At 53.8% G+C, this 55,554-nt stretch carries 60 protein-coding genes, 1 tRNA gene, 3 rRNA genes, 1 other RNA gene, 1 pseudogene and 1 other annotated feature (2 of these 67 running past the window's edge); of the genes and pseudogenes, 20 read left to right on the forward strand and 46 right to left on the reverse strand.

Features of this window, described 5'->3' with window-relative positions; translation table 11 throughout:
- Positions 1-60 carry the 3' end of a YfiM family lipoprotein gene (locus ACB496_RS16450; RefSeq protein ID WP_100779264.1) on the forward strand. It extends 264 nt beyond the left edge of the window, so 60 of the gene's 324 nt are visible here — the last part of the coding sequence; the start codon falls outside the window, past its left edge; it ends in the stop codon at positions 58-60.
- On the opposite strand, the gene ACB496_RS16455 is transcribed toward ACB496_RS16450, so the two are convergent.
- The 8 genes from ACB496_RS16455 to rluD all read right to left on the reverse strand — a co-directional run bounded on the left by ACB496_RS16455 (position 57) and on the right by rluD (position 11,517).
- Positions 57-1,352, reverse strand: coding sequence for an MFS transporter (locus ACB496_RS16455; RefSeq protein ID WP_371973084.1), 1,296 nt, complete (start codon positions 1,350-1,352; stop codon positions 57-59). The genes ACB496_RS16450 and ACB496_RS16455 overlap by 4 nt on opposite strands.
- 260 nt (positions 1,353-1,612) lie before the next feature.
- A 5S ribosomal RNA gene (gene rrf, locus ACB496_RS16460) occupies positions 1,613-1,728 on the reverse strand.
- A gap of 95 nt (positions 1,729-1,823) precedes the next feature.
- Positions 1,824-4,730 (reverse strand): 23S ribosomal RNA (locus tag ACB496_RS16465).
- Positions 4,731-4,949: 219 nt separating this feature from the next.
- Positions 4,950-5,025: transfer RNA gene (locus ACB496_RS16470), tRNA-Glu, on the reverse strand.
- Between the two features lie 85 nt (positions 5,026-5,110).
- Positions 5,111-6,650: ribosomal RNA gene (locus ACB496_RS16475) — 16S ribosomal RNA — on the reverse strand.
- The 16S, 23S and 5S rRNA genes sit together here with 1 tRNA gene alongside, the layout of an rRNA operon.
- Positions 6,651-7,105: 455 nt before the next feature.
- On the reverse strand, positions 7,106-9,679 hold the full coding sequence (gene clpB, locus ACB496_RS16480) for an ATP-dependent chaperone ClpB (RefSeq protein WP_100779262.1): 2,574 nt from the start codon (positions 9,677-9,679) through the stop codon (positions 7,106-7,108).
- 129 nt (positions 9,680-9,808) lie between these two features.
- Positions 9,809-10,540, reverse strand: coding sequence for a purine nucleoside phosphorylase YfiH (gene yfiH, locus ACB496_RS16485; protein ID WP_371973085.1), 732 nt, complete (start codon positions 10,538-10,540; stop codon positions 9,809-9,811).
- Positions 10,537-11,517 carry a 23S rRNA pseudouridine(1911/1915/1917) synthase RluD gene (gene rluD, locus ACB496_RS16490; protein ID WP_102105361.1) on the reverse strand — a complete coding sequence of 327 codons (981 nt, stop codon included), beginning with the start codon at positions 11,515-11,517 and terminating at the stop codon, positions 10,537-10,539. The genes yfiH and rluD overlap by 4 nt, the downstream gene beginning before the upstream one ends.
- 130 nt (positions 11,518-11,647) lie before the next feature.
- Here rluD and bamD point away from each other — a divergent pair, with 130 nt between their 5' ends.
- The 4 genes from bamD (at position 11,648) to pheA (ending at position 14,413) form a co-directional block, all read left to right on the forward strand.
- The gene (gene bamD / locus ACB496_RS16495; protein WP_371973086.1) at positions 11,648-12,385 is read left to right on the forward strand and encodes an outer membrane protein assembly factor BamD; all 738 of its coding nucleotides are present in this window, start codon (positions 11,648-11,650) and stop codon (positions 12,383-12,385) included.
- Between the two features lie 267 nt (positions 12,386-12,652).
- Positions 12,653-12,994 (forward strand): ribosome-associated translation inhibitor RaiA, encoded by a 342-nt coding sequence (raiA, locus tag ACB496_RS16500; RefSeq protein ID WP_095282963.1) that lies wholly within the window; start codon positions 12,653-12,655, stop codon positions 12,992-12,994.
- Between the two features lie 103 nt (positions 12,995-13,097).
- Positions 13,098-13,223: a sequence feature (Phe leader region), on the forward strand.
- Complete coding sequence (pheL, locus tag ACB496_RS16505; protein ID WP_102105455.1) at positions 13,099-13,146, forward strand: pheA operon leader peptide PheL; 48 nt, start codon at positions 13,099-13,101, stop codon at positions 13,144-13,146. (Overlaps the previous feature by 48 nt.)
- Positions 13,224-13,252: 29 nt before the next feature.
- Positions 13,253-14,413 carry a bifunctional chorismate mutase/prephenate dehydratase gene (gene pheA / locus ACB496_RS16510; protein WP_102105362.1) on the forward strand — a complete coding sequence of 387 codons (1,161 nt, stop codon included), beginning with the start codon at positions 13,253-13,255 and terminating at the stop codon, positions 14,411-14,413.
- On the opposite strand, the gene ACB496_RS16515 is transcribed toward pheA, so the two are convergent.
- The 3 genes from ACB496_RS16515 to aroF are packed head-to-tail and all read right to left on the reverse strand — an operon-like array spanning position 14,410 to position 17,545.
- Positions 14,410-15,282 (reverse strand): SMP-30/gluconolactonase/LRE family protein, encoded by an 873-nt coding sequence (locus tag ACB496_RS16515; protein WP_248858963.1) that lies wholly within the window; start codon positions 15,280-15,282, stop codon positions 14,410-14,412. The two genes, pheA and ACB496_RS16515, sit on opposite strands and share 4 nt — an antisense overlap.
- A gap of 60 nt (positions 15,283-15,342) precedes the next feature.
- A complete protein-coding gene (gene tyrA, locus ACB496_RS16520; RefSeq protein ID WP_371973087.1) occupies positions 15,343-16,464 on the reverse strand; it encodes a bifunctional chorismate mutase/prephenate dehydrogenase in 1,122 nt (373 codons plus the stop codon).
- 10 nt (positions 16,465-16,474) lie between these two features.
- Positions 16,475-17,545, reverse strand: a complete 1,071-nt coding sequence (gene aroF, locus ACB496_RS16525) for a 3-deoxy-7-phosphoheptulonate synthase AroF (protein WP_102105365.1) — start codon at positions 17,543-17,545, stop codon at positions 16,475-16,477.
- Between the two features lie 220 nt (positions 17,546-17,765).
- Between aroF and ACB496_RS16530 the strand changes: the two genes are divergently transcribed.
- The 4 genes from ACB496_RS16530 to ACB496_RS16545 all read left to right on the forward strand — a co-directional run bounded on the left by ACB496_RS16530 (position 17,766) and on the right by ACB496_RS16545 (position 20,535).
- The gene (locus tag ACB496_RS16530) at positions 17,766-18,140 is read left to right on the forward strand and encodes a DUF2799 domain-containing protein (protein ID WP_371975249.1); all 375 of its coding nucleotides are present in this window, start codon (positions 17,766-17,768) and stop codon (positions 18,138-18,140) included.
- A gap of 195 nt (positions 18,141-18,335) precedes the next feature.
- Positions 18,336-18,821 (forward strand): YfiR family protein, encoded by a 486-nt coding sequence (locus ACB496_RS16535; RefSeq protein ID WP_371973088.1) that lies wholly within the window; start codon positions 18,336-18,338, stop codon positions 18,819-18,821.
- Positions 18,814-20,034 (forward strand): diguanylate cyclase DgcN, encoded by a 1,221-nt coding sequence (gene dgcN / locus ACB496_RS16540; RefSeq protein WP_371973089.1) that lies wholly within the window; start codon positions 18,814-18,816, stop codon positions 20,032-20,034. Before ACB496_RS16535 ends, dgcN begins: the two co-directional genes overlap by 8 nt.
- Positions 20,035-20,049: 15 nt before the next feature.
- Positions 20,050-20,535, forward strand: coding sequence for an OmpA family protein (locus tag ACB496_RS16545; protein WP_123428856.1), 486 nt, complete (start codon positions 20,050-20,052; stop codon positions 20,533-20,535).
- 3 nt (positions 20,536-20,538) lie between these two features.
- Here the strand turns inward: ACB496_RS16545 and ACB496_RS16550 are convergent, their stop codons facing one another.
- The 7 genes from ACB496_RS16550 to ffh all read right to left on the reverse strand — a co-directional run bounded on the left by ACB496_RS16550 (position 20,539) and on the right by ffh (position 26,108).
- Positions 20,539-21,903, reverse strand: coding sequence for a PepSY-associated TM helix domain-containing protein (locus ACB496_RS16550; RefSeq protein ID WP_371973090.1), 1,365 nt, complete (start codon positions 21,901-21,903; stop codon positions 20,539-20,541).
- Between the two features lie 57 nt (positions 21,904-21,960).
- Positions 21,961-22,365 carry a DUF2946 domain-containing protein gene (locus ACB496_RS16555; protein WP_319417920.1) on the reverse strand — a complete coding sequence of 135 codons (405 nt, stop codon included), beginning with the start codon at positions 22,363-22,365 and terminating at the stop codon, positions 21,961-21,963.
- A 129-nt stretch (positions 22,366-22,494) separates the two neighbouring features.
- On the reverse strand, positions 22,495-22,842 hold the full coding sequence (rplS, locus tag ACB496_RS16560; RefSeq protein ID WP_095282974.1) for a 50S ribosomal protein L19: 348 nt from the start codon (positions 22,840-22,842) through the stop codon (positions 22,495-22,497).
- Between the two features lie 44 nt (positions 22,843-22,886).
- Positions 22,887-23,654, reverse strand: coding sequence for a tRNA (guanosine(37)-N1)-methyltransferase TrmD (trmD, locus tag ACB496_RS16565; protein WP_100779248.1), 768 nt, complete (start codon positions 23,652-23,654; stop codon positions 22,887-22,889).
- 31 nt (positions 23,655-23,685) lie between these two features.
- Entirely contained in the window at positions 23,686-24,225 is a 540-nt protein-coding gene (rimM, locus tag ACB496_RS16570) for a ribosome maturation factor RimM (protein WP_100779247.1), read from the reverse strand.
- Between the two features lie 15 nt (positions 24,226-24,240).
- A complete protein-coding gene (gene rpsP / locus ACB496_RS16575; protein ID WP_014171249.1) occupies positions 24,241-24,489 on the reverse strand; it encodes a 30S ribosomal protein S16 in 249 nt (82 codons plus the stop codon).
- Positions 24,490-24,746: 257 nt separating this feature from the next.
- Positions 24,747-26,108, reverse strand: a complete 1,362-nt coding sequence (gene ffh / locus ACB496_RS16580; RefSeq protein WP_100779246.1) for a signal recognition particle protein — start codon at positions 26,106-26,108, stop codon at positions 24,747-24,749.
- A gap of 166 nt (positions 26,109-26,274) precedes the next feature.
- Between ffh and ACB496_RS16585 the strand changes: the two genes are divergently transcribed.
- Together ACB496_RS16585 and ACB496_RS16590 are read left to right on the forward strand one after the other, a co-directional pair.
- Positions 26,275-27,066 (forward strand): inner membrane protein YpjD, encoded by a 792-nt coding sequence (locus tag ACB496_RS16585; RefSeq protein WP_100780834.1) that lies wholly within the window; start codon positions 26,275-26,277, stop codon positions 27,064-27,066.
- Positions 27,067-27,084: 18 nt separating this feature from the next.
- Positions 27,085-28,374: an HlyC/CorC family transporter gene (locus tag ACB496_RS16590; protein ID WP_100779245.1), complete on the forward strand. Its 1,290-nt coding sequence runs from the start codon at positions 27,085-27,087 to the stop codon at positions 28,372-28,374.
- Positions 28,375-28,423: 49 nt separating this feature from the next.
- Here the strand turns inward: ACB496_RS16590 and grpE are convergent, their stop codons facing one another.
- Positions 28,424-29,017 carry a nucleotide exchange factor GrpE gene (gene grpE / locus ACB496_RS16595; RefSeq protein WP_142503618.1) on the reverse strand — a complete coding sequence of 198 codons (594 nt, stop codon included), beginning with the start codon at positions 29,015-29,017 and terminating at the stop codon, positions 28,424-28,426.
- Between the two features lie 121 nt (positions 29,018-29,138).
- Between grpE and nadK the strand changes: the two genes are divergently transcribed.
- The 3 genes from nadK (at position 29,139) to bamE (ending at position 32,244) form a co-directional block, all read left to right on the forward strand.
- Positions 29,139-30,017: an NAD(+) kinase gene (gene nadK / locus ACB496_RS16600; protein WP_015960089.1), complete on the forward strand. Its 879-nt coding sequence runs from the start codon at positions 29,139-29,141 to the stop codon at positions 30,015-30,017.
- 85 nt (positions 30,018-30,102) lie between these two features.
- The gene (gene recN, locus ACB496_RS16605; RefSeq protein ID WP_371973091.1) at positions 30,103-31,764 is read left to right on the forward strand and encodes a DNA repair protein RecN; all 1,662 of its coding nucleotides are present in this window, start codon (positions 30,103-30,105) and stop codon (positions 31,762-31,764) included.
- Positions 31,765-31,902: 138 nt separating this feature from the next.
- On the forward strand, positions 31,903-32,244 hold the full coding sequence (gene bamE / locus ACB496_RS16610) for an outer membrane protein assembly factor BamE (RefSeq protein ID WP_100779241.1): 342 nt from the start codon (positions 31,903-31,905) through the stop codon (positions 32,242-32,244).
- 63 nt (positions 32,245-32,307) lie between these two features.
- On the opposite strand, the gene ACB496_RS16615 is transcribed toward bamE, so the two are convergent.
- Positions 32,308-32,595 (reverse strand): RnfH family protein, encoded by a 288-nt coding sequence (locus ACB496_RS16615; RefSeq protein ID WP_371973092.1) that lies wholly within the window; start codon positions 32,593-32,595, stop codon positions 32,308-32,310.
- Positions 32,585-33,022, reverse strand: coding sequence for a type II toxin-antitoxin system RatA family toxin (locus ACB496_RS16620; RefSeq protein ID WP_198520732.1), 438 nt, complete (start codon positions 33,020-33,022; stop codon positions 32,585-32,587). The genes ACB496_RS16615 and ACB496_RS16620 overlap by 11 nt, the downstream gene beginning before the upstream one ends.
- 162 nt (positions 33,023-33,184) lie before the next feature.
- Between ACB496_RS16620 and smpB the strand changes: the two genes are divergently transcribed.
- A complete protein-coding gene (gene smpB, locus ACB496_RS16625) occupies positions 33,185-33,667 on the forward strand; it encodes an SsrA-binding protein SmpB (RefSeq protein ID WP_095282985.1) in 483 nt (160 codons plus the stop codon).
- Between the two features lie 99 nt (positions 33,668-33,766).
- Positions 33,767-34,129: a transfer-messenger RNA gene (gene ssrA / locus ACB496_RS16630) on the forward strand.
- Positions 34,130-34,245: 116 nt separating this feature from the next.
- Here ssrA and ACB496_RS16635 read toward each other — a convergent pair.
- From ACB496_RS16635 to ACB496_RS16675, 9 genes are all read right to left on the reverse strand, one after another.
- Positions 34,246-34,464 carry an ogr/Delta-like zinc finger family protein gene (locus ACB496_RS16635; protein ID WP_045334934.1) on the reverse strand — a complete coding sequence of 73 codons (219 nt, stop codon included), beginning with the start codon at positions 34,462-34,464 and terminating at the stop codon, positions 34,246-34,248.
- 68 nt (positions 34,465-34,532) lie between these two features.
- A complete protein-coding gene (locus ACB496_RS16640; RefSeq protein ID WP_032665801.1) occupies positions 34,533-35,633 on the reverse strand; it encodes a phage late control D family protein in 1,101 nt (366 codons plus the stop codon).
- Complete coding sequence (locus ACB496_RS16645) at positions 35,630-36,115, reverse strand: phage tail protein (RefSeq protein WP_224085129.1); 486 nt, start codon at positions 36,113-36,115, stop codon at positions 35,630-35,632. Before ACB496_RS16645 ends, ACB496_RS16640 begins: the two co-directional genes overlap by 4 nt.
- Positions 36,115-39,558: a phage tail tape measure protein gene (locus ACB496_RS16650; protein ID WP_371973093.1), complete on the reverse strand. Its 3,444-nt coding sequence runs from the start codon at positions 39,556-39,558 to the stop codon at positions 36,115-36,117. The genes ACB496_RS16645 and ACB496_RS16650 overlap by 1 nt, the downstream gene beginning before the upstream one ends.
- Positions 39,551-39,670 carry a GpE family phage tail protein gene (locus ACB496_RS16655; protein WP_007848878.1) on the reverse strand — a complete coding sequence of 40 codons (120 nt, stop codon included), beginning with the start codon at positions 39,668-39,670 and terminating at the stop codon, positions 39,551-39,553. Before ACB496_RS16655 ends, ACB496_RS16650 begins: the two co-directional genes overlap by 8 nt.
- Positions 39,671-39,684: 14 nt before the next feature.
- Positions 39,685-39,987, reverse strand: a complete 303-nt coding sequence (locus ACB496_RS16660; RefSeq protein WP_014884889.1) for a phage tail assembly protein — start codon at positions 39,985-39,987, stop codon at positions 39,685-39,687.
- Positions 39,988-40,041: 54 nt separating this feature from the next.
- Positions 40,042-40,557 (reverse strand): phage major tail tube protein, encoded by a 516-nt coding sequence (locus tag ACB496_RS16665; RefSeq protein WP_007848874.1) that lies wholly within the window; start codon positions 40,555-40,557, stop codon positions 40,042-40,044.
- 9 nt (positions 40,558-40,566) lie between these two features.
- Positions 40,567-41,739: a phage tail sheath protein gene (locus tag ACB496_RS16670; protein ID WP_007848866.1), complete on the reverse strand. Its 1,173-nt coding sequence runs from the start codon at positions 41,737-41,739 to the stop codon at positions 40,567-40,569.
- Positions 41,740-41,819: 80 nt separating this feature from the next.
- Positions 41,820-42,377: a recombinase family protein gene (locus tag ACB496_RS16675; protein ID WP_319858557.1), complete on the reverse strand. Its 558-nt coding sequence runs from the start codon at positions 42,375-42,377 to the stop codon at positions 41,820-41,822.
- Between the two features lie 178 nt (positions 42,378-42,555).
- On the opposite strand from ACB496_RS16675, the gene ACB496_RS16680 reads away from it, so the two are divergent.
- From ACB496_RS16680 to ACB496_RS16690, 3 genes are all read left to right on the forward strand, one after another.
- Positions 42,556-42,837: a hypothetical protein gene (locus ACB496_RS16680; protein ID WP_161670345.1), complete on the forward strand. Its 282-nt coding sequence runs from the start codon at positions 42,556-42,558 to the stop codon at positions 42,835-42,837.
- 376 nt (positions 42,838-43,213) lie between these two features.
- Positions 43,214-43,534, forward strand: coding sequence for a hypothetical protein (locus ACB496_RS16685; RefSeq protein WP_332971922.1), 321 nt, complete (start codon positions 43,214-43,216; stop codon positions 43,532-43,534).
- 94 nt (positions 43,535-43,628) lie between these two features.
- Positions 43,629-44,102, forward strand: coding sequence for a tail fiber assembly protein (locus ACB496_RS16690; protein ID WP_371973094.1), 474 nt, complete (start codon positions 43,629-43,631; stop codon positions 44,100-44,102).
- 533 nt (positions 44,103-44,635) lie between these two features.
- On the opposite strand, the pseudogene ACB496_RS16695 reads toward ACB496_RS16690, so the two are convergent.
- The 16 genes and pseudogenes from ACB496_RS16695 to ACB496_RS16770 all read right to left on the reverse strand — a co-directional run.
- Positions 44,636-45,743, reverse strand: a pseudogene (locus tag ACB496_RS16695) (phage tail protein); the annotation flags it as partial.
- Positions 45,740-46,345 carry a phage tail protein I gene (locus tag ACB496_RS16700; RefSeq protein ID WP_371973095.1) on the reverse strand — a complete coding sequence of 202 codons (606 nt, stop codon included), beginning with the start codon at positions 46,343-46,345 and terminating at the stop codon, positions 45,740-45,742. The pseudogene ACB496_RS16695 and the gene ACB496_RS16700, both read right to left, overlap by 4 nt.
- Complete coding sequence (locus tag ACB496_RS16705; RefSeq protein WP_044704137.1) at positions 46,338-47,246, reverse strand: baseplate assembly protein; 909 nt, start codon at positions 47,244-47,246, stop codon at positions 46,338-46,340. The genes ACB496_RS16700 and ACB496_RS16705 overlap by 8 nt, the downstream gene beginning before the upstream one ends.
- On the reverse strand, positions 47,233-47,592 hold the full coding sequence (locus tag ACB496_RS16710) for a GPW/gp25 family protein (RefSeq protein WP_032642150.1): 360 nt from the start codon (positions 47,590-47,592) through the stop codon (positions 47,233-47,235). Before ACB496_RS16710 ends, ACB496_RS16705 begins: the two co-directional genes overlap by 14 nt.
- Complete coding sequence (locus ACB496_RS16715) at positions 47,589-48,167, reverse strand: phage baseplate assembly protein V (RefSeq protein ID WP_014884896.1); 579 nt, start codon at positions 48,165-48,167, stop codon at positions 47,589-47,591. The genes ACB496_RS16710 and ACB496_RS16715 overlap by 4 nt, the downstream gene beginning before the upstream one ends.
- Positions 48,168-48,235: 68 nt before the next feature.
- Complete coding sequence (locus ACB496_RS16720; RefSeq protein ID WP_014884897.1) at positions 48,236-48,682, reverse strand: phage virion morphogenesis protein; 447 nt, start codon at positions 48,680-48,682, stop codon at positions 48,236-48,238.
- Positions 48,675-49,106: a phage tail protein gene (locus ACB496_RS16725; protein WP_371973096.1), complete on the reverse strand. Its 432-nt coding sequence runs from the start codon at positions 49,104-49,106 to the stop codon at positions 48,675-48,677. The genes ACB496_RS16720 and ACB496_RS16725 overlap by 8 nt, the downstream gene beginning before the upstream one ends.
- Positions 49,069-49,317: an Rz1-like lysis system protein LysC gene (gene lysC, locus ACB496_RS16730; protein ID WP_371975250.1), complete on the reverse strand. Its 249-nt coding sequence runs from the start codon at positions 49,315-49,317 to the stop codon at positions 49,069-49,071. The genes ACB496_RS16725 and lysC overlap by 38 nt, the downstream gene beginning before the upstream one ends.
- Complete coding sequence (gene lysB / locus ACB496_RS16735; protein ID WP_371973097.1) at positions 49,202-49,630, reverse strand: Rz-like lysis system protein LysB; 429 nt, start codon at positions 49,628-49,630, stop codon at positions 49,202-49,204. The genes lysC and lysB overlap by 116 nt, the downstream gene beginning before the upstream one ends.
- Positions 49,627-50,142 carry a lysozyme gene (locus ACB496_RS16740; RefSeq protein WP_004206870.1) on the reverse strand — a complete coding sequence of 172 codons (516 nt, stop codon included), beginning with the start codon at positions 50,140-50,142 and terminating at the stop codon, positions 49,627-49,629. Before ACB496_RS16740 ends, lysB begins: the two co-directional genes overlap by 4 nt.
- The gene (locus ACB496_RS16745; protein ID WP_014884902.1) at positions 50,123-50,338 is read right to left on the reverse strand and encodes a hypothetical protein; all 216 of its coding nucleotides are present in this window, start codon (positions 50,336-50,338) and stop codon (positions 50,123-50,125) included. The genes ACB496_RS16740 and ACB496_RS16745 overlap by 20 nt, the downstream gene beginning before the upstream one ends.
- 3 nt (positions 50,339-50,341) lie before the next feature.
- A complete protein-coding gene (locus ACB496_RS16750; protein WP_000868184.1) occupies positions 50,342-50,545 on the reverse strand; it encodes a tail protein X in 204 nt (67 codons plus the stop codon).
- A complete protein-coding gene (locus ACB496_RS16755; RefSeq protein ID WP_347481872.1) occupies positions 50,545-51,012 on the reverse strand; it encodes a head completion/stabilization protein in 468 nt (155 codons plus the stop codon). The genes ACB496_RS16750 and ACB496_RS16755 overlap by 1 nt, the downstream gene beginning before the upstream one ends.
- A gap of 98 nt (positions 51,013-51,110) precedes the next feature.
- Positions 51,111-51,764 carry a phage terminase small subunit gene (gpM, locus tag ACB496_RS16760; protein WP_006777754.1) on the reverse strand — a complete coding sequence of 218 codons (654 nt, stop codon included), beginning with the start codon at positions 51,762-51,764 and terminating at the stop codon, positions 51,111-51,113.
- Positions 51,765-51,767: 3 nt separating this feature from the next.
- Positions 51,768-52,916, reverse strand: coding sequence for a phage major capsid protein, P2 family (locus ACB496_RS16765; protein WP_371973098.1), 1,149 nt, complete (start codon positions 52,914-52,916; stop codon positions 51,768-51,770).
- 15 nt (positions 52,917-52,931) lie between these two features.
- Positions 52,932-53,759, reverse strand: a complete 828-nt coding sequence (locus ACB496_RS16770) for a GPO family capsid scaffolding protein (protein WP_371973099.1) — start codon at positions 53,757-53,759, stop codon at positions 52,932-52,934.
- 149 nt (positions 53,760-53,908) lie between these two features.
- On the opposite strand from ACB496_RS16770, the gene ACB496_RS16775 reads away from it, so the two are divergent.
- A protein-coding gene (locus ACB496_RS16775) for a terminase ATPase subunit family protein (protein ID WP_017382378.1) crosses the window boundary here: on the forward strand, positions 53,909-55,554 show its 5' portion. 118 nt of this gene lie beyond the right edge of the window; 1,646 of the gene's 1,764 nt are visible here — the first part of the coding sequence; the start codon lies at positions 53,909-53,911; its stop codon lies off the right edge, out of view.

Genomic DNA, 55,554 nt, shown 5'->3' on the forward strand with positions numbered 1-55,554 from the left:
GCCTGGGATGTTGCCGGTGCCACCACCGGCTATGCGGTGTGGCAACTGGCACATTATTAAAGACGAATGCCTTTCCCCTTGCGGTGTAGCATCAGTGAGACAATAAACGCCAACGCCCCCATGACGGTGACATACCAGAAAAAGGTGTTTTCACTGCCTACCGATTTCAGTGTTAACGCGACATATTCTGCCGAACCGCCGAAGAGTGCATTAGCAACCGCATACGACAATCCCACTCCCAGAGCGCGGACCTGAGCAGGGAACATCTCTGCTTTCAATATTCCGCTTATCGACGTGTAAAAACTCACGATAATCATCGCCACCATCACAAGTGCGAAGGCTGCATAGGGAGATGATACATGTTGCAGCGCGGACAAGATTGGGACTGTACAAAGCGCGGATAACCCACCAAAGATGAGCATGGATGTCCGCCGCCCGATTCTGTCTGACAGTGCGCCAATCAATGGCTGAATCAGCATGAACACAAATAAGGCCGCCGTCATGACGATACTGGCCACATTGGCATGCATCCCGGTGGTATTCACCAGGTACTTTTGCATATAAGTGGTGAACGTGTAAAAGCTCAGCGAACCGCCAGCGGTAAACCCTAACACCATGACAAAGGCTTTTCGGTTACGCCATAACCCTTTCAACGAACCTGCTTCTTTCAGCGCCCTCACCTCTTTTTGCGAGGTTTCATCAAGCTGTCGGCGCAGCCACAGAGCCACGACCGCCAGAACCGCTCCCATTGCAAAAGGTATGCGCCATCCCCAAGAATGCAATTGCTCATCCGTCAGCACCTGCTGCAGAACAACTACCACTAAAATAGCCAGCAGCTGCCCGCCGATCAGTGTGACGTACTGGAAGGAGGCGTAAAAACCTTTCCGCCCTTCCACAGCAACTTCACTCATATAAGTAGCACTTGTACCGTATTCACCGCCGACTGAAAGGCCCTGGAACAATCGAGCCAGTAATAACAACGCGGGTGCCCACGTCCCGATCGTGTCATATCCCGGCAGACAGGCAATCACCAGCGATCCGAGGCACATCATGCAGACAGAGATCAGCATTGAGGTTTTACGCCCTTGTCTGTCTGCAATTCGGCCAAACAGCCAGCCGCCAATTGGACGCATCAGAAATCCTGCAGCAAATACCCCTGCGGTTTGGAGCAACTGGGTAGTCGTGTTGCCGGACGGAAAAAAGATATGAGCAAAATAGAGGGAACAAAACGAGTAAACGTAGAAGTCGAACCATTCGACCAGGTTGCCGGATGACGCGCTGACAATCGCCCATACTCTGCGCCGGGTATCGCTGTCAGCCAGCGTCCCGTGCAATGTGATACCTTCGGTCATTTAAGTGTGCTCCTGCCATAAGACTTAAGCGTGTTGGACGCTAACATCCAATCATTTAGTAAATGAAATGTTATATTTTTGTTATATTTAACATTGTGATTTGAATCACACATTTACTTAGCAGGGTAATCGATTAGGAGGAATACCAGGAACGGAACCGAGTGGTGAGAAAGTTTCACGGAGGGAAACAGAGGATTAAACAAGAAAGGACAAAAACGCAAAAAGGCCATCCTTGCGGATGGCCTTTTCACTTGTTTGATGCCTGGCAGTTCCCTACTCTCACATGGGGAGACCCCACACTACCATCGGCGCTACGGCGTTTCACTTCTGAGTTCGGCATGGGGTCAGGTGGGACCACCGCGCTAAAGCCGCCAGGCAAATTCTGTATCAACACGCATCTCTGCGTATCAATTAATCTGTATCAGCTGAAAATCGTCTGTCTCTGCTTCGCCAAAACATCTTCGGCGTTGTAAGGTTAAGCCTCACGGTTCATTAGTACTGGTTAGCTCAATACATCGCTGCACTTACACACCCAGCCTATCAACGTCGTAGTCTTCAACGTTCCTTCAGGACTCTCAAGGAGTCAGGGAGAACTCATCTCGGGGCAAGTTTCGTGCTTAGATGCTTTCAGCACTTATCTTTTCCGCATTTAGCTACCGGGCAATGCCATTGGCATGACAACCCGAACACCAGTGATGCGTCCACTCCGGTCCTCTCGTACTAGGAGCAGCCCCCCTCAATTCTCCAGCGCCCACGGCAGATAGGGACCGAACTGTCTCACGACGTTCTAAACCCAGCTCGCGTACCACTTTAAACGGCGAACAGCCGTACCCTTGGGACCTACTTCAGCCCCAGGATGTGATGAGCCGACATCGAGGTGCCAAACACCGCCGTCGATATGAACTCTTGGGCGGTATCAGCCTGTTATCCCCGGAGTACCTTTTATCCGTTGAGCGATGGCCCTTCCATTCAGAACCACCGGATCACTATGACCTGCTTTCGCACCTGCTCGAGCCGTCACTCTCGCAGTCAAGCTAGCTTATGCCATTGCACTAACCTCCTGATGTCCGACCAGGATTAGCTAACCTTCGTGCTCCTCCGTTACTCTTTAGGAGGAGACCGCCCCAGTCAAACTACCCACCAGACACTGTCCGCAACCCGGATTACGGGTCTACGTTAGAACACCAGCCATTAAAGGGTGGTATTTCAAGGTTGGCTCCACGCAGACTGGCGTCCACGCTTCAAAGCCTCCCACCTATCCTACACATCAAGGACCAGTGTTCAGTGTCAAGCTATAGTAAAGGTTCACGGGGTCTTTCCGTCTTGCCGCGGGTACACTGCATCTTCACAGCGAGTTCAATTTCACTGAGTCTCGGGTGGAGACAGCCTGGCCATCATTACGCCATTCGTGCAGGTCGGAACTTACCCGACAAGGAATTTCGCTACCTTAGGACCGTTATAGTTACGGCCGCCGTTTACCGGGGCTTCGATCAAGAGCTTCGCGTTGCCGCTAACCCCATCAATTAACCTTCCGGCACCGGGCAGGCGTCACACCGTATACGTCCACTTTCGTGTTTGCACAGTGCTGTGTTTTTAATAAACAGTTGCAGCCAGCTGGTATCTTCGACTGGTTTCAGCTCCGTCCGCAGGGACTTCACCTACACACCAGCGTGCCTTCTCCCGAAGTTACGGCACCATTTTGCCTAGTTCCTTCACCCGAGTTCTCTCAAGCGCCTTGGTATTCTCTACCTGACCACCTGTGTCGGTTTGGGGTACGATTTGATGTTACCTGATGCTTAGAGGCTTTTCCTGGAAGCAGGGCATTTGTTACTTCAGCACCGTAGTGCCTCGTCATCACACCTCAGCGTTAAAAAGGTACCGGATTTACCTGGAACCTCCGCCTACATGCTTAAACCGGGACAACCGTCGCCCGGCTAACATAGCCTTCTCCGTCCCCCCTTCGCAGTAACACCAAGTACAGGAATATTAACCTGTTTCCCATCGACTACGCCTTTCGGCCTCGCCTTAGGGGTCGACTCACCCTGCCCCGATTAACGTTGGACAGGAACCCTTGGTCTTCCGGCGAGCGGGCTTTTCACCCGCTTTATCGTTACTTATGTCAGCATTCGCACTTCTGATACCTCCAGCATGCCTCACAGCACACCTTCAACGGCTTACAGAACGCTCCCCTACCCAACAACACCTAAGTGTCGCTGCCGCAGCTTCGGTGCATGGTTTAGCCCCGTTACATCTTCCGCGCAGGCCGACTCGACCAGTGAGCTATTACGCTTTCTTTAAATGATGGCTGCTTCTAAGCCAACATCCTGGCTGTCTGTGCCTTCCCACATCGTTTCCCACTTAACCATGACTTTGGGACCTTAGCTGGCGGTCTGGGTTGTTTCCCTCTTCACGACGGACGTTAGCACCCGCCGTGTGTCTCCCGTGATAACATTCTTCGGTATTCGTAGTTTGCATCGGGTTGGTAAGCCGGGATGGCCCCCTAGCCGAAACAGTGCTCTACCCCCGAAGATGAGTTCACGAGGCGCTACCTAAATAGCTTTCGGGGAGAACCAGCTATCTCCCGGTTTGATTGGCCTTTCACCCCCAGCCACAAGTCATCCGCTAATTTTTCAACATTAGTCGGTTCGGTCCTCCAGTTAGTGTTACCCAACCTTCAACCTGCCCATGGCTAGATCACCGGGTTTCGGGTCTATACCCTGCAACTTAACGCCCAGTTAAGACTCGGTTTCCCTTCGGCTCCCCTATACGGTTAACCTTGCTACAGAATATAAGTCGCTGACCCATTATACAAAAGGTACGCAGTCACCCCATAAAAGAGGCTCCCACTGCTTGTACGTACACGGTTTCAGGTTCTTTTTCACTCCCCTCGCCGGGGTTCTTTTCGCCTTTCCCTCACGGTACTGGTTCACTATCGGTCAGTCAGGAGTATTTAGCCTTGGAGGATGGTCCCCCCATATTCAGACAGGATACCACGTGTCCCGCCCTACTCTTCGAGTTCACAGCGTGTGCATTTTTGTGTACGGGGCTGTCACCCTGTATCGCCGGACTTTCCAGACCGTTCCACTAACACACGCGCTGATTCAGACTCTGGGCTCCTCCCCGTTCGCTCGCCGCTACTGGGGGAATCTCGGTTGATTTCTTTTCCTCGGGGTACTTAGATGTTTCAGTTCCCCCGGTTCGCCTCATGCCACTATGTATTCATGACATGATAGTGTGTCGGAACACACTGGGTTTCCCCATTCGGGTATCGCCGGGTCAAAGGTTCATATCACCTCGCCGACGCTTATCGCAGATTAGCACGCCCTTCATCGCCTCTGACTGCCAGGGCATCCACCGTGTACGCTTAGTCGCTTAACCTCACAACCCGAAGATGTTTCGTAAAACATCATCGTGTCGCGAAAATTTGAGAGACTCGAACACACCGTCACTCTGTTCTTATTACGGAGAACAGACGCAGTGTGTCGTTTCAATTTTCAGCTTGATCCAGATTTTTAAAGAGCAAATATCTCAAACATGATTCCTGAGAATCAGTTTTGAGATATTAAGGCAGGTGACTTTCACTCACAAACCAGCAAGTGGCGTCCCCTAGGGGATTCGAACCCCTGTTACCGCCGTGAAAGGGCGGTGTCCTGGGCCTCTAGACGAAGGGGACACTGAAGTCTCAATCGCAAGACGCCTTGCTATTTACTTTTCATCAGACAATCTGTGTGGACACTACAAAGGCAGGTTCTTTCAGGTAAGGAGGTGATCCAACCGCAGGTTCCCCTACGGTTACCTTGTTACGACTTCACCCCAGTCATGAATCACAAAGTGGTAAGCGCCCTCCCGAAGGTTAAGCTACCTACTTCTTTTGCAACCCACTCCCATGGTGTGACGGGCGGTGTGTACAAGGCCCGGGAACGTATTCACCGTAGCATTCTGATCTACGATTACTAGCGATTCCGACTTCATGGAGTCGAGTTGCAGACTCCAATCCGGACTACGACGTACTTTATGAGGTCCGCTTGCTCTCGCGAGGTCGCTTCTCTTTGTATACGCCATTGTAGCACGTGTGTAGCCCTACTCGTAAGGGCCATGATGACTTGACGTCATCCCCACCTTCCTCCAGTTTATCACTGGCAGTCTCCTTTGAGTTCCCGGCCGAACCGCTGGCAACAAAGGATAAGGGTTGCGCTCGTTGCGGGACTTAACCCAACATTTCACAACACGAGCTGACGACAGCCATGCAGCACCTGTCTCACGGTTCCCGAAGGCACTAAAGCATCTCTGCTAAATTCCGTGGATGTCAAGAGTAGGTAAGGTTCTTCGCGTTGCATCGAATTAAACCACATGCTCCACCGCTTGTGCGGGCCCCCGTCAATTCATTTGAGTTTTAACCTTGCGGCCGTACTCCCCAGGCGGTCGACTTAACGCGTTAGCTCCGGAAGCCACTCCTCAAGGGAACAACCTCCAAGTCGACATCGTTTACGGCGTGGACTACCAGGGTATCTAATCCTGTTTGCTCCCCACGCTTTCGCACCTGAGCGTCAGTCTTTGTCCAGGGGGCCGCCTTCGCCACCGGTATTCCTCCAGATCTCTACGCATTTCACCGCTACACCTGGAATTCTACCCCCCTCTACAAGACTCTAGCCTGCCAGTTTCGAATGCAGTTCCCAGGTTGAGCCCGGGGATTTCACATCCGACTTGACAGACCGCCTGCGTGCGCTTTACGCCCAGTAATTCCGATTAACGCTTGCACCCTCCGTATTACCGCGGCTGCTGGCACGGAGTTAGCCGGTGCTTCTTCTGCGAGTAACGTCAATCACTGTGGTTATTAACCACAATGCCTTCCTCCTCGCTGAAAGTACTTTACAACCCGAAGGCCTTCTTCATACACGCGGCATGGCTGCATCAGGCTTGCGCCCATTGTGCAATATTCCCCACTGCTGCCTCCCGTAGGAGTCTGGACCGTGTCTCAGTTCCAGTGTGGCTGGTCATCCTCTCAGACCAGCTAGGGATCGTCGCCTAGGTGAGCCGTTACCCCACCTACTAGCTAATCCCATCTGGGCACATCTGATGGCAAGAGGCCCGAAGGTCCCCCTCTTTGGTCTTGCGACGTTATGCGGTATTAGCTACCGTTTCCAGTAGTTATCCCCCTCCATCAGGCAGTTTCCCAGACATTACTCACCCGTCCGCCGCTCGTCACCCGAGAGCAAGCTCTCTGTGCTACCGCTCGACTTGCATGTGTTAGGCCTGCCGCCAGCGTTCAATCTGAGCCATGATCAAACTCTTCAATTTAAGTTTGATGCTCGTGAATTAAACTTCGTAATGAATTACGTATGTTCACTCAGAGACTTTGGTATTCATTTAGCGTCTTGCGACGTTAGAATCCATGTCACTTTGAGTGCCCACACAGATTGTCTGATAAATTGTTAAAGAGCAGTGCAACGCGGCTTTCGCTCACCGTTGCGAGGTCCCGTATAATACGTTTTCCTCATTCAGAGTCAAGCGTTTAATTTCGCTTTTCGCTGTCGGCGTTCATCGCTGAACCCCTTCTGTCCCGGCGGCTTGCGTGCCGTTGTTCCGTGTCAGTGGAGGCGCATTATAGGGAGTTATTCTGAGGCTGCAAGTCTAAATCAGAAAATAATTACTGACTGCTCACTTTCCAGGCAAATCGTACCTCTAACATTGAGTCTCGCCTGGTTTTTAAACAAAAACGAGCCCCGAAAGGCTCGTTTTTGATGTTTTGTGACTTACTGCACTGCCACAATTTTGTCTTCGTTGACTTCCAGACGAATCACTTTCCCTGGGACAAGCTCCCCAGAAAGGATTTGCTGCGCCAGCGGGTTTTCGATCTGCTGCTGGATAGCACGTTTCAGAGGACGCGCCCCGTAAACCGGATCGTAACCATTTGCACTCAGCAGCTTCAGCGCGTCGTCAGAGATGTGGATTTCATAGCCACGATCCTCAAGACGTTTATACAAACGCTGCAACTGAATCTGGGCAATAGACGCAATGTGTTTTTCCCCCAGAGGGTGGAACACAACAACTTCATCTATACGGTTAATGAATTCTGGACGGAAGCTCTGGCTAACCACGCCCAATACCAGATCCTTCATATGACCGTAATCCAGTTCACCGAAACGTTCCTGAATCAAATCGGAACCCAGGTTCGAGGTCATGATCACCACAGTGTTGCGGAAATCGACCGTTCTCCCCTGCCCGTCAGTCAGACGTCCATCATCCAGAACCTGCAACAAGATGTTGAAGACATCCGGGTGCGCTTTTTCCACTTCATCTAATAAGATGACGGAATAGGGGCGACGGCGTACGGCTTCAGTTAAGTAACCGCCCTCTTCATAGCCGACATATCCTGGAGGCGCACCGACCAGACGCGAGACGGAGTGTTTCTCCATAAACTCGGACATATCAATACGCACCATCGCGTCGTCGCTATCGAACATAAAGTTCGCCAGTGTCTTACACAGCTCGGTTTTACCAACACCGGTCGGCCCCAGGAACAGGAACGAACCGATCGGGCGATTAGGATCCGATAAGCCCGCACGGCTACGACGAATCGCATTTGATACGGCTTCGACGGCTTCATCCTGACCGATCACACGATGGTGCAGATCATGCTCCATCCGCAGCAGTTTTTCGCGCTCCCCTTCCAGCATGCGAGCAACCGGAATACCCGTCCAGCGCGCCAGCACATCGGCAATTTCCACGTCCGTTACTTTATTACGCAGCAGACGCATGGTTTTGCCTTCTGACTGGGTTGCCATCTCCAGCTGTTTTTCCAGTTCCGGAATTTTGCCGTACTGCAACTCAGACATACGTGCCAGATCGCCCACGCGACGCGCCTGCTCAATGGCGATTTTCGCCTGCTCAAGCTCAGCCTTGATCGTCTGCGTGCCAGAAAGCGACGCCTTCTCAGCTTTCCACTCTTCTTCTAATTCAGAATACTGACGCTCTTTGTCGTCCAGTTCCTCATTGAGCATATCCAGACGCTTTTTACTCGCTTCATCAGACTCTTTCTTCAGCGCCTGCTGTTCAAGCTTGAGCTGAATAATTCTGCGGTCGAGTCTATCTAACTCTTCCGGCTTCGAGTCAATCTGCATACGAATGCTGGACGCCGCCTCATCGATCAGGTCGATGGCCTTATCCGGCAGCTGTCGGTCGGCAATATAACGGTGAGACAGTGTCGCCGCCGCCACGATAGCCGGGTCAGTAATCTGCACATGGTGATGCAGTTCATAGCGTTCTTTCAGGCCACGTAAGATGGCAATGGTGTCTTCCACCGTCGGTTCCGCTACGAACACTTTCTGGAATCGACGTTCCAGCGCAGCATCTTTCTCGATGTACTGTCGATACTCATCGAGCGTTGTCGCACCGACGCAGTGCAGTTCACCACGCGCAAGAGCTGGTTTCAGCATGTTCCCGGCATCCATGGCCCCGTCGGCTTTACCGGCACCGACCATAGTGTGCAGTTCGTCGATAAACAGGATGACATTGCCTTCCTGTTTCGCCAGATCGTTAAGCACGCCTTTTAAACGCTCTTCGAATTCACCGCGGTATTTCGCCCCGGCCACCAGCGACCCCATATCCAGAGCCAGCACACGACGGCCTTTCAGCCCTTCCGGCACTTCGCCGTTAACAATTCGCTGCGCCAGACCTTCGACGATGGCAGTTTTACCGACACCGGGTTCACCGATCAGTACCGGGTTGTTTTTGGTACGACGTTGCAATACCTGAATAGTGCGGCGAATTTCTTCGTCGCGGCCAATCACCGGATCGAGCTTGCCTTGTTCCGCACGCTCAGTCAGATCGACCGTATATTTTTTCAAAGCCTGACGTTGGTCTTCGGCTCCCTGATCGTTCACGCTTTCACCTCCACGCATTTTTTCAATCGCCTGAGTCACATTGGCGGTTGTCGCACCGGATGATTTCAGCAGATCGGTCAGCGTACCGCGTGATTCAAGCGCCGCCAGAACAAACAGTTCTGACGAGATAAAGTTGTCCCCACGTTTTTGCGCCAGCTTGTCGCAAAGATTCAGCACGCGCACCAGATCCTGAGACGGCTGAACATCCCCACCGGTGCCTTCCACCTGTGGCAGACGACTCAGCGCCTGATCGACGGCTGTGCGCAGCTCGCCAGCATTAATGCCAGCAGACGTGAGTAAAGGACGTACCGATCCCCCTTCCTGATTCAGCAAGGCGCTCATTAAATGAAGAGGTTCGATAAATTGGTTGTCGTGCCCCAGTGCGAGAGACTGGGCATCGGCGAGAGCAAGCTGGAATTTATTAGTAAGACGATCCAGACGCATAACTCCTCCCATAACAGGTCAAATTTGCTACTGGAGATTAAATGAGGTCATCCCTCAATTATTCAAGGTTAATGACCTGAATTATACGAAAAGAAAACAGCGCGTTCCGGATCGTCTTGATTCGTTAGGTTATATCAGCCAAATGAAACTTGCCATACGACCTGTCGTGTTGTCGCGACGATAGGAGAAAAAATCACCCTTTTCGGTGAAGGTACAGCGATCGCCACCGAAGATTTGCATCACACCGACATTACCAAGCCGCTGGCGGGCAAGCTGATAGATATCGGCCAGGTATTTATCCCCTTTCGGCTGAAACGCACTGACGGCCTGCGAGTCTTTGTCGATAAAGGCGTCACGCACCTCAGGCCCGACTTCAAAGGCCTGCGGCCCAATCGCCGGACCGAGCCAGGCAATAATATTGCCCGGACGATCGTCGAAACAGGCAACCGTCTCTTCAAGTACGCCCGCACACAGCCCGCGCCAGCCAGCATGGGCTGCTGCCACTTCGGAACCCGCGCGGTTGCAAAACAGAACAGGCAAACAATCGGCGGTCATTACGGCACAGACTGTCCCGGGAGTCTTACTGTAAGAGGCGTCGGCACGTTTTGAAGCATAGGGTTCGCCCGTCAGCCTCAAAACATCTTTGCCGTGCACCTGCTCAAGCCAGACCGGTTTTGATGGCAGATTTCCTGCCGCAAACATACGCTTGCGGTTCTCTTCGACATGTTCCAGGTTATCGCCACAGTGGGCGCCAAGATTTAATGACGCCCACGCGTCGTGACTGACGCCACCTACACGGGTAGAGCTACAGGCTGCCACGCCTTCAGGAATTGGCCACTCCGGGACAATCAGTTTGGTCATAACCAGTCCACTTTATCCTTATGTTCTTCAAAGTCCGCGCGCATCGCATCAATCAGCTCGACCATATCCTGAGGAATTGGCGCATGCCATTCCATCTCGATACCGGTGATCGGGTGATAGAGACGCAGCATGGTCGCGTGTAAGGCCTGGCGATCGAATTTACGCAGAGTGCTGATAAATTCTTCCGACGCGCCTTTCGGCGGACGCGGACGACCACCGTAAACCTGATCGCCCACCAGCGGATGGGTAATGTGCGACATGTGCACACGAATCTGGTGGGTACGGCCGGTTTCCAGACGCAGACGCAAACGCGTATGAATGCGGAAATGTTCCATAATGCGGTAGTGCGTCACCGCAGGTTTCCCCATCGGATGCACTGACATATGGGTACGCTTGGTCGGGTGACGACTGATTGGCTCTTCGACCGTGCCGCCAGATGTCATATGACCAATCGCGACGGCTTCATATTCGCGGGTGATTTCACGCAGCTGTAGCGATTCCACCAGACGCGTCTGGGCAGGAACCGTTTTCGCGACCACCATCAGACCGGTGGTGTCTTTATCCAGACGATGAACGATGCCCGCACGCGGAACGTCAACAATCGGCGGATAATAATGAAGCAGCGCATTCAGTACGGTGCCGTCAGGATTACCGGCGCCAGGATGCACGACCAGGCCGCGCGGTTTGTTGATCACCAGAATGTCATCATCTTCATAGACGATTTCTAACGGGATCTCTTGTGCCTCAAAGCGGACTTCTTCTTCTATTTCAGCATTGATGGCGACGGCTTCCCCACCTAACACTTTCTCTTTTGGCTTGTCCCATACTTTGCCGTTAACCAGCACGCGCTGGTCAAGAATCCATTCTTTTATGCGTGAACGCGAATAATCAGGGAACATTTCGGCCAAAGCTTGATCTAAGCGTTGACCGAGCTGATTTTCGGAGACTGTTGCGGTGAGTTCTACTCGTTGTGCCATAGACTGCTTCTTCGTTTAACGTTGGGTTTTACGGCTTTGCCGTATAATATAGTGTGCTATTGTAGCTGGTCTTAATCGGGAGCAGGAAAGAGATTCTCCCGGACAAACATTTGAGGAAAGTCAAAACGTCATGACGCGCATGAAATATCTGGTGGCAGCGGCCACGTTGAGCCTGGCTTTGGTGGGCTGCTCCGGTTCAAATGAACAGGTCCCTGACAATCCGCCGAATGAAATCTATGCGACTGCACAACAAAAACTGCAGGACGGTAACTGGAAACAGGCGATAACGCAACTGGAAGCGCTGGATAATCGTTATCCATTTGGTCCATATTCCCAACAGGTACAATTAGATCTCATCTACGCCTACTACAAAAATGCCGATCTGCCGCTGGCTCAGGCTACCATCGATCGCTTCATCCGTCTGAACCCGACTCATCCGAACATTGATTATGTCATGTACATGCGCGGCCTGACCAACATGGCTCTGGATGACAGTGCTCTGCAAGGTTTCTTCGGTGTTGATCGTTCTGACCGCGACCCGCAGCACGCGCGTGACGCATTCAATGACTTCTCCAAGCTGGCGCGCGGCTACCCGAACAGTCAGTACATCACCGATGCCACCAAGCGTCTGGTGTTCCTGAAAGATCGTCTGTCCAAGTATGAGTACTCCGTTGCCGAGTACTATACGCGTCGTGGCGCATGGGTGGCAGTGGTTAACCGCGTCGAAGGCATGCTGCGTGATTACCCGGACACACAAGCCACCCGCGATGGTTTGAAGCTGATGGAAAACGCGTACCGCCAGATGCAGATGAACGCACAGGCTGAGAAAGTGGCGAAGATTATCGCCGCGAACAGCAGCAATACCTGATCGTTCCCAAACGTAAAACGGCAGCCCAAGGGCTGCCGTTTTTTTATCCATTTCGCCATCCACTGAAGCGGTTTGATGCCGACGAATCCTATCAACTATGGCTGCAATTCCTGAGTTCGACAAGGTAAAAATCACCTGTTCCTGTCTTTCCTCACAAAAAAGCTTCCTTGACAAAAAGTGACAAAATAACGTGATTTAGATCACACATTTTGACATTAGGACAGGTATGCTGGAATCACCAAGACGGAAAGACAAGAGGTAACATTTATGACAATGAACATTACCAGTAAACAAATGGAAATTACTCCGGCAATTCGCCAGCACGTCGCAGACCGTCTCGCCAAACTGGATAAATGGCAAACTCATTTGATTAACCCGCATATCATTCTGTCTAAGGAACCACAGGGTTTTACCGCTGACGCAACTATCAATACTCCTAACGGCCATCTGGTCGCCAGCGCTAAACACGAAGATATGTACACCGCTATCAACGATTTGATCAACAAGCTGGAACGGCAGCTCAATAAAGTGCAACACAAAGGCGAAGCCCGTCGCGCCACCACCTCGGTGAAAGACGCAAGCTATGCCGAAGAAGTTGAAGAAGAGTAATCCTTTAAATTGAGTGTACCGCCAACGCGCCTCCGGGCGCGTTTTTTATTGACAGCATCAAAACAGTACGGGTACTTTAACGGTATCAACAACAGGATGAACTCATGAACCACACCCCGTTTTTCTTCGCATTCTTTTTTACCTTCCCCTGAATGGGAGGCGTTTCGTCGTGTGATAAAGAATGCGAAGACGAACAACAAGGCCTCCCACACCGGGGGGCCTTTTTTATTGATAACAATAAACGAAATAGGCAACGCTATGACATCGGAAAACCCGTTACTGGATCTGCGAGTAAAAATCAGCGCGCTGGATGAGAAATTACTGGCGCTGCTGGCTGAACGCCGCACGCTAGCCGTTGAAGTGGGTAAAGCCAAGCTGGACTCCCACCGCCCGGTACGTGATATTGACCGTGAGCGCGATCTACTGGAGCGCCTGATCCAGCTGGGTAAAGCCCATCACCTCGATGCACACTACATCACTCGCCTGTTCCAGTTGATCATTGAAGATTCCGTTCTGACCCAGCAAGCGCTGCTGCAACAACATCTGAATAAAACCAATCCGCACTCCGCGCGCGTCGCGTTTTTGGGACCTAAAGGCTCTTACTCGCACCTGGCTGCGCGCCAGTATGCCGCCCGCCATTTCGAGGAGTTTATCGAGAGTGGCTGCGCTAAATTCGCCGATATCTTTAACCAGGTTGAAACCGGTCAGGCAGACTACGCCGTGGTGCCGATTGAGAACACCAGTTCCGGGGCGATTAATGACGTCTACGATCTTCTTCAGCACACCAGCCTGTCGCTGGTCGGCGAAATGACCATTCCAATTGATCACTGCGTGTTAGTCTCAGGCTCAACCGACCTGAATCAAATTGATACCGTATACAGCCACCCGCAGCCATTCCAGCAGTGCAGCCAGTTCCTGAACCGCTATCCGAACTGGAAAATTGAGTACACCGAAAGCACCTCAGCGGCGATGGAAAAAGTGGCGCAGGCCAACTCTCCGCGCGTGGCGGCTCTCGGTAGCGAAGCCGGTGGCGCGCTGTATGGCCTGCAGGTACTGGAGCGCAACCTGGCTAACCAGACGCAGAACATCACTCGCTTCGTGGTGCTGGCACGTAAAGCGATTGATGTGTCCGAGCAAGTTCCGGCGAAAACCACTCTGCTGATGGCGACCGGCCAGCAGGCGGGTGCGCTGGTTGAAGCCCTGCTGGTGTTACGTAATCACAACCTGATCATGACCAAACTGGAATCCCGCCCGATCAACGGCAATCCGTGGGAAGAGATGTTCTATCTCGATATCCAGGCCAACCTCAAATCAGCGTCCATGCAGAAAGCCCTGCGCGAACTGGGCGAGATTACCCGTTCGATGAAAGTGCTGGGCTGCTATCCGGGCGAGAACGTGGTCCCGGTCGATCCGGTTTAACGTTCAATAAACGGGCCTTTCTTCATTCCTGCCACACTGACTGGCAGGGTGAAGATAGCGCCCGATAGCGGATATTTCGTCACTTCGTCACGATCCATATTTTCACGCGTGGTGGTGATAAACAGGGTTTTCATATCATCCCCGCCGAAACAGACCATCGTCGGACAGCGCACCGGCAAGCGATACTCTTCCAGCTGTTCCCCCTGCGGAGTAAACCGCGCAATACGCCAGCCATCAAACAATGCGCTCCAGTAGCAGCCTTCAGTATCCATCGCGGCGCCATCCGGTATTCCCTCGCCTTTTTCGAAGCGGCGGAACACTTCACGAGCACCCGGCTCGCCCTTTTCGTCCAGCGGTGTACGGTAAATCACGCGGTTCGGCGTATCTGAAGTCATCATCCACTGCCTGTCCGAACTAAAAGCCAGGCCGTTGTGCCCGTGGATATCACACTGAATGACTTTCGGCGTCAGATCGTTATCAATGCGCATCAGCATCGCCCCGTTGTAATCCCCTGGTCCCCAGAATGTTCCCGCGTAAAAACGCCCGAGATGATCGGTGCCGCCGTCGTTAAAACGCGCCAGTTGAGGATTCGAGGGGTTATCGCAGACTTTTCGCTGGAGCAGGCCGTGCTTATCCGTCAGCCAGATCGCGTTACGCATCGCGACGATAAAACCGCCCTTCTCGCGTAAGGCAAAACACCCGACCTCCTCATGAAATGAGAGAACAGAGTGTTGACCCGAAGAGAGGTGATAACGATGAATTTCACCTTCCAGAATATCGGCCCAATAGAGCGCGTTTTCGCTTTCGCTCCAGGTCGGGCATTCCGGTAAGTGCCCGGTGTAGTCGAATAAAACCTGCGGTTCAGCCATGACAAATCCCCAAAATGAAAAAAGCCAGCAGTGCTGGCTTTTAGTATATACATCATCAGATTACTGGCGACTATCGTTCGCCTGACGCAATAAGGTGCGGCTCTCGCTCTGGAAACGCTTCGCGTAATCCCCGAACCAGTGCTCAACCTTACGGAAACTGTCGATAAAGGCCTGCTTATCGCCCTGCTCCAGCAGCGCTATCGCCTCACCAAACCGCTGGTAGTAGCGCTTGATCAGCGCCAGGTTATTTTCCGACGACATAATGATGTCAGCATACAGCTGCGGGTCCTGCGCAAACAGACGCCCGACCATGGCCAGCTCCAGGCGGTAAATTGGCGAGGAGAGCGCCAGCAATTGCTCCAGCTGGACGTTCTCTTCCGCCAGATGAAGTCCGTAGGCGAAGGTCGCAAAGTGGCGCAGCGCCTGAATGAACGCCATATTCTGATCGTGCTCCACCGCGCTAATACGATGCAGACGTGCGCCCCAGACCTGAATCTGTTCAAGGAACCACTGGTACGCTTCCGGCTGCCGACCATCGCAGTAGACCACGACCTGTTTCGCCAGGCTGCCGCTATCCGGGCCGAACATCGGGTGCAAACCCAGTACCGGTCCGTTATGGGCCGCCAGCATCGCCTGCAGCGGACCATTCTTCACGGACGCCAGATCCACCAGAATACAATCTTCCGGCAGAGACGGCAGTTTGCCGATAATCTCTTCGGTTACATGAATCGGCACGCTGACAATAACCATGCCTGCGTCGGCCATCATCTCTGGCGCACGTGCCCAGCCCTCTTTTTCAAGAATGCGCACCTGATAACCAGAAAGCGTCAGCATCTTCTCAAACAGACGCCCCATCTGGCCGCCGCCGCCAACGATCACCACCGGTCGCAGCGACGGACAGAGGGTTTTAAAGCCCTTATCGTTTTCACTGGAATAGGATTCACGCATCACGCGGCGCAGCACATCTTCAATCAGGTCGGGGGAGACGCCCATGAGCTGTGCCTCATCACGCCGGGAGGCGAGCATCGACGCTTCACGCTCTGGCACGTAAATCGGCAGGCCGTATTTACTTTTCACTTCCCCGACTTCGGCAACCAGTGACATCCGGCGCGCCAGCAAATCCAGCAGCGCCTTATCCACCTCATCTATTTGATCGCGTAGTGCGGTCAATTCTGCAACCATAACTAACCTCTTAAGCCAGACGCGTCGCCAGCTGGCCGTTCAAATCTTTGTGGATCTCACGCAGCAGCGCATCCGTCGCTTCCCAGCTGATGCAGGCGTCGGTCACTGAGACACCGTGTTTCATTGCGCTACGCGGCTGTTCAGATGACTGATTACCCTCGTGGATATTACTCTCAATCATCAGGCCGATAATCGAACGGTTACCGTCTTTGATTTGTGCGACAACGGATTCCGCTACCGCAGGCTGGCGACGGTAATCTTTGTTGGAATTACCATGGCTGCAATCTACCATCAGAGCCGGGCGCAGTCCCGCCTGTTCCATCTCTTTTTCGCACTGGGCGACATCCGCCGGGCTGTAGTTAGGTGCTTTACCGCCGCGCAGGATAACGTGACCATCCGGGTTGCCCTGTGTCTGGAGCAGACAAACCTGGCCGGCCTGGTTGATGCCGACAAAACGGTGCGGCATTGCCGCAGCGCGCATGGCGTTAATCGCTGTCGCAAGGCTTCCGTCGGTCCCATTTTTAAAACCAACCGGCATTGACAGGCCAGAGGCCATCTCGCGGTGAGTCTGTGATTCTGTGGTGCGAGCACCAATCGCGGACCAGCTAAACAGATCGCCCAGGTATTGCGGGCTGTTCGGATCGAGTGCTTCTGTCGCCAGCGGCAGCCCCATGCTCACCAGTTCAACTAGCAGACGACGCGCAATCTTCAGACCGGCTTCCACATCAAACGAGCCATCCATGTGTGGATCGTTAATCAACCCCTTCCAGCCAACGGTGGTACGAGGTTTTTCAAAATAGACGCGCATGACCAGGTAGAGGCTATCGCTGACCTCCTCTGCTAATGCTTTAAATCGACGAGCATATTCAATCGCGGTTTCAGGATCGTGAATGGAACATGGCCCGCACACCACCAGCAGACGCGGATCGCGACCGGCAATGATGTCAGAGATAGTCTGGCGGGAGTGCTCAATCTGCGCCTCCTGTTCAGAACTCAGCGGGAATTCCAGCTTCAACTGATCTGGCGTGATCAAAACCTGTTCGTCGGTAATATGTACGTTGTTCAGCGCGTCTTTTTGCATGATGGCGATCCTGTAATGCTCGTTTGCGATAGTGGTTTCCTCGGTGAGGTGAACACACAATATCACATCAAGTAAAGATTTCAATCCAAAATACGTAAACATTACTTTACAAGTGGCATTTCAAGGCAAAAAATATCTGCTTATTACGTAAAGATAAAATTACACACTGATTGTTCATTGCCAGGCTATGCTGAAGAAAAAGAAGAAAAGGCGAATCACTATGCGTTCCATTGCTCTCGCGCTGCTGGCAATATTATTGACAGGCTGTCAAATCAACCCTTATACCTTCCAGCCCACCTGGACCGGCACCAGCTGGTTTACCGCCGGCAAAGAAGATGCCATGAATGGTGTATCAATAAAAAGTAACGAAACTCTCGCGGATAATTTTAACGATCCTGACGTCGATCGCAGTGAATACCTGCGCGGTTATGCTGATGGTCAGAAAAAAGTCTGTACCGAAGATTTTGTCTATGCGTGGGGTCTGTCCGGTAAAATATTCCCAGCCAGTTGTGATACGGCAGAAAATGCCGACCTGCTGCGTAAATTCTGGCAAAAAGGTATGGATGAAGGTATGCGCGGCTCGAGACTTAATTAATTTAATAACTTAATAATTTCATTCAATTACAACTCAGATTTAGCTTAAGTCACAACAAATTCCACATAATGACTGCTCAGGTAAACAATGGTATTCTTCCTGCAATATTCAAGGATATATATTTCCAGAGTGGTATGGCGGATTCTGGTGAGACATTTTTTTACGTTCCCTTTGTGCCATCTGATTCTGGCACTCATGCTGTGCATTATCAGCGGGCAAAGTTTCGCGACAACATTGACAGAAAAAGAGAAGTCAGTGCGTTCGATCGTCTCTGGCATCGTCAGCTATTCCCGTTGGCCTGCGCTTTCTGGCCAGCCTAAACTCTGTATTTTTTCGTCTTCTCGCTTCGCCCAGGTACTGAATGACAGCGGCTCTGCTGCTTTACCCTACACACCCTTGATTGTGCAAAATGAGTCTGAAGCATTACATGCCACCTGCGATGCCATTTATTTTGGAAACGAGTCACCTGCTGTTCAGCTTGAATTATTCAGGAATTATCAGGGCCGCGCGTTACTATTAATCGCCGAGCAAAACCTGGAATGTGTTATTGGCAGTGCTTTTTGTCTGATAATTAATGAAGAAACAGTGAGATTTTCTGTCAATCTGGATGCCCTGTCTCGCAGTGGCGTTAGAGTGAATCCGGATGTGTTAATGCTTGCCCGGAATAAGAAGCATGAATAAGGAACTTTCTTCAACGCCACGGCCGACGTTTAAAAGAACGTTGCGGCGCATCAGTATGATTAGCGTGGTAATTACCATGACGCTGATATGGTTATTATTGTGTATTGCGTCAGTGGTTACATTAAAACAATACGCACAAAAAAACCTCGAATTAACCAGCGCGACCATGAGCCGAAGCCTGGAAGCCTCATTAGTATTTAATGATGCCACCGCCGCCAATGAAACGCTTGCCACACTGGGTAGACAGGGGCAATTTTCCGTTGCCGAGGTGCTCGACATCCATCAGAAGCGTTTTGCCTACTGGTCGTGGACCCCTGATGATGATACCGACACCCTGAGCACGCTGGTCAGTCGCATGCTGTTCCCCGTCCCTGCCGCACAGCCCGTGGTGCATAACGGCAAGGTGATTGGTGAAGTGCGCATTACCGCGCGCGACAGCCTGATTAGCCATTTCCTCTGGACGTCTTTTGCCGTGCTGACCGGCTGTATTCTTTTCGCCGCTTTTGTGGCGCTGACCATTACCCGTTCTTTGCACAACGGAGTCGTCACCGCGCTGCAAAATATCACCGACGTGGTGCATGACGTTAAAACGAACCGTAATTTCTCGCGCCGCGTCGAAGAGGAGCGTATCGAAGAGTTCCATCGTTTTGGGCAGGATTTCAACAGTCTGCTCGACGAAATGGAGGAGTGGCAGCTCAAGCTGCAGGCCCGGAACGCACAGCTGATGCGCACCGCGATGCACGATCCGCTCACCGGGCTGGCGAACCGCGCTGCATTCCGCAGCAGTATCGCGGCGCTCATGAATGACGCTTCTGCACAGATGAATTCCGCCCTGCTGTTCCTGGATGGCGATAACTTCAAGCAGATCAACGATACCTGGGGGCACGCGGCAGGTGACTGCGTGCTGATAGAAGTCGCCAGCAGAATGGTGGAATTTGGCGGGAAACGTTATCAGTCATACCGTCTGGGCGGCGATGAATTTGCCATGATCCTGTATGGCATTCACTCGGCGTCAGACGTTCAACAGATTTGCACTGCGCTTTCGCAGCAGTTTCTCCAGCCGTACGACCTGCACAACGGACATACGGCACACATGTCACTCAGCATTGGCTTCGCTCTGGCGTGGGAAAATACCTCGGTAGAGGCATTACTGGAGCAAGCCGACCGCAATATGTATCAAGTGAAAAACCAGCGTCCGACAATAATTTTGTAATAAAAGGAACACGTTATGTTAAGGCGATATCTCGCTCCAGTTTTACTGGCTACAACGATTCTGGCAGGCTGCCAGGCACCACCTCAGGGGAAATTCACCCCGGAACAGATTGCGGCAATGAAATCCTACGGTTTTAACGAAACGAACGGCGACTGGTCCCTCGGCCTGTCGGCGAAGATTTTATTCGGCAAGAATGAATATCAGCTGCGTCCGGAAAGCGAGCAGCAGATCCAGACCATGGCGACACGTCTGGCCGCCACCGGGCTGGTCCATGCACGCATGGACGGGCACACGGACAATTACGGGGAAGAAAGTTACAACCAATCCCTCTCGCTTAAACGCGCGAACGTCGTGGCTGATACCTGGGCAAAAGGGGCGAATATCCCGCGCAGCAACCTCACCACTCAGGGCTTAGGTAAAAAATATCCCGTCGCCAGCAATGCAACACCTCAGGGGCGCGCTGAAAACCGCCGCGTTGCAGTGGTCATCAGCACGCCTTAATCACTATTTGGTGGATTCCGACAGCGTCAACAGGCATTGCGCGCGCCAGCGCAGCCAGTCAATCAGCACGAAAAATGCCAGACTGACGCCCATCACCGGCATCATGATCCCCAGCATCACGCCGATAAAGAGCGTGACTCCTCGCCCACTGGCGGGGAGAGCAAGCCAGCACTGACAAAGCGTGAGTACCGGGTTGCCGGTGGCCTGAACCGGACGACGCATCCACCACATCCGATACCCCCACGCAATCAACACGCACAGCGCTACGCCGAAAACGATCAGGATCAGCTGATTCACCAGACCGAACAAAATCCCCATATGGAAATCCACGCCCCAGCGGGTCAGCTTCGCCATCAGCGGGAAGTCCGCGAAACGCGTCCGATCGAGGATCTGCATTGAGTGCGGATCAACGGCAACCGCGTCCACCTGCGTGGGCCAGCCACGATCGATTTCCGTGACCGTCCAGGCCTGTTCAGCCATTTTAGCGGGGCGAATTTCCAGCTTGTTCGCATCAATCCCCTCGCTCCTGGCCGCATGCAGGACGCTGTCAAAGAGCGTCAGATCCATGGCCATATCCGGCATCATCGCATCGTGGTGGCCGCGATGTTCAGCATGAGGATCGACTTCTGCCGCGGGACCGCGCAGCTGCGTGTTGACCTGCGGCGTCAGCCAGTTCATCTCTTTACGTAGCTTATCGACGTTGCCACCCGCCCATTGTGACCAGGTAAGCCCGGTCGCAGAAAACAGTAACATTCCCCCCAGCAGACCCCAGCCGAGCGCGACATGCACGCGACGTCGGTTCTGGAACCGGTTATTGATACGTCGCTTCGGGCGGGTATAACACCACAGCGCTATTCCGCCTAAGGCGGCGATCCACATCCAGGACGCGGCCAGCTCACTGTATAAACGCCCGATATCCCCCAGCATCAGCGAGCTGTGCAGATAGTCAATGGTCTGGCGCAGCGGCAAAATTCCGCTGGTGCCGTAGACCGTCATATCGCCGCGAACTTCCAGGCTCACGGGATCGATAAAAATCGCCCGATTCTCCGACGGCCCGAGCATCGGGTCGGCAAACATCACGCGCGTGGTTTCACCCGGGATCAGCCCAGGTCGTACAGCCTGCAGACGAAGTTGGTCCCCAATGGCTTTCTCCGCGACTGCAATTTGCTCGGCCAGAGGTTGAGCTTCACCGGCGGTATCGCTAAACAGCGCATGTTTGTACAACATGTTTTCGAGCTGCGGTGTCGCCACGTAGAGCGTCCCCGTTAGCGCAGCGAAAAAAATGAACGGGCCAACAAACAACCCGATATAGAAATGAAGGCGTCGCAGCAGGTTTCCCCATGCTGCGCGTGGCGTGCTGACAGTCATACTTTTCCTTTTTGCAGGCAAAACGTTATCGATGCGCAAAAGCGCATTCTTTATGGTTTAAAGGGAAAAAGCTGACCGCTGCGGTGGCGCGCGGGTATCAGGATACAACCAGGGGAAAAAGTGCCAGTGACTCACCGCCTGTCGCGGCGGTTTAACGCGATGTCGCAATAGCACAGCACACAACAGCACGATCAGCGCCAGCATCAGGCCCGGCACATGGGCCATTAGCACACAATAGCCACAGGCTTCGGCGTGATCGACAGGCATTGAGTGCGGCGACTCACCATGATGTTCTGCCATCGACATCTGGCTCATATCATGATGCATCCCCGGCATTGCGCTCATGGGATCTTTTTGTAGCGAAATGGAGATCAGCGGCGCGACCACGATCAGCAGGATCGCAAACAGCGCGGTCCAGGCCGCTGTGCGTTTCAAGGCTGACTGATGCAGTGCGTTATTCACTTACCCTCCGCTAGAGAGCGGCTATTGTAAATGATTTATGAAACGAAGGTTAACAGACGGCGCGGATTTACATAAAAAAGGGCCGGCCTTGCGGCCAGCCCTTTTAACAGGATGTTGCTTAAGCGAGTCTTAGTTCAGACGCTCTTTGATACGAGCAGACTTACCAGTACGCTCACGCAGGTAGTACAGTTTAGCTTTACGTACAGCACCACGACGTTTGACAGTAATGCTGTCAACTACTGGAGAGTGAGTCTGGAAGACACGCTCAACACCTTCGCCGTTGGAAATTTTACGAACAGTGAATGCAGAGTGCAGACCGCGGTTACGAATAGCGATAACCACGCCCTCGAATGCCTGCAGACGTTTTTTGGAACCTTCAACAACCCATACTTTCACTTCCACGGAATCACCCGGACGGAATGAAGGTACGTCCTGCTTCATCTGCTCTTGTTCAATTTGCTTAATAATGTTGCTCATAATTTAATCTCTTATCCTGGGTAAACTGATATATCGGGAGCGTTTTACGCTTGCCCATCATGTTTATGTTGCTGTTGTGCGTGCTCTTTTTGGAACTCCGCCAGCAACCTTACTTGCTCTTCAGTCAGAGCCAGGTTTTCCAGAAGTTCAGGTCTTCTAAGCCAGGTTCGGCCCAGCGACTGCTTCAAACGCCAGCGACGTATCTCGGCATGGTTCCCCGACAGCAATACCGCCGGTACTTCCATCCCTTCTAACACTTCAGGGCGGGTATAGTGTGGACAGTCCAGCAATCCATCAGCAAAAGAGTCTTCTGTTGCTGAAGCTTCATGGCCCAGTACACCCGGAATAAACCGGGCAACGGAGTCAATCAGCGTCATTGCCGGTAACTCACCACCGCTGAGAACGTAATCGCCGATTGACCATTCTTCATCAATTTCGGTCTGAATTACGCGCTCATCTATCCCTTCATAGCGACCACATACCAGAATCAGCTTTTGATTCGTGGCCAGTTCGCTTACGCCTGCTTGATCAAGCTTGCGTCCCTGAGGTGACAGATAAATCACCTTTGCGCCTTCACCTGCCGCGGCTTTTGCTGTATGGATGGCGTCCCGCAAGGGTTGCACCATCATTAACATCCCCGGTCCGCCGCCGTAAGGACGTTCGTCCACGGTACGGTGCCGGTCATGCGTGAAGTCACGAGGACTCCAGCTTTCGATGTTCAGCAGGCCTTTTTTTACTGCCCGGCCAGTTACCCCGTAATCAGTAATCGCGCGGAACATTTCAGGAAACAGGCTAATTATGCCAATCCACATAGCGCCGTCTTTTACCGTTTATCCGGAGAATTTAAAAACCAGGATCCCAATCTACTTCGATAGTTCGCGTAGTGAGATCGACTTTCTTGATAACCTGCCCATCGAGGAACGGAACCAGCCGCTCCTTGATGCCAAACGCATCTTTCAGGTTTGCCTTAATGACGAGAACGTCATTTGACCCGGTTTCCATCATATCGATGACTTTACCCAGGCCATAGCCTTCAGTGGTGACAACCTGGCAACCCATAAGGTCTTTCCAGTAATAATCACCCTCTTCCAGCGAAGGCAGCTGCGATGAATCGACGACAATTTCGCAATTAGTCAGCAGATTCGCCGCATCGCGATCGTCAACGCCTTTCAGCTTGATCACGATATCCTGATTGTGGTGGCGCCAGCTTTCCAGCTCAACCGCTTCCCACTTACCACCTTTCTGGATAAACCAGGGCTGGTAGTTAAAAATGCTTTCAGCGTCTTCAGTGGAGGAAAACACTCTGAGCCAACCACGGATACCGTAGCAAGAACCCATTTTTCCCAATACGATCGGTTCAACAGGTGCTTTATTGCTCATCATGACCACCGTGACAGATTAAGCTGCTTTGTTTGCTGCTTTGATAAGCGTAGCAACGCGATCGGAAACAGTAGCGCCCTGGCCAACCCAGTGAGCGATACGATCCAGATCCAGACGGGTTTCTTCTTCAGAACCGCTAGCGATCGGGTTGAAGAAACCAACGCGCTCGATGAAGCGACCGTTGCGTGCATTACGGCTGTCAGTCACAACAACCTGGTAGAACGGACGCTTTTTTGCGCCGTGACGTGCTAAACGAATAGTTACCATAACATCCTCTTGTGTGAATAAAACACAGGGCCCCATCGAGGAACGGAGCCCAGTGTCATATTAAAAGCCCGAAAATTTTACTGATTTCTGGAGAAATTGCAATCAGCATATGCTTCACATATGCCAAACAAGGGTTATAAGGCGTATATCAGTGCAGCCAGTTTAGTTCCGGCGTGCGCGCAGAAAGCGGAGCGTACACGTAGTACGTGAGCATTTCGAGCACAAATGGCAAACAAGATAGCCTTATATCCCTTGTTTCAGCGGCCAGGGAATCCCGGCGGCATCATGCCCTTCATCCCACGCATCATTTTCGCCATACCGCCCTTCTTCATTTTCTTCATCATGCGCTGCATGTCGTCGAACTGCTTCAGAAGGCGGTTTACATCCTGCACCTGCATCCCGCAACCAGCGGCGATGCGGCGTTTGCGCGACCCTTTGATGATTTCAGGCTTCGCACGCTCTTTCAGCGTCATCGAGTTGATGATCGCCTCCATGCGTACCAGCACTTTGTCATCCATCTGCGCTTTCACGTTATCAGGGATCTGACCCATGCCCGGCAGTTTGCCCATCAGGCTGGCCATGCCGCCCATGTTTTTCATCTGACGGAGCTGTTCCAGGAAGTCGGTCAAGTCGAAACCGTCGCCTTTTTTCAGCTTGCTCGCCAGCTTCTCAGCCTGCGCGCGGTCAACTTTGCTCTCGATATCTTCGATCAGTGACAGCACGTCGCCCATGCCAAGAATACGGGAAGCAATACGATCCGGATGGAACGGCTCCAGCGCTTCGGTCTTCTCGCCGACGCCGAGGAATTTAATCGGTTTACCGGTGATATGACGAATCGAGAGCGCCGCACCACCGCGGGCATCACCGTCGACTTTAGTCAGTACGACACCGGTTAATGGCAGCGCTTCGTTAAACGCTTTTGCGGTATTCGCCGCATCCTGACCGGTCATCGCATCAACAACAAACAGGGTCTCTACCGGATTAATCGCGGCGTGAACCTGTTTGATTTCGTCCATCATCGCTTCGTCGACGTGCAGACGACCGGCGGTATCCACCAGCAGCACGTCGTAGAATTTCAGCTTCGCTTCTTTCAGCGCCGCATTAACGATATCAACGGGCTTCTGCGCGACGTCGGACGGGAAGAAATCCACACCAACCTGCTGAGCCAGTGTTTCAAGCTGTTTGATCGCCGCCGGGCGATAAACGTCGGCAGAGACGACCAGCACTTTTTTCTTGTGCTTTTCACGCAGGAATTTACCCAGCTTACCCACACTGGTGGTTTTACCCGCACCCTGCAGACCGGCCATCAACACCACCGCTGGCGGCTGTGCGGCCAGGTTCAACACCTGGTTCTCTTCGCCCATTGCCGCAACCAGCTCGTTGCGCACAATTTTGACGAACTCCTGACCCGGGGTCAGGCTCTTGTTCACTTCATGACCAACCGCTTTCTCTTTTACGCGGCTGATGAACTCGCGCACAACGGGCAACGCCACGTCGGCTTCGAGCAACGCCATGCGCACTTCGCGCAGCGTTTCTTTCACATTGTCTTCGGTAAGGCGCCCACGGCCGCTGATGTTGCGCAGCGAGCGCGACAAACGATCGGTTAAATTATCAAACATTGTCTCTCGCCTGAGGTAGAAACGTTAGGTCGCTAGCGCGACACGTACACAGAATTTTGCCGCAGTATAACATGAAGGCGCCTTTGTTGTTATGCAACGGTTGGAGCGCGCGTCACGTAACGTTATACTGCTTATCTTTCTTATTAAGACAACTGTCGACGCCTATATGCCTGTTTTCGCACTGATCGCCCTTGTTGCCTACTCTTTCAGCCTTGCGCTGATCATTCCCGGCCTGTTGCAAAAAAACAGCGCCTGGCGACGGATGGCTATTTTGTCGGCAGTTATCGCGCTGGTAAGCCATGCGTTCGCACTGGAATCACGTATTATTCCGGGCGACGGCAGCGTACAAAATCTGAGCGTGCTGAACGTCGGCTCGCTGGTCAGCCTGATGATTTGTACGGTGATGACCATTGTCGCATCGAAGAATCGCGGCTGGCTGCTGCTCCCCATTGTCTACGCCTTCGCGCTGATCAATCTGGCGTTCGCGACCTTCGTGCCAAACGAGTTCATTACGCATCTGGAAACTACGCCGGGCATGATGGTCCACATCGGCCTGTCGCTGTTCTCCTACGCCACGCTAATCATTGCGGCGCTGTACGCCATGCAGTTGGCGTGGATCGACTACCAGTTGAAAAACAAAAAGCTGGTTTTCAACCAGGAAATGCCACCGCTGATGGTCATTGAGCGTAAGATGTTTCACATCACTCAGATTGGTGTGGTGCTACTGACGCTGACGCTCTGCACGGGTCTGTTTTATATGCAGAACCTGTTCAGCATTGAGAATATTGATAAAGCCGTTCTCTCTATCATCGCGTGGTTTGTCTATATTGTCCTGTTATGGGGCCACTATCACCAGGGCTGGCGCGGTCGTCGCGTCGTCTGGTTTAACGTAGCAGGCGCTGGCATCCTGACACTGGCCTACTTTGGTAGCCGCGTCATACAGCAGTTCGTCGGCTAAGCAACAAAGGAGTTCCCCCTGGAACACATCTCCACCACCACGCTGATCGTCACCCTGATCGTCATGGTGGTCATCTCCGCCTACTTCTCCGGCTCAGAAACCGGCATGATGACCCTGAACCGCTACCGGTTACGTCATCGCGCTAAACAAGGCAACCGTGCCGCCCGACGCGTTGAAAAGCTGCTGCGCAAGCCCGATCGTCTGATTAGCCTGGTGCTGATCGGCAACAACCTGGTCAATATTCTCGCCTCCGCGCTGGGCACTATTGTTGGGATGCGCCTCTACGGCAACGCCGGTGTCGCCATCGCGACCGGTGTACTGACGTTTGTCGTCCTGGTATTTGCTGAAGTCCTGCCGAAAACCATCGCCGCCCTCTACCCGGAGAAAGTCGCCTATCCGAGCAGCTTCCTGCTCGGCCCGCTGCTAATCCTGATGATGCCTCTGGTCTGGCTGCTCAACATGGTTACCCGCCTGCTGATGCGCATGGTCGGTATAAAAGCCGACGTGGTGATCAGCAGCGCACTGAGCAAAGACGAGTTGCGCACCATCGTCCATGAATCCCGCTCGCAGATTTCGCGTCGGAATCAGGACATGCTGCTGTCGGTGCTGGATCTGGAGAAAGTGAGCGTTGACGACATCATGGTGCCGCGCAATGAAATCGTGGGTATCGACATTAACGACGACTGGAAAGCCATCGTCCGCCAGCTGACCCACTCTCCCCATGGCCGCATCGTGCTGTACCGTGATTCACTGGATGACGCCATCAGCATGCTGCGCGTGCGCGAAGCCTATCGCCTGATGACCGAGAAAAAAGAGTTCACTAAAGAGGTGATGCTCCGCGCCGCCGATGAACTCTATATCATTCCAGAAGGCACGCCGCTGAGTACGCAGCTGGTGAAATTCCAGCGTAATAAAAAGAAAGTGGGCCTGGTGGTCAACGAGTATGGCGATATCCAGGGGCTGGTGACGGTCGAAGATATTCTGGAAGAGATCGTTGGCGATTTTACGACGTCAATGTCGCCATCGCTCGCCGAAGAGGTCACGCCGCAAAACGACGGTTCGGTGCTGATCGACGGCAGCGCCAACGTGCGTGAACTCAACAAAGCCTTTAACTGGCATCTGCCGGAAGACGACGCTCGCACCATTAACGGTATGATTCTGGAAGCACTGGAAGAGATCCCGGCATCCGGCACCCGTGTGCGCATCAGCCAGTACGATATTGATATCCTGGACGTGCAGGACAATATGATCAAACAGGTGAAAGTTATCCCGGTCAAACCACTGCGGGATAGCGTAGCCGAGCGCTAGTGTGTAGGCCGGGTGAGGCAATGCCACCACCCGGCACTACAGAGGCAAATTACGCCTTCGCTTTCGCGACAGTAACCATCGCGGCACGAATAGTACGACCGTTCAGCGTATAGCCTTTCTGCATCACAGCCAGCACGTTGCCAGCAGTTACATCTTCAGATTCAACCATCGCAATCGCCTGGTGGACGTTAGGGTCCAGCGCTACGTTGGTATCCGCAACCACTTCAACACCGAACTTACGCACCACGTCGAGCATGGATTTCAGCGTCAGCTCAAGGCCTTCGACCATCGCCGCCATGTCCGGGTTAGCTTTATCAGCCACTTCCAGCGCACGATCCAGGCTATCAATCACCGGCAGCAGCTCGTTGACGAATTTCTCCAGCGCGAACTTATGCGCCTTTTCCACGTCCAGCTCGGTACGGCGACGCAGGTTTTCCATTTCCGCTTTGATACGCAGCACGCTTTCGCGCTCACGATTCTGGGCTTCAGTTAACTGAGCTTCCAGATTCGCAATTTTTTCATCGCGCGGATCCACCTGCTCAGCAGAAGCATCCGGCTCTACAGCCTCAACTTCTTCGTGCTGTTCCATGATAATTTCTTCCGGGGCTTGCCCCTCAGGCGTTTTCTGTTCTTTACTACTCATGAATTTCTCCGCGTTTTTCTGCATTCATCTCGCTAACTTCGCTTATTATGGGGATCAGTTTCCGGGATTCAAGGGAACAAAGCATATTGTCACCATCAATCGGCACAAGGACCTCCAGAAAATGAATAATCATTTCAAGTGTATTGGGATTGTCGGACATCCACGTCACCCTACGGCGCTGACGACACATGAAATGTTGTATCGCTGGCTGTGCGCAAAAGGCTACGAAGTGATGGTGGAGCAGCAAATTGCGCAGGAATTGCAGCTCAAAAATGTAAAGACCGGCACGCTGGCGGAGATTGGCCAGCAGGCGGATCTGGCCGTAGTCGTCGGCGGTGACGGCAACATGCTCGGCGCGGCTCGCACTCTTGCACGCTACGATATTAAAGTTATTGGTATCAACCGCGGTAACCTGGGCTTCCTGACCGACCTCGACCCCGACAACGCCCATCAGCAGTTAGCCGACGTTCTGGACGGCCATTACATCAGCGAAAAACGCTTTTTGCTTGAAGCGCAGGTATGCCAGCAGGACTGCCAGAAACGGATCAGCACGGCCATCAACGAAGTGGTCCTGCATCCAGGAAAAGTCGCCCATATGATTGAATTCGAAGTCTATATCGATGAAGTCTTCGCTTTCTCCCAGCGCTCAGACGGGCTAATCATCTCGACGCCAACCGGCTCGACCGCCTATTCCCTCTCCGCTGGCGGGCCTATTCTGACCCCCTCGCTGGATGCCATCACTCTGGTGCCGATGTTCCCGCATACCCTTTCGGCCCGCCCACTGGTTATCAACAGCAGCAGCACCATCCGCCTGCGCTTCTCGCACCGCCGCAATGATCTCGAAATCAGCTGCGACAGCCAGATTGCGTTACCGATACAGGAAGGCGAAGACGTGTTAATTCGCCGCTGTGACTACCACCTGAATCTGATACATCCGAAAGACTACAGCTATTTCAACACATTAAGTTCTAAGCTCGGCTGGTCAAAAAAATTGTTCTAAATTTGCATCCAGCACTTTACTGGATAAAAAACCAGTTTATACTGTATGAAAACACAGTTATGGTTTTTCATACAGGAAAACAATTATGCTGGCACAACTGACCATCAGCAACTTTGCCATTGTTCGTGAGCTTGAGATCGACTTCCAGAGCGGAATGACGGCCATTACCGGTGAAACCGGTGCAGGTAAATCTATTGCCATTGATGCGCTCGGCTTGTGTCTCGGCGGTCGCGCAGAAGGCGACATCGTGCGCACCGGCGCTAGCCGCGCCGATCTCTGCGCGCGCTTTTCCTTAAAAGATACTCCTGCCGCGCTGCGCTGGCTTGAAGTCAATCAACTCGAAGATGGACGTGAGTGTTTACTTCGCCGCGTCATCAGCAGCGATGGCCGCTCTCGCGGCTTTATCAACGGGACTGCGGTTCCCCTTTCTCAGCTGCGTGAGCTGGGCCAGCTATTGATTCAAATTCATGGCCAGCACGCGCATCAGCAGCTCATTAAACCTGAACAGCAAAAAGCCCTGCTAGATGGCTATGCCGGTGAGTACGCGCTCACTCAGTTGATGGCTGAACACTATCGTCAGTGGCATCAAAGCTGCCGCGAACTGGCACAGCATCAGCAGCAAAGTCAGGAGCGCGCGGCGCGCGCCGAACTGCTGAACTATCAGTTGAAGGAACTCAACGAATTCAACCCACAGCCGGGTGAGTTTGAGCAGATCGACGAAGAGTACAAACGGCTCGCCAACAGCGGGCATTTAATCTCGACCAGCCAGCAAGCGCTGAATCTGCTGGCTGATGGCGAAGATACCAACCTGCAGAGCCAGCTCTACACCGTGCGCCAACAGGTTACCGAACTGGTCGGTCTCGACAGCAAGTTGTCTGGCGTGCTCGACATGCTGGAAGAGGCGGCGATTCAAATTTCAGAAGCCGGTGAAGAATTGCGTCACTATTGTGAGCGCCTGGATCTCGACCCTAACCGCTTATTCGAGCTGGAGCAGCGCATCTCCCGGCAGATCTCCCTGGCACGTAAACATTACGTCACACCAGAAGAGCTGCCGAACTATCACCAGTCGTTGCTGGATGAACAGCAGCAGCTCGAAGATCAGGCCGACTCGCTGGAAACGCTGTCCCTGGCGGTGAATGTCCATCATCAACAGGCGTTGGCCACGGCGAAGCAGCTTCACGATGTTCGCCAACATTATGCTCAGGAGTTGGGTCAGCACATCACGGACAGCATGCATGCGCTGTCTATGCCACACGGTGTCTTCACCATCGACGTGAAATTTGAAGTCAATCATCTCACCGCCGAAGGGGCAGACCGCATTGAATTTCGTGTGACCACCAACCCAGGCCAGCCTTTACAGGCCATTTCCAAGGTCGCCTCTGGTGGGGAACTCTCGCGCATCGCTCTGGCAATTCAAGTGATCACGGCGCGTAAAATGGAAACCCCGGCGCTGATCTTCGATGAAGTGGACGTGGGGATCAGCGGCCCGACCGCCGCCGTCGTTGGCAAATTATTACGTCAGTTAGGTGAATCCACTCAGGTCATGTGTGTCACCCACCTGCCGCAGGTAGCCGGTTGTGGGCATCACCATTTCTATGTCTGCAAAGAAACCGACGGTGAAATGACGGAAACGCATATGCACCCGCTGGATAAAAAGGCGCGCCTGCAGGAGCTGGCACGTCTGCTTGGCGGTAGTGAAGTGACGCGCAATACGCTGGCGAATGCGAAAGAACTGCTGGCTGCATAAACTTTTTCGGGATCTCAGGGTCATACAGAACAACAAAAACGCCGTCAGACCGGTTTCAAAGTGGGGCAAGGTCTATTATCATCGGCATATAACATATGAGCCGCGTATTGCTCGGGCCCGAAAAGGAATCAAATCACTATGCGCTGTAAAACGCTGACCGCTGTCGCAGCGGTTCTTCTGATGTTGACCGCAGGTTGTTCCACTCTGGAGCGAGTGGTTTACCGTCCTGACATCAACCAGGGGAACTACCTCACACCTAACGATGTGTCTAAAGTTCGTGTCGGGATGACACAACAGCAGGTCGCTTATGCACTGGGAACCCCGATGATGTCCGATCCGTTCGGCACTAATACCTGGTTCTATGTCTTCCGCCAGCAGCCTGGTCATGAAGGTGTTACACAGCAGACGCTGACCCTGACCTTCAACAGCAGCGGTGTGTTAACTAACATTGATAACAAACCGGCGCTTACCAAACAGTAAGGTCTCAGAAATGCAAAAAGGTGCTCACTGAGCACCTTTTTTGTATCTTAACGTCGCTTCGCCCTACTTCCCGGCCTTCTCCGCACGCTGACGGCGCAGCTCTTTCGGATCGGCAATCAGTGGTCGATAAATCTCAACGCGATCGCCATCACTCAAAACATCCATCAGCTTAACCGGACGACTGTAGATACCGACTTTATTCTTCGACAGATCAATATCGCTGCGCAGTTCCAGCAGACCAGAGGCACGAATCGCTTCTTCAACGGTGCCCCCCTCGTCCAGCTTCACCTGCTGCAGGTATTGTTTTTCCGGCAGGGCGTAAGCCACTTCCACCGTGATTTTAGGCGACACTGTAAACCTCTTTAGCGCGCACGGTGAATGCCTGAACCATATTGGAGGCCAGCTCTTTGAAGATGCGGCCAAACGCCAGTTCAATCAGCTTATTGGTAAACTCGAAATCCAGATGAAACTCGATGCGGCAAGCATCAGCGCTCAGTGGCGTAAACTTCCAGCCACCCATCAGGGTTTTGAACGGCCCATCCACCAGTTGCATCAAAATACTTTGATTGTTGGTCAGCGTATTACGGGTCGTGAACGTTTTGCTGATCCCCGCTTTCGACACATCCACGGCGGCAGTCATCTGCGTCGGGCCAGCATCCAGCACCCGACTACCGGTACATCCCGGAATAAACTGCGGATAGGACTGGACGTCATTCACTAACTGGTACATTTGTTCCACGCTGTAAGGCACAAGCGCAGTACGGCTAATCTGAGGCATAGCATTTTCCATGGTCACACAACGGACAAATAATAACATTTATCCCCTGTTAAAAAAACGCTAAGCCTTATCTCGTGCTAAGATACCGCGCTGGACCTCACAGGATGCAATCGCAATGAGGTTACTTTTTGAACTCAGATTACCTATGGCTTCACGACACTTATGACGAAGAAAAAAGCACATAAACCTGGCTCGGCAACCATTGCGCTGAACAAGCGTGCCCGCCATGAGTACTTCATTGAAGAAGAATTCGAAGCTGGCCTTGCGTTGCAGGGCTGGGAAGTCAAATCCCTGCGCGCAGGTAAAGCCAACATCAGCGACAGCTATGTTATTCTGATTGATGGCGAAGCCTTCCTGTTTGGCGCAAACTTTACACCGCTGGCCGTCGCCTCTTCACACTACGTTTGCGACCCGACGCGCACGCGTAAACTGCTGCTCAATCAGCGCGAACTGGCTTCACTTTTTGGCCGCATTAACCGCGAAGGTTACACCGTCGTCGCCCTGTCTCTGTACTGGAAAAATGCCTGGTGCAAAGTGAAAATCGGCGTGGCGAAGGGTAAAAAACAGCATGACAAACGTGATGACGTGAAAGACCGTGAATGGCAGGTCGACAAAGCGCGTATCATGAAGCACGCAGGCCGTTAATTTCTGCCTGAATTTTGTACTTTTCACACTGATTTAAGAACTTATCGTTCCACGCTGGCATCACTGATGCCAGTTCTGGTATACTGGGTTCAACACATTGGGGCTGATTCTGGATTCGACGGGATTTGCGAAACCCAAGGTGCATGCCGAGGGGCGGTTTGCCTCGTAAAAAGCCGCAAAAAAATAGTCGCAAACGACGAAAACTACGCTTTAGCAGCTTAATAACCTGCTAAGAGCCCTCTCTCCCTAGCCTCCGCTCTTAGGACGGGGATCAAGAGAGGTCAAACCCAAAAGAGATCGCATGGATGTCCTGCCTGGGGCTGAAGTGTTAAAACTAATCAGGCTAGTCTGGTAGTGGCGTGTCTGTCCGCAGGTGCCAGGCGAATGTAAAGACTGACTAAGCATGTAGTACCGAGGATGTAGAAATTTCGGACGCGGGTTCAACTCCCGCCAGCTCCACCAAATAAAACAAGGGGTTACGTGAAAACGTAGCCCCTTTTTCTATTCCAATGGCGGCAAAATGGCGACAGGCTTTTGGACTGGCGACAAAAAAAACCCGCTTTGAAAGCGGGTTCTTTTTAAAAATTCATGTGCCCTTGCCCATCTTTTCCCGGATGTGGGGGCGCAGAAGAAATCACATTAGGCTTTATGATATGCCTAACAAATGTTTCGTGCGTGACAAAAGTACAACCGCAGTTGATATTTTGGCACTGGTTGTAACGTTCTTTGGTTGTTGCTGATACCTGAAAACTGCTTCTTGTATGAGCTGCCTGGCCGCACTCTGGACAATTCATCATTCCGGTTATCCCACCACTTTTGCCAAAATCACAATAATGATACATCATTATTCAATTTTGAGAACCCGCTACTCCATTTCAAGATCATCAATCTTAACTTCAAGCTCCAGAGTCGTAGTGAAACCATTATCTGCACTGACACTATGCGTCAGGGTGGTAATGGTCCATTCGGCATCATCAATGGGCTGTTTAAAGCCGCTCACCTTCACCGGCATTTCGGTATACAGATCAGCCCTTCCCTCTGCGAGCTGCAGGGAGAATGTTGCTACCCCGCGCTGCAGGCGCTCCCACTGCATCTTTGCCGCTCGCTCTGCATTGCTGCGGTTTGCATAAGTTCTGTTGAGTACCAGCACGTTTTCATCCGTCCCAACCAAGTAATCTCCCTGTTTTGCTTCCGGCTCCTTTGCCGCGGTGGTTTTCTTTCGACGGCGCTTAACCTTTGCTGTCTCTTTTTTCTTTGGCTCACGGGTATGGAGCCAGCTGGCAATTACCCCCGTATAGGCATCGCGATCGGCTAGGGTAAAACGATGACCGTCACCAGCCTGGCGGGTGATGGTGATAACCGGCAGCGGCTTACCGCTTGCCGTTCTGCCCTGCCCCTGGCGGATAAACAACAAATTTCCGTCCTTAACTGAGGCTATCGCCCCATACTGTCGCGCCAGCTTCATCAGGAAACTCGCATCGCTCTCGTTGGTCTGGTCAAGATGTTCCACAGGCTTGTCCATCAGGTCCTTTCCCAGCGCCATCTTTAATTTATGCCTGCCCGCGATTTCCTTCACAACATCGCCCACCGTTGTCTGGTGCCAGGACTTTTCACGCCGCGTATTCAGGGTTTCACGGAAATCTGCACTACGCGCGCGGATTGTGAGACGGTCAGGCGCGCCGCTGTGCTCAATCTCATCGACAGTAAACCCCCCTTTCGGAAAAAGCGGCTGACCTTTCCACCCCAGCGCAAACTGAATAATGGCCCCCCGACGCGGTAGAACGATTTGCCCGTCCGAGTCGTCCAGTTCCAGATCAAGCTGGTCCGCTTCAAAGCCCCGGTTATCCGTCAGCGTCAGACTCATCAGGCGCGCATCCAGCACGGTAGTCACATCTTTACCTTCAATGGTGATGCTGAAACCGGGGGTTTTGCTGTTCAGGTTCAGGAGATCAGAGCTGAAATTCACAGCAGTAACCCCCCAACCGTATTTTTCATATTGCCTATCGCAGAGGTGGCGGAGTCCTGCAAATTACTGAGCTGATCGCTGAGGCTGCCAAACATATCAGACAGCGATTCATCCACCCGTTTCAGGCTCAGCGAAAATTCGATGCGCCGGGGCATACCGCTCTCAAAAAATTCTGTTTTTGTCTGGCTCAGACTCTCGATCACAAACATGCCGTAAATCGTCCCGCTCCCCTCAATCAAGGGCCAGGCTTTCCCCAGCTCCGCCATCTGCTCCAGCGCCAGCAAAGACAACCTGCCGCCGGTAATCTCCGGCAGCAGGACGCCGGACAGCGTAAGCGAATCGTTATCCGGCCCAAGAAACTGCGTTGTCGGGCGCCGGTTTACCCGGCTGTTAGCTGCGTGCCGCCAGCTGCGCTGATACTGCAGCTCCTGATAGGGTACGGTTCGCAGCATGAATACGTACAACCCCAGCACCATCATCATTATTCGTAACCCCCTCGATCACTGAAATTACTGCGTGTTTTTGCCCTGGCCCTGCGCTCTCGCTCATCAAGCTGCCGGGCCACCTCTCGGGCGATATCCTGCGCGCTTTGCCCTGGCTGGGCGACAATATGAATTGGCGCGCTTATCTCGTACTTAATGACCTGCGGCGGTCTTTCTGCCTTCGCCGACGGCGCCGGTTGCGTCCTGACAGGTACACTGTACGGATGAATTGGCGCGGCTTCTGCCGGGGCAGCCGCCAGGCCCATTACGCCAGCGACCACGGAAGCGAACACCTTCTGGCGCATAGCCATCGGGTCAGCCCTGTTATCCGTGATTTCCGTAATGGCCGGTGCTGGCATGACAGCCGCAGCGATATCAGCCAGCTCCGCAGCACGATCCCGACCAGGACGATTTACCGGGGCGTTAACAATCTCAGGCGGCAGCATCAACCTGCTTTCAGGCCGTTGCTCCGGGCTGGCTGTTACATCACGAACCGGGCTTACCGTTGCCGCCAGTTTCACCAGCTCAGTAGTACGATTGATTACCGGAAGATTTGCCGGACCGTTCACACTATCAGGCGGCAGAACTATCGCGCGTTCAGGATATTGTTTAGCGCTGGCCGGTTCCGTCCGGGAAGGATTGAGCGTTGCCGCCACCCTCGCCAGATCAGCAGTCCGTTTCCTGCCGGTGACATTGGCGGGCCCGTTTACGATCTCTGGGCCATTCTCACCCACGATGCCGAACTGGCCGCGCGGAATGGTACCGCCGCTGTCGTACATGCCAGCAAAACCCATCGGCGGGAATCCGCCAGGCGGCAGCACCACTTTACCGTCTGTGTTTACCGTGGCTGGTTGCTGCCGCGTGACCTGCTCAGGAAGCTTCGCTTTGGCCGCTTCCTTGCTGACAATGCCAAGTTTTTCAAGCAGCCAGGACACGCCCGATTTAAGCGAATCCAGCGGGTGCATGACCATGTTCAGCCCTGCCGCCAGCGCCTCCCCAAACTGCCGCCCCATCGACGCCGCGCTTTGCAGCTCTGCAGAGGTGGATTTAACCGGCGTCAGCAGATCAGTAAACCAGCCCCACAATGCCTGGACCTTGTCACCTATCCACTGGAAAACAGGCTGCAGTGGCTCAAACGCCGCACTGACAGGCGCAGCTGCAGCTTGGAATCCTTCAACCACTCCGCCTAAAAATGCGCTTATCGGCTGCCAGTATTTCCAGACAACCAGCGCCACGCCAGCCAGCGCCGCCACAACGAGCCCTATTGGACTAAGCAGGGCGCCCAGCAATCCAGAAATCCCGTACAGCGCAACGCGAAGGAGGGCCAGCGGGCCGGACGCCAGAAAACGCAGCACGCCACCCGCTGCGGATAACCCCCCGCGCAACGCGGCCAGCGGATTCATTACCATGCCGATAATGTTGCGAATACCAGACATTCCGCCGCGAAGGACAGCAAGCGGTGCACCGGCCAGCGCTTTCAGCGCATTGCCAGCCAGCCCGGCAGAACGTCGCAGGGAGTTAAGGGGAGTAGTCAGCAATCCGGTGCTGCTACCGGATGCCGCCATGCCACGGCGCAACAGGGAAAGCGGCGCATTTGCCAGCCAGGACAGCGCACCGCCGGTGCGGGTCACTGCGGACATCACGGAGGGGAGTGTTTTTACACCCAGCACGGACAGGCCCAAACGGATCACCGCCAGTGGCCCCAGCACGGCAGCCACGGCCACCGCCAGTGTGCCGAGTACAACGGTGATCGCAGCAGTGGCAGCCGCCACTTTCATCAGCGTGCCCGCCAGCTGCGGGTTAGCCTCAACCCATCGACGCAGTGCCCCGGTAACGCTTTTGACGTACCCCATGATATCCATCAGCGGCTGGCGCAGGGTTTCACCCAGGCTACTGAAAGCGTTCTGCGCGCCCGTTTTAACAAGCAACCACTGCGCGGAAAGTGAATCCTTATTGATATCGGATTCTTTCTGCATGGAGCCGTTAGCCTCAGTGCCTGAAGTAAGTTTCAGCTGTCGCTGCAGCTCCGGCAGGTTGTTTGCCAGCTTCGCCGCATCGTCGCCAAACTCCTTGCCAAATATCATCGTCATGGCGGACAGGCGCTTGTCCTGCGGCAGTTTGTTGACCTTCTCCAGCACACGCTGAATGGTCCCCATTGCGTCCTTTGTCATCTGCTTTTCAATCTCTTCTGGATTGAGTTTCAGCAGATCCATACCTTCCATGAACCGCTTGCTCTGCATGGTTGCAATCGACAGTTCGCGCACCATCGCATTTGATGCGCTGGCGGCAATTTCAGGCGCGGCGCCCAGAGACAGGAAGGTGGAACCCAGCGCGGCCGCCTTGCGGAAATCAAGCCGGTCAGCCACGCCGCCCATGCGCTGCAGCACATTGATGATATCGCCGCCCTTAGACATGGCGTTATCGTCCAGGTAGTTCAGGGCATCGCCAAGCTGTTCAATATTGCGGGTCGGCACTTTATAGAGCTGCGCGATTTTCCCCAGCCCCTCCGCCAGCTCATCAGCGGGCAGCTCGAATGCCGTTGCGGCCTTTGCAGCAGTTGATGCAAAGGCCAGCAGGTCACGCTTCTGTTCTTCGTAAGAATCGTTCTGGTTTGTCACGCCCATGCGGGCGCCACCTTCAACCAGCGCGGCATAGTCGATGGCGCCATTCTCCATCGGCAGCTGTTCACTGGCGGCCTTGATGGCATCCTGCATGTCATAAAACTGTTTTGTGCGGTTGCCGTTGTCGTCCCGCAGCCCGTTAACCTGCTTTGCCACGCCTTTCATCGCATCTTCCATGCTGGCATAGCTTTTAACGGCAGCCATCACCGGCGCGCCCATCGCCAGCCCGGCGGCAGTAGTCGTTGCTCCGGCGCCCGCAATACGATCCCGCACCTCAAGGCGCCGCGAATACTGATCGCGGACGGCGTCCATACGGGCCTGCTGCTCGCCCAGGCGTTTAAGGGATTTCTGCTGTCGGTCCAGCGCCTGCCGGGTTTCGTCGGCATTCTGCCGCAGCTCCCGCTGCGCACTGCTCAGCTTTTTGGTGTCCAGCCCGGCCTCATTGAGCGCAAGACGCTGACGCTGCACAGACTGACGCAGGCCGTTGTATTTGCTTTGCAGCTCGTTAACGCGGTTTTTTGCCTGCTCAAGCAGACGAGCCTGCGCCGCCGTCGGGCGGTTAGTTGCCGAGAACTGCGTGGCAAGCTTCGCCGCTTCTTCGCGTGCGGCTTTAAGACTGTTGCCGGTGACGGCCAGCTGCGCGCTTGCCTTGCGGAAACCGTCAATACGGCCCGCCTGGGCGTCCAGTTCTTTTAATCTTGCGCGGCTTTGCTGAATGGCGGTAGCCAGTTCTTTGGAGCTGGCCTGCGCTGATCGGAATGGGCGGGTGAGCTTATCAACCGCATTTAGAATTACCTGCAAACGCAGGTTAGTGTCACTCATCGCTGGCCCCGCTTCTCTGAATCGCTTTATGCCGCCACTCCAGCACTTCGGTCAGCGGCATAACGTCAGTGACGGACGGCGGCCAGTGAAAAATGGTGGCGATATCAGCCACCAGGTCTTCTACCGTCAGGCTGTCGGCAAACCGGCAAGCACCGATTTCTTCAACAAAAAAGTGACCACCTCAACCGACAGCGCGGTGAGATCGGCTGGGTCCATTTCAGCCATTTCCTGAGCGGTCAGCGCGGGCGTGGAGATGCGGGGAATAATCGTCATCATCGCGCCGACGTCCATATCCATGATCGCCTGCAGACGGGTGCCACGCAGCGCGCCGGACTGCGGCTTGCGCAGCACAATTTCGGCAATTTCGGTTTTACCGCGTTTGATTGGGGTGTCCAGCTGTACGGTTTTTTCAGTCTGTTGTTCGCTCATTGTCATTTCCTGTTAATAAGGTACTGGCGCGGCTGCCCGCGCCTTTAAAGTAGATCAGAGGCCCAGGGCGTTGCGGTGTTCTTCCATCAGGTCCACGCCATCAACGATTTCAATCATGTTGATCACATCAACCTCATAGAGCACCTCGCCGTTAATGGTCAGCTTCGCGTAGCTGTTGGTGCTGCTGACTTTTGTGGTGTTGCTCTCGCCGGTTTTCCATTCGCCGGAATCGACTTCTTTATGTCGCCCACGCACAACCAGCTCAACGGCCTGCACTTCGCCGGTATCATCACGCTGAATGGAGCCGGTGAAACGCAGCTGGATGCCGTCAACGGTGGCTTTACCCATCTGCTTGAATAACAGCAGTTCGGTACCACCGATTGAAAATTCCGTGTCCAGCGCCCCATCATCCAGCCCCAGATCAACATCAGCCGAACCGGGCATACCGCCGCCGCGATACTTTTCAAACTTGCGGCCGAATTTAGGCAGGGTCAGGGACTCAACGATCCCCTGATAGTTATTCCCGTCGTTAAACAGGTTCAGGTGTTTTAACTTGCGTGGTAAAGCCATATTGTCCCCTTACGCGCTGACCTGGCTGGAGAAATCCAGCAGATACTGATCGGTGATGCGCTGGCGCAGCATCAGGTTTTCCAGAGGTGGTACCGGCGTATAGTCGTAATCGATAGTGAGCTTCCCGGCTTTCAGGGAATCTTTATCGTTTACGGACTCATCCAGCCAGCAGTCGGCGCCGATGATGTAGCCCTGCGTTTTCAGGTTGCGCAATTTGGCGCGAATACCTTCGATAATGTCGCGGGCCAGTGACGGGTTAAGCACACCATCCACCGCCCACATGTGCGCTTCGGCGATGGTGTCAGCCAGTACCTGCGCGGTGCGGGTGTAGTTTTCAAAGGCAAACAGAGGATCGTCACTGAGGCAGCGGGAGCCCCAGAAGCGGAAACCGTCTTTGCGGATCAGCGTGGTGACATCGTTCTGGTTCAGCAGCCCCGCATCGGTTGCCGGGTCCTGCAAATCCCAGAACACATCAGCAGAAATGCCGGTGACGCCATTCACGCCCACGTTGGACAGGGATTTGTGCCAGCCGGTCTGTTCGTCAATTTTGGCACGCAGGCCAAGCGCACGGGCTGAGGCATAAGCCGTTGCGTCAGCATTCAGCACGGTGTCAAAACTGATGAAATCAGGCCAGATCAGCATCCCCTCGCGCTGGCTGAAATTAGCGCGGTAGGCAATGGCCTCCTCTACCGTTTTGCAGCCGTAGGCTGACAGATAGGCGAACCCGCGCAGACTCTGCGCCACGCTCAGCAGCTCAGTGGCAACTGCCTGTGTGTCGTGCCCCGGCACGCCAAGAATGCGCGGCTTAACGCCGAGCTGGGACTGCGCAGATAACAGCGCTTTCATCCCCGTTTTTTTACCGTCGGCTGTCACGCCGCCGATAATGTTGGAGGTTGTTTCCGCTTCGGTTTCACCCTGTGCAACGCGCACAACGACGGTCACGGGTTTAGCCTGGTCGGCAATTGCATCCAGCGAGCGGGCCAGCGTGCCGGACTCGCCTGCTTTACCGCTGGCGGTCAGCACGTCGGTAAGCAGGACCGGTTTATTGAGGGGGAACACGGACGCATCTGCATCATCGCCGGTACAGACCATACCGACAATTGCCGTGCTTACTGTTGAAATAGGGCGGGTGCCATCGTTGACCTCAACGACACGCACACCGTGGTGATAATCCTGAGCCATACGGCGAACCCTCCGGTGTTTAGGTTTCGCCCTATGGTGAAGTGAATCAACTTTGTAGACAGCTTCGCTGCATTGTCCTGTTATCCATACAATGCCGCAGGGAATTTCCGGTAGAGTGTAGACATACCCACATCAAAAATTAATGCGACACGTTGCCGCGACTCTCCTGCTTCCAGCAGTCTCCCCGCCTGCGCCCATTGTTCCGCTGTGAGTTTTGGTCGCCTGCCGCCGATACGCCCTTGTTGCCTGGCCGCTGCTAATCCGGCTCGGGTGCGCTCAACGATTAGCTCACGTTCCATTTCAGCAAGGGCTCCCATAACATGGAAAAAGAAACGCCCCATAGGAGTTGATGTGTCAATGCTATCGGTCAGGCTGCGGAAATTTACCCCTCTCCCGCGCAGGTCTTCGATTAGCGTAACAAGATGTCGCATGCTCCTGCCTAATCTGTCTAGCTTCCAGACTACCAGCGTGTCACCTTCTGAGAGTGTGCGCAGGACCTTTTTTAGCCCTGGCCGATCTGAGGTTTTTCCACTCATTTTGTCCTCAAATATCAGCTCACATCCTGCGCACTCAAGCGCATTTCGTTGTAAAGCTGTGTTTTGGTCATTTGTTGACACCCTCACGTAACCGATTTGCATGATTTTTCGCCCATAAAAAGTGGTGAATGATGCCACCATTTTATTGAGCATGGTCATTTCTGACTGTACTGCAGAGAATGGCCAACACGGACAATCATGACCGTGGTGGATAAAAAACCTTCGTTTGGGGGAAGCGGCGAAAAGGGCTGTTGGAACCGGTGCAAATCAGATACCGGATATGACTGCATTCACATCTGATCTGCGATGGTTCAAATTACCTAGCGGCCATATTGTCCAGGTGTTTTCGGTTGATGTTTACAGCACGGACGTAGAGGGAACGCCTGCGGTTTATCCGATAGCATTCCCTTATTCGTTACTGGCTATATCCGCCATATGGGTAGACCCAACGCAGACAGAAGCACCGACGTACAAAATCATCGGTGGTGATCGAACGCTCGCAAAAATTAAAACATCAAAGGCAGGAAAGTACGGGACTATGATTATAGCCATCGGTAAATAACGTTCGTTTGGGGGAAGCGGCAAAAAGGGGGGTTGGTGCTGCAAGCAGATACCGGATATGGGGCTTTTTGCTGCAAATTTTGCAGGGGGTTCAAATTCCTATGCGATATTGTCCAGGGGTTAATCATTTGATGTTTATAGCACGGACCCTGCAGGAACGCCTGAGGTTTTTTACCCGATAGCGTTTCCCTCAAATGTGTTACTGATTTATATCGCGGCCATATGGGTAGACCCAACTGTGCCAGAAGCACCGACGTACAAAATCATCGGTGGTGTCAAATTCCCGCAAATCGGTAATTAAAACATCAAAGGAGTAATGTACGGAACACGGTTTACAGCCATCGGTTTTAAACGTTCGTTTGGGAGAAGCGGCAAAAATGGAGGCGGCCACTGCACAGATCGGTGCTAATGGCTGGCTATATATTCCCGTTTCTGGAGGCAAAAAAATGCTGTTGCAGTGGGGGCTTTTAACCGGTGCGAGTAATTATTTTTTTAAATTCCCAATCGCATTTCCCGTAGGTGGTTTATGCCTGGTCGCTATGGCCCACACAACTGATTCCGCTGATGTGAGCATGGTAACTATGACTAATGGATTTATCAGGGATAAAACCAGTGCGTTTGCCTTGTGCGCCAGAACAGTGAACGGCGTCCAGCAACCTTTTGAGCGTAGCGTTTACTGGTTCGCTGTCGGCTACTGACCTCAAAGTATTGTGTTATTACTCACACAAAGTAGCTAGATAATTATTTTACGAAACCGCACTTACGATCTGAAAGCAAACTAAGGAGTGCGTTATGAACTATTGGTTTAGCCCTGCAAATAATGCTTTTTACCCCGTAGCTTTAAAGGAGTCTTATGTAAATGCAGGTAGTCTTCCTAATGATTTAATCGAAGTGGAGGATAGTGTTTTTAGCCAATTTTCCGCGACGCCACCTGAAGGGAAATTGCGTGGCATTGGATCTGATGGTTTTCCGATCTGGATTGACATTCCCATTGTGGAAGAAACTCCGGAACAAATCCAGGCACGCGCCCGTGCTTTGCGCGATGAATTCATCGTCAGTGGGAATCGAATGCTTGTTTCTGATTACACTATCAACAATGTTTTATTAACCTCTGAGCAGCAAGCGGAACTTTTGGATGTAAGGCAAAAGTTTAAAGTTTGGCCTGAGAGTGAGGGATGGCCTGACATAGCGTTGCCTGCGATACCTCAATGGATTCTCATTGAGGCAGTAAACAACGGTTACGTAGTAAAAAATTGGCCTGAGTGAAATAAAGCCCGTAAGGGCTTTATTTTTATACAGTCGGGTGTGATACAGGATTAAATTAAAACCCTATTGCAAACCACGTAAACATACGGGAATTACCGAGGCAGAGTATCGTCAAGGAAGAACTGAGCGTGAACACCCGATTTCGTTGGGTAGCCGATTGAAACAGTTTGCCTTAACGTTCTATAAATTGGCACATAATCATAATCGGATGCCCTCACGCCTGCGCTTGAATATACGCCGAAGCAGGCCCAGGAGGCACGGGAAAAATATCACCTTATACGGGAAATCGTCCCCACTGCACCATTAATAATGCCGCCGATTAATGGGAATTTCGCCCAATTTAAAAAAACGAACGTTTACTGTAAACCGTGTTCCGGCATTACTCCTGGTTGAAAAATCGCCCCCACTGCACCAGCATCGGCACAGTTAATGCCTCCGGTAAAAATCACGAAAACATTTGAGCTGGAATATATAGCCGGTTTGAATGCCATTAGAACTTCGCATAGGAATTGGCACCCCCTGCATTTGCAGCGCATATCTGGAATTTGCCCGCGAAGCACCAACCCCTCTTTTTGCCGCTTCCCCCAAACGAAGGTATTCGATAATCCCATCCGCTGTCTTTCCAGACAAAGTTGTCAGCGTGCTATCCAGCGGCTGCTTGCCTGCCAGTGCATTTGTCATGGTGGTTGCAAAGTTAGGATCGTTTCCTAACGCCGCCGCCAGCTCGTTCAGGGTATCAAGCGCCGCAGGTGATGAGCCAACAAGCGCAGCCAGAGCTGATTTTACGAAAGCAGTAGTGGCAATTTGCGTATTGTTGACAGTCTGCGCAGCCGTGGGCGCCGTCGGTGTTCCGGTCAGGGCCGGGCTTGCCAGTGGGGCTTTGAGCGCAAGCGCGTTAGTAATGGTGGTGCTGAAATTAGGATCGTTGTTGATAGCCGCAGCAATTTCTTTCAGCGTGTCCAGCGTAGCCGGGGCACCATTTACCAGGGCGATCAGAGCCGCCTGCACAAACGCAGTTGTGGCAAGCTGAGTGGTATTGTTACCAGCAGCTGCAGTCGGGGCTTTTGGGGTGCCGGTAAATGTCGGGCTGGCTTTTGGCGCATACTGTGTATGCGGATCAGCTGCAGCAAGATGCGCCGCCATCAGCTCATCTACATACACCTTCAGTTCCAGCACCTTGTCATCCACATATTTTCGGGTAGCCAGCACTACGGACGGATCAATTTTCAGCGTAATGTTATCGGTGCTGCTGGTAATCAGTACCATGCGCACTGTCTGCGTGCGGCCGCTTCCCTCTGCCAGCTGCGGCTTATAGCTCTCCGGGCAGTTCCCCACGGCGATCAGCGCGCCCGTTTCATCAAACAGCCCAACCTCACGAATCCACCAACCGCCCTCCGTTTCAGGAATCACCTGCTCAGCAATAATCTGGCTACTGTTCTGCGGATCGATGTAAAGCATGTTCAGGTCAGCGCGCCGCTTTTCGGAAACCAGCTTCGTCTGTTGTGCGCTGGGAGTTGGAAGCACGCCGCCGCCATCCCCCACCGCCATCTGGGTAATTTTCAGCGGCACACCGAGCGCGGCAGCGCTTGCCAGTTTCGCCGCGCCAATATCCGTCAGCAGGGTATAAAATTTTGCGCTCATGGGTTCACTCTCATTGTGTCGATAACATGGACGGCGCCGCCCTCGTAAGCAGTGCCACCGGAAATGATGGTTTCGTTGATATACGGGTAAATCGCGATTTCTTCGCCGGTGTAAGTGGCAGCTCCCACAAAATATGGCCCGCTCGTCTGCAGATTTATGGACATGCCGATCAGATGCCGACTGCAGGGTTTGGCGTCACCAATCAGGCGCTCCAGCTCCAGATAGGTTTCCTCTGTTATGCCCTGGTCCTGCACCCCAATATCCAGGCGAAACGTGCCCGGCGCCTCGCCGGTCTGCCACCATTCAATGATGCGGATCAGAAAGCCGAACGGCTCCACCACACGCCGCACCGCGCTGGTTGTGCCCTTGTGCTGATGGATATAGAACGCATCCTGCACCACACGGCGCTTCACGCTCTCCGCCCATCCTTCGTCCCAGCGATCAACCGAAAAGGCCCACGCCAGATACGGCAGAAACTTGACCGGGCATGTTGCCGGGTTCCATAAATCCCGCAGAGGCACCTGCAGATCGGAAATTCCGCTGCAGGTCTGAGCCAGGCGGCGCTCAAGCGGCGATGAACCAGGAGGAAGCAGGCTATTCATCCGTTCCCCCGTTGGTTACGCTCCATTCAGTACATGAAGCGGCTTGTGTCTTATCCAGCACCACATCAGCGAGCGGCGAGGCCAGTTCAACACGCTGCACACCCTCAACATGCAGCGCGGCATAAATAGCACTGCGGCGAATATCACGCCCCAGCCTCGTCTGGCTGGCGATATATTTCTGCAGGCTGGCTTTTGCCGCCTCCATCACCGGCTCAGCTTCTGGCCCCGGGTAAAGAAAGATCGTCGCATCCACGCTGTACGGAATGATTTCAGCGCTGCGCACCGTCAGACGGTCAGCAACCGGCCGCACGTTCTCACTGTTAAGCGCCTGTTCAACCACTGCCAGCAGATCCGCCGCTGCCGTTCCGTCGCCCTCACGGCTCAGCACGGTAAGCACCACCTCCGCCGGTGCCGGGCTGGTTGCGCTGGCGTCAGCCACTCGCCCGTCAGCGCTTTTAGCGTGAAACTCATAGGCCGCCGTCGGCCCCGCCACGGACAGCCCCTCAAATGCAGCAGGAACACGCAGGCGCAGCGCCTCATCACTTTCCATTACCGCTGCGACCGGCGGCACCGCGTCGTTATCCGCAGGTGTAACCGTCAGCCGCTTCACGTTGTAGTTGGCCGCCATCTGATCGAGATCGCCGCCAATTGCATAAGCCACCATGACCGCCTGCGCCGCCTCGTTAATGCGCTGGCGCAGGAGGATTTCACGATACGCATTTTCCTGCAGGAGCTTGGTCACGGGTTCAGACTCCAGCTCAAGCGTGCGCCTTACCGCGTCCTGCTCGTCTGCCGGATAAAGGGCCATAAACGCGGCTTTCCGTTCGTTTAACAGCATTTCAAAATCCGGCACATCCACTATCTGCGGGGCGGGCAGCTGGGAAAGGTCAATGACTGCCATTGTCTGCTCCTGTTGATACCGAAAGTGAAACCGGCGCGCCGTTATCACGCTGCCCGGTAAGCTCAACCACCATCGAACCATCAAAACTGCTGTTTATGGTGATGGAATCCAGGGTAAGCCGCGGCTCCCAGCGACTCAGAGCCACATAGACGGCAGACATTACCTGCAGGCGCAGCGCCGGGTTCTGCGGCTGGTCTATCAGTTCAGACAGAAGCGAGCCGTATTCCCGGCGGGCAATGCGGCTCCCCTGCGGGGTCAGCAGAATATCCCGGACCGACTGGCGCAGGTGGTCCGTGTCGGTAATGGTCTTGCCGTTGCCCTGACTCATTCCGATATACAGCGTCATACCGGGCCTCCTGATGTATCGCCGCCGGACTTAACGCCGGTATGACCGTGTTTATCGACTACGATCCCGTTAGAACTCATGGCGCCGCCGCCCTGGGTGACGCCACCATTGATCACCACCTCGCTGTTTATGCGCGTGTTGCTTGCTTCCACCACAAATTCCCCCGTTTTCAGGGTTATGTTATCTGCAGCCTCGATCACCATGGATTTGATACCCCGCACATGCCAGCGGCCGGTCGCGGGTTCATATTCAAACCAGCCACCGTCCGGGTATTCCGTTACGCAGCCGTCCACAGAGTCCGACGGCGGCGCGAACTGGTTGGAATAGATCGCAGGTAAGGCAAAAGCGGTTTCCAGATTGCCGCCCATACTCAGCACCACCACCTGCTCATCCGGCGACGGGCACCACCATGTACGGGCACCGCCTGCGCGAAGTGTCAGCCAGTTAATCCAGTTGGTTTCAAGCTCGCCCACTTTCACCCGGCACAGCCAGTTTTCCCGGTCCACTTCGGTTACGGTGCCGGTGCGGATCAGGTTGGTGATAAGGCGCATGATTTCGGTTAGTTGTGCGTTCATAACGAAAGGTTGCCATCAAAGGGAAAAGGGAGGCAGCGTTGGTTTTTGTGCCGTCCGTGACACAAATTTCACTCCGACAGCCAGCGCAAAAGCGTGTCACGGGTGATGGTTTCCACCTCATCATTCACGCCCAAAAGACGGCGTGCCGGGTACCGGGCCTCCGGGCCGTTGCGTCTGACTCGATCACGCAGACCATAATGGTGAACACGGGCGATGCGCTGGACTTTCCCATCAAACTGCACGCTGGCAGAGTCCGCAGTGGCTGCGGTTTTCAGGTATTTAGTGGTGCGCAATTTGGCGAACATCTGGCGCTTGATGCGCCCCTTTTTACTTCTGGCCGTCACCCGGCGCGGCTCAAAGGTGGTGCCGTCTGGATTGCGCTGCAGCCTGATATTTTGCTGTTGCGACCGGCGCAGCTCCTGCGCCAGTTGTCGCATCATACGGTTGCGGGCTGCCGGTTCCAGATTCGCCAGCAGGGCCGCCAGCCAGTCATCCACCCTCTGCAGGTCATCCACGTTTCACCGTCCACATTTCTTCTAGTACGTCGGGTTCCGGCACCGCTTCAACGCTCGATACGGTGCCGTCTGTGCTGACAATCACGCGCTCAGTGAGCTGCAGATTGAGGCTGATATCACACAGGTCGTTGCTCAGGATATCGACGTCAAAGGTAAAAAGTTTTTCGCGCAGCTCCGGGTTGTTGATAGCGTCCGGTTGATTGGTCATTAACCAGAGCAATACGGGCGCCATCACTAAATTCTGGTTGCCGCTAAAGTCTTCAATCACCACGTTCAGGGTGTAGCGATATTCCCAAGACATTGAACGGGCACCGGTTGCGACCAGCGAACCGTTATCAACAAAAAGGTGCAGTTTGTCCGGGTTGTCACGGACATACGCCACCGATTTATTCAGGGCATTGCGTAAGGACTGCGGCTTGTTCACTGTCTCGCTCCTGACACGCTATGATCGTGTCCACTTTGTCGGCACATACTGCCCAGGCGGCCTCAGTCTCATCCAGCACCTGGTTCAAATCCCCATTACTGCGCGGCGCTGACCTGTCCAGGCGGCATTGCGTCACTTTTGGACAACCACTCACGGTAAGCTGCACCTCCGGCGAGGGCCGGGCGCTCCCGCAGCCGGATAATGTCAGCAGGCAAAGGAGTGTCAGCCCAGCGGCGTAAATCCTCGTTTTCACGTTTTAGCTCCTCGATCCGGCGCTGGCGGCTCCGCAACAGCGCGGAAGTCTCCTCCGCTGCAGCATAAAGTTGCATCTGCGCCCGGCTGTTGGTTTCAGTAAGAATGGACAGGCTGATGAGCTGGCTGTTTTTCTTCGCCAGCTCCTGCTTGTTATTTTTAAGCGCATCAGCCTGCGTCCCGATGGTGTGACCGGCATTATTAAGCCGCCATGACTGCCAGCCCAGCAGTGCCAGCACCAGAGCCAGGATCACCGCCAGCGCGCGCGTCATGCCCCTGCCCCTTTAAGACACCAGGCAAGCTCACGGGCGCGCCTGTTTTCCAGCCCTTTACTCCTTTGACCATTTACATAAATCCAGCGAGGGAGCTGGTTGCACGCCTGCCACCATTGCTGGCGATTGATGTAAGAAACCATTGTTGATCGGCAGATTGCCCCCGTTCCGACATTAAAGCCGATACTGATCAGGGCATCGTAAACATGCTGAGGTGGCTTAACCTGCAGGCAGGCTTCAATCCTTTTTTCCGTCAGCAACACGTTATTAATCAGCCCCTGCGCGGCCTGTCGCTCCGTTATGGTTTTGCCCGGCACTACCCCGGACGTATTGCCGATCCCGTCAGTCCAGACCCCGGCGCTGCACTGGTACGGCTGCAGGCGGCACCCTTCGAAATCAGCAATCAGTTTCAGCCCCTCGACGGAAGTATGAAGCGACTGAAAGCCCGGCAGCGTGGCGGCAATCGCCAGCACCGCGCCAACCAGGCAACGCTTAACGATTGAAGGACTCATATTCCCCCCTGGATATTCTGCCGTCCCGCAGCAGCTGGTAGGCTTTCCAGCGTAAATAACAGGTCACCGCTGCAGTAATAATCCCCAGCGCAAGACCGGTAATGGTCGATACATCTTTAAGAGACAAATCGCCGAGCCATGCCAGAAGCAGGGCAACGCAGTAAGTGATAAAGGCGCTGATTCGTTCAAGCGTCATAGTTCAGTCCCATAACTGGACAGTCTGCGCAGTGGTTGACGCCGTGATATCCGGCAGCTCCACCTGCAGCCCGTGCGGTAAAAAGGGGCCATATTCAGCCAGCCCCGGATTCGCCTGCAGCACCTGTTCAGTGACTCCCTGCGTGCGCCCGTAATGGCGCCAGCAGAGTGCGTCCACCGTGTCATACTGATGCGCACGCACTTTCATCAAATCAGCTCCACCGTCATATGCGGCATATCGCGCAGGCGGGACTCCGCCCAGCGCACATCGCGCCACAGCTCGCCTAAGGTTGTTTCGATATCTTCAGCTTTCTTGCTTCCGTCGCCGGTTGCGTCAAAATCGCGATAGCGCTCAACCAGGTTTGCTTTTGCCCAGCAAAACACCGCACGGCGATACAGCATGAGCCGCTGGCTTTCGCCGTCGATCACATCTGCAGGGACGTCGGCCAGGCTCGCATACCCCTGCGCCCATTGTTTCTCGCGGAACTCATAAAGATCGGCGTTAACTTCAGCAATCGCTGTCAGCAACGCCAGACGCAGGCGCGGATCGGTGACACTCCCATCCATGCGCATATCACGGCGGAACTCTGAAACCCTGACATCAGGCCAGAAACTGGTGTTTTTAATAACGTCCTGAGTACTTTCCCCGGCCTGTTCCGGCGAAACGAATTGCATATTTCTGGCACTCCCAAATAGTTGGGCGGTGGACGGGGTTTTGACGCGGCATAAAGCCTGTCGCCACCCCGTGCCGCCCCGCGCGTTGGCACGATTCGTTAAGCCGACATTGCCTGTCGCAATCGGCTTTCAAGCTTGTTGATTTCGGTTTTGACGCCAGAACTGTTATCCAGCTGCAGGGCACGCTTCAGATGGTTAAGTGCCGCCACTGCCTGATCGTTATCCCGCAGCGCGTAGCCCATCGCCTTATGAAGTCGGGCGCGGGACTGATCCGGCATATCCTGACCTTCAACGATATCGAGCACCTGGGTAAGAATGGCGGCACTGAATGATTCACCGGCAGAAAAAGCGCGCATTGCCGCATCGGCAAACTCTTCCGCAACAGCGGTCCCGCAGGTCCGGTTGAATCGCTGCGGCAGGACCCAGCCGTGTTTAATGGCATGGCGGGCAATGTCCAGCGCGCCGGTATAGTCTCCGGCATCAATCCGCCAGATCATGACGTACATCGCCACGTCGTCCTGACCTGACGCGTCAGCATCCAGTAAACCGGCAATCCATGAGGCATAAGCGGGAAGAAACTCACGTTTGAGCTGAGCCTTGCGCTCATTTGACTGGACGGTTTTAAGGCGCCTGCGGTGTTCTGTCAGCTGTAACAGCATCTGGTTGTAGCCCGTCAGGCTGGCATTACTGCCGCCCTGCCGGGCGGCATCCTGTGCCTGTACATACTGAGTGTGAGCACGGAACGGATTCATTTATCACGCCCCGTCGCCAGTGCCGCCCGCATTCTGAGCATCAAGCGCGCCCTGCACTGCTGCAGCAACGATGGTCTGAATATTTTCAGCAGTAAGCGCCGCGCCCGGATTGCCGTCTGCCTGCTCTGGTAACAACTCGATGTTCTCAACCAAGCAAGCGCCGTCGTAATCTTCAACAACATACGCCTCGTTAACGGATTCGTAGTTCTCCACGCGGTCACGCTTCGGATTGTCGATAACTGAACGACGACGAGTACCGGCCTGCCAGTAAATAGACAGGTTATCCAGACGGGTGATCAGCATGGCATTCGCCGGGAAGAAAGGCGCGCGAACGGCCGGGAGGTTGCCGATACGCTTCTGGCTGATGATGAGATCTGCCGCCAGCGCTTCGCTGTTTGGCTGGTCACGGTTGACGATCGGGAAATATTTATCCGCAAGTAACTGGCGCCCGACGATAACAACCAGCTCCGTGTCTTCCTGATACCACGGCGCAATTTTCTCATTGACGGCGCCCATAACCAGCGCGTCCAGATTCTGGAAATCGCCGCCTTTGCCGACACGGATAGTCTGAGAAATCACCTCGCCTTCGGACACGATTTTGTCCATAACCTGAACGGGCTTCTCCTGGCGGATTTTTTCCAGCCAGCCGATATTCACATCCTGCAGCAGCGGATAGGTCTTGCGGTCTGACGTTTTCTCACGCTTCACACCGTTGAAGCCGATCATGATGCGGTCAAGTGCCTGGCGGGTAATGATGGCGTCACGGATGCGCGTCTGAAAGTCCTGGAATTTAGCCCATAAATCCAGCTTCGCATAAGGCAACGCCGTATCAGAGTTAGTCTGGGTGCACTTGTAACCTTCACCGTCGATGTAAGTCGGATCAACGGGTTCACGGTCTTTCTGGGTGGTATCAGTATTTCCGGCAATACTGGAACCAATACCCAGCCCCAGACGCTCGCCGGACTGCTCATCAACCGGGACAATGTTGATTTTCTGCAGGAACGAGGAAGACTCCTGTATTTTGGTTTCCAGCGTCTGCGCCACTGACGGCTCAGCCGTATATTTCGAGGCGATATCGCTCACAGATACGCCGTTGAGTTTGGCGAGCTGCGTCAGATAGCCGTTAAATTTAAAGCGAGTCTCTTTTTTCATTGTGCTTTTGCTCCGTCAGCAATCGGTGGTTTGTTCTGCGCCGTTATTACCGGTCGCATTAGGGCGGCGCTCGCTGCGGCTGTCCTGAGTGGAAAGCTGCTCACGCAGGGTGGAGAGTGCGTTGGTTGTCTCATCAACAACCTTTTGCAAATCGCTCAGCTTGTTGCTGAAATCGGTTTGATGGGTGCTGACCTGCTCCGCCAGGGTCTGATGCTCACGCGCGATGGTTTCAACAGCCTGATTCACATCAGCAAAGCGGGCGTTATCATCGGCGCCTTTGCGGGACAGCAGCTCTTTTACGCGGGTAAACAGGCTGGTTTTTTCCGGCACGTCCTCAAACTCGATCAGTGTTTCAACAGCAGCGGTAAACAGGTTGTCTTTGTCCAGCTTGCGGCGCGCCAGGGGGTTATGTTCTGCGCTGGCGCTGAACTGCAGCATTTCAGTGCCGAGGCTTGCCGGATCGTCAGTAATCGCCAGGCCAACCAGATAAGCGGAGCCGGTATCGGCAAAACTGGTGTTAACTTCCATTGAGGTGAAAAGCTTCTGCCAGTTGCTTGTCATCGTGACCAGATCGTCAGTCGGGGCAATCCAGCCATACAGCGCCATTTTCCCGGACAATGCCCCTTCGGTGATTTCTTCCGCTTCCAGCTTTTCCACCATGCCAAAACGACGGAAAGGCCCATCAGGGGTGAAGCCCTTGATGTGTTCCATATTGATCAGCGCGGTGTATACCTGCGGGTTATAGCTCGCTGCCATCTGGGTGAGCCATTCACGCTCAATAACGCGCCCGTCAGTGGTGGCCCCTTCGACCCCAATGCGAAAACGCTTAGATTTTTTTGCCATCGGTCCGGCTCCGGTTAGTTAGTTCGTAACACGTTCAGAGCCTTATGTTTGCGGTGATGGGCGCGTGTAAACAACGCGTTGGGCTTGTGCGAACTCCCACACAATGCGAAGCCGGGGAAAGTGCTGATTTGAGGCCGTATGTTTGTGCCATGACAACACTGACCCCCGCAGACCTCGATCCCCGTCGTCAGGCAATGCTGATGTACTTTCAGGGATACCGCGTAGCCCGCATTGCTGAAATGCTGGGCGAAAAAGTTGCAACCGTTCACAGCTGGAAAAAACGCGATAAGTGGGGCGAATATGGCCCACTGGATCAGATGCAGCTCACCACCGCCGCACGTTACTGCCAGCTCGTCATGAAGGAGCAGAAGGAAGGAAAGGACTTTAAAGAAATTGACTTGCTGGCGCGTCAGTCCGAACGACAGGCCAGAATCGGCAAATTTAACAATGGCGGGAATGAAGCAGACCTGAATCCGAACGTGGCGAACCGCAATAAAGGTCCGCGCAAGCCGCCGGAAAAAAACCTGTTTACCGACGAGCAGATCGAAAAGCTGGAAGAGATTTTCCGCGCCGGTATGTTCGAGTACCAGCGCCACTGGTGGGACGCTGGCATCAAGCACCGTATTCGCAACCTCTTAAAGTCACGCCAGATCGGTGCAACCTACTATTTCGCCCGTGAAGCGTTGATAGACGCGCTCACCACGGGGCGAAATCAAATCTTTCTGTCAGCGAGTAAAGCGCAGGCGCACGTTTTTAAACAGTACATCATCGACTTCGCAAAAGAGGTGGACGTTGAACTGAAAGGCGATCCGATGGTGCTGCCTAACGGCGCGTGTCTTTACTTCCTCGGTACAAATGCCCGTACCGCGCAGAGCTATCACGGCAATCTGTATCTTGATGAGTATTTCTGGATACCGAAATTCCAGGAGCTGCGCAAGGTGGCCTCCGGTATGGCGCTGCACAAAAAATGGCGCCAGACCTACTTCTCTACCCCTTCCAGCCTGACGCACAGCGCCTACCCGTTCTGGTCTGGCGCCCTGTTCAATAAAGGGCGCCCGAAAGCCGACAGGGTAGAATTTGACCTTTCTCACAGTAGCCTGGCGCACGGCGTTTTATGCCCTGACGGCCAGTACCGCCAGATAGTCACCATTGAAGATGCCGTAAACGGCGGGTGTAACCTTTTCGACCTGGACCAGCTGCGCCTGGAGTACAGCCCGGACGAATACAACAACCTGCTGATGTGTCAGTTTGTTGACGACCTGGCGTCCGTGTTCCCGCTGGCGTTGCTGCAGTCCTGCATGGTTGACAGCTGGGACGTATGGGACGATTTCGAACCGCTTTTACTGCGTCCGTTTGCATACCACCCTGTCTGGATCGGCTATGACCCGGCAAAAGGAACGCAGAACGGTGACAGCGCCGGTTGCGTGGTCATTGCGCCTCCCGTCGTCCCCGGCGGTAAATTCCGCATCCTTGAGCGTCACCAGTGGCGCGGGATGGACTTTCGCGCCCAGGCCTCAGCGATTGAGGAAATCACCAGACGCTACAACGTGACCTACATCGGCATTGACTCGACCGGCGTTGGCGATGGCGTTTACAAAACGGTTAAGCAGTTCTTCCCTGCCGCGCGTGAGTTTGTCTACAACCCGACCGTTAAAAATGCCCTGGTGCTTAAAGCCTACGACATCATCAGCGGGCGCCGTCTGGAGTTTGACGCGGGGATGCTGGATATCGCGCAGTCCTTTATGTCCATTCGCCGTTCAACCACCGCCAGCGGCAACCGGCCAACCTACGAAGC

This window comes from Lelliottia nimipressuralis (assembly GCF_041464075.1).
GTDB lineage: Bacteria > Pseudomonadota > Gammaproteobacteria > Enterobacterales > Enterobacteriaceae > Enterobacter > Enterobacter nimipressuralis.

What these genes read in the sequence shown, in the direction of transcription:
- ACB496_RS16455 (WP_371973084.1), bottom strand. Translation starts at nt 1,352, where the DNA reads ATGACCGAAGGTATCACATTGCACGGGACGCTGGCTGACAGCGATACC.
- clpB (WP_100779262.1), bottom strand. Translation starts at nt 9,679, where the DNA reads ATGCGTCTGGATCGTCTTACTAATAAATTCCAGCTTGCTCTCGCCGAT.
- yfiH (WP_371973085.1), bottom strand. Translation starts at nt 10,540, where the DNA reads ATGACCAAACTGATTGTCCCGGAGTGGCCAATTCCTGAAGGCGTGGCA.
- rluD (WP_102105361.1), bottom strand. Translation starts at nt 11,517, where the DNA reads ATGGCACAACGAGTAGAACTCACCGCAACAGTCTCCGAAAATCAGCTC.
- bamD (WP_371973086.1), top strand. Translation starts at nt 11,648, where the DNA reads ATGACGCGCATGAAATATCTGGTGGCAGCGGCCACGTTGAGCCTGGCT.
- raiA (WP_095282963.1), top strand. Translation starts at nt 12,653, where the DNA reads ATGACAATGAACATTACCAGTAAACAAATGGAAATTACTCCGGCAATT.
- pheA (WP_102105362.1), top strand. Translation starts at nt 13,253, where the DNA reads ATGACATCGGAAAACCCGTTACTGGATCTGCGAGTAAAAATCAGCGCG.
- ACB496_RS16515 (WP_248858963.1), bottom strand. Translation starts at nt 15,282, where the DNA reads ATGGCTGAACCGCAGGTTTTATTCGACTACACCGGGCACTTACCGGAA.
- tyrA (WP_371973087.1), bottom strand. Translation starts at nt 16,464, where the DNA reads ATGGTTGCAGAATTGACCGCACTACGCGATCAAATAGATGAGGTGGAT.
- aroF (WP_102105365.1), bottom strand. Translation starts at nt 17,545, where the DNA reads ATGCAAAAAGACGCGCTGAACAACGTACATATTACCGACGAACAGGTT.
- ACB496_RS16530 (WP_371975249.1), top strand. Translation starts at nt 17,766, where the DNA reads ATGCGTTCCATTGCTCTCGCGCTGCTGGCAATATTATTGACAGGCTGT.
- ACB496_RS16535 (WP_371973088.1), top strand. Translation starts at nt 18,336, where the DNA reads ATGCTGTGCATTATCAGCGGGCAAAGTTTCGCGACAACATTGACAGAA.
- dgcN (WP_371973089.1), top strand. Translation starts at nt 18,814, where the DNA reads ATGAATAAGGAACTTTCTTCAACGCCACGGCCGACGTTTAAAAGAACG.
- ACB496_RS16545 (WP_123428856.1), top strand. Translation starts at nt 20,050, where the DNA reads ATGTTAAGGCGATATCTCGCTCCAGTTTTACTGGCTACAACGATTCTG.
- ACB496_RS16550 (WP_371973090.1), bottom strand. Translation starts at nt 21,903, where the DNA reads ATGACTGTCAGCACGCCACGCGCAGCATGGGGAAACCTGCTGCGACGC.
- rplS (WP_095282974.1), bottom strand. Translation starts at nt 22,842, where the DNA reads ATGAGCAACATTATTAAGCAAATTGAACAAGAGCAGATGAAGCAGGAC.
- trmD (WP_100779248.1), bottom strand. Translation starts at nt 23,654, where the DNA reads ATGTGGATTGGCATAATTAGCCTGTTTCCTGAAATGTTCCGCGCGATT.
- rimM (WP_100779247.1), bottom strand. Translation starts at nt 24,225, where the DNA reads ATGATGAGCAATAAAGCACCTGTTGAACCGATCGTATTGGGAAAAATG.
- rpsP (WP_014171249.1), bottom strand. Translation starts at nt 24,489, where the DNA reads ATGGTAACTATTCGTTTAGCACGTCACGGCGCAAAAAAGCGTCCGTTC.
- ffh (WP_100779246.1), bottom strand. Translation starts at nt 26,108, where the DNA reads ATGTTTGATAATTTAACCGATCGTTTGTCGCGCTCGCTGCGCAACATC.
- ACB496_RS16585 (WP_100780834.1), top strand. Translation starts at nt 26,275, where the DNA reads ATGCCTGTTTTCGCACTGATCGCCCTTGTTGCCTACTCTTTCAGCCTT.
- grpE (WP_142503618.1), bottom strand. Translation starts at nt 29,017, where the DNA reads ATGAGTAGTAAAGAACAGAAAACGCCTGAGGGGCAAGCCCCGGAAGAA.
- nadK (WP_015960089.1), top strand. Translation starts at nt 29,139, where the DNA reads ATGAATAATCATTTCAAGTGTATTGGGATTGTCGGACATCCACGTCAC.
- recN (WP_371973091.1), top strand. Translation starts at nt 30,103, where the DNA reads ATGCTGGCACAACTGACCATCAGCAACTTTGCCATTGTTCGTGAGCTT.
- bamE (WP_100779241.1), top strand. Translation starts at nt 31,903, where the DNA reads ATGCGCTGTAAAACGCTGACCGCTGTCGCAGCGGTTCTTCTGATGTTG.
- ACB496_RS16620 (WP_198520732.1), bottom strand. Translation starts at nt 33,022, where the DNA reads ATGCCTCAGATTAGCCGTACTGCGCTTGTGCCTTACAGCGTGGAACAA.
- smpB (WP_095282985.1), top strand. Translation starts at nt 33,185, where the DNA reads ATGACGAAGAAAAAAGCACATAAACCTGGCTCGGCAACCATTGCGCTG.
- ACB496_RS16635 (WP_045334934.1), bottom strand. Translation starts at nt 34,464, where the DNA reads ATGATGAATTGTCCAGAGTGCGGCCAGGCAGCTCATACAAGAAGCAGT.
- ACB496_RS16645 (WP_224085129.1), bottom strand. Translation starts at nt 36,115, where the DNA reads ATGATGATGGTGCTGGGGTTGTACGTATTCATGCTGCGAACCGTACCC.
- ACB496_RS16650 (WP_371973093.1), bottom strand. Translation starts at nt 39,558, where the DNA reads ATGAGTGACACTAACCTGCGTTTGCAGGTAATTCTAAATGCGGTTGAT.
- ACB496_RS16660 (WP_014884889.1), bottom strand. Translation starts at nt 39,987, where the DNA reads ATGAGCGAACAACAGACTGAAAAAACCGTACAGCTGGACACCCCAATC.
- ACB496_RS16665 (WP_007848874.1), bottom strand. Translation starts at nt 40,557, where the DNA reads ATGGCTTTACCACGCAAGTTAAAACACCTGAACCTGTTTAACGACGGG.
- ACB496_RS16670 (WP_007848866.1), bottom strand. Translation starts at nt 41,739, where the DNA reads ATGGCTCAGGATTATCACCACGGTGTGCGTGTCGTTGAGGTCAACGAT.
- ACB496_RS16675 (WP_319858557.1), bottom strand. Translation starts at nt 42,377, where the DNA reads ATGCAAATCGGTTACGTGAGGGTGTCAACAAATGACCAAAACACAGCT.
- ACB496_RS16680 (WP_161670345.1), top strand. Translation starts at nt 42,556, where the DNA reads ATGACTGCATTCACATCTGATCTGCGATGGTTCAAATTACCTAGCGGC.
- ACB496_RS16685 (WP_332971922.1), top strand. Translation starts at nt 43,214, where the DNA reads ATGGAGGCGGCCACTGCACAGATCGGTGCTAATGGCTGGCTATATATT.
- ACB496_RS16690 (WP_371973094.1), top strand. Translation starts at nt 43,629, where the DNA reads ATGAACTATTGGTTTAGCCCTGCAAATAATGCTTTTTACCCCGTAGCT.
- ACB496_RS16700 (WP_371973095.1), bottom strand. Translation starts at nt 46,345, where the DNA reads ATGAATAGCCTGCTTCCTCCTGGTTCATCGCCGCTTGAGCGCCGCCTG.
- ACB496_RS16705 (WP_044704137.1), bottom strand. Translation starts at nt 47,246, where the DNA reads ATGGCAGTCATTGACCTTTCCCAGCTGCCCGCCCCGCAGATAGTGGAT.
- ACB496_RS16710 (WP_032642150.1), bottom strand. Translation starts at nt 47,592, where the DNA reads ATGACGCTGTATATCGGAATGAGTCAGGGCAACGGCAAGACCATTACC.
- ACB496_RS16715 (WP_014884896.1), bottom strand. Translation starts at nt 48,167, where the DNA reads ATGAACGCACAACTAACCGAAATCATGCGCCTTATCACCAACCTGATC.
- lysB (WP_371973097.1), bottom strand. Translation starts at nt 49,630, where the DNA reads ATGACGCGCGCGCTGGCGGTGATCCTGGCTCTGGTGCTGGCACTGCTG.
- ACB496_RS16740 (WP_004206870.1), bottom strand. Translation starts at nt 50,142, where the DNA reads ATGAGTCCTTCAATCGTTAAGCGTTGCCTGGTTGGCGCGGTGCTGGCG.
- ACB496_RS16745 (WP_014884902.1), bottom strand. Translation starts at nt 50,338, where the DNA reads ATGACGCTTGAACGAATCAGCGCCTTTATCACTTACTGCGTTGCCCTG.
- ACB496_RS16750 (WP_000868184.1), bottom strand. Translation starts at nt 50,545, where the DNA reads ATGAAAGTGCGTGCGCATCAGTATGACACGGTGGACGCACTCTGCTGG.
- ACB496_RS16755 (WP_347481872.1), bottom strand. Translation starts at nt 51,012, where the DNA reads ATGCAATTCGTTTCGCCGGAACAGGCCGGGGAAAGTACTCAGGACGTT.
- gpM (WP_006777754.1), bottom strand. Translation starts at nt 51,764, where the DNA reads ATGAATCCGTTCCGTGCTCACACTCAGTATGTACAGGCACAGGATGCC.
- ACB496_RS16765 (WP_371973098.1), bottom strand. Translation starts at nt 52,916, where the DNA reads ATGAAAAAAGAGACTCGCTTTAAATTTAACGGCTATCTGACGCAGCTC.
- ACB496_RS16770 (WP_371973099.1), bottom strand. Translation starts at nt 53,759, where the DNA reads ATGGCAAAAAAATCTAAGCGTTTTCGCATTGGGGTCGAAGGGGCCACC.